The sequence below is a fragment of the Nesterenkonia suensis genome, assembly GCF_054782935.1.
The window spans coordinates 1-40,852 of the sequence record NZ_BAAGRN010000004.1 but is presented as its reverse complement, the minus strand read 5'-3'; the positions used below and the strand labels follow the sequence as shown (position 1 = coordinate 40,852).

Genomic DNA, 40,852 nt, shown 5'->3' with positions numbered 1-40,852 from the left:
TGCCCTCACACCCCACGGCCGTGCCGACCTCATCGCCACACACCAGGCCACCGCAGGCTCCCGTGCGGGTGTGACCGTCCTCTACGAGACCAGCCGACGACGACACTGAGCCGTACGTCTGCTGCCTGGGAGCGTCCTGGTCACCACTCGCGCCGGGTCACCTCCGCGCGATCACGTCGTACATGTGCCAATGCTTCGGGCCCCGACCACTGGGACCGTCGTACTCGCGCTCGTCGAGCTGCAGCACAGTGAGTCCGCTCAGCCATGCCTCCACCTCGTCAGGGGTATGGAACGTCATGCCCTCCACGGCGGTCTTGCCGGAGGCCCATGCGTCGCGGTCACCGAAAAGCTGCACGGCCAGGATCCCGCCCGGGTGCAGTGCGGCGAGGATGCGGTGCCACACGTCGACAAGACCATCCTCCCCCAGGAACGGCAGACTCAGGCAGGCCAGGACCAGGTCCACGCGCGGCAGATCGGCTGAGGACAGGTCGGCGCACACGGTGGTGAGGCCGCTGTCCAGCCCTGCACCCTCAGCACGGGCACGCACCGCGTCCACCGCGGCCTGCTCACGGTCGATCGCCGTCACCGTCAGGCCGGTCTGCAGCATGTGTAGGGTCTCGGTGCCGTCTCCGCAGCCGAGGTCCACTGAGTGGAGGACATCGCTGGAGCCGTGGGGCTCGGATGGCAGATGCTCGAGGGCGTCCAGAAGAAGAGGGCGACATGGTCGGCCCGAGGTGCGCCGATAGTACGCGGCCCAGTCGGCGTCGTCAGTGCTCGGGGAGGTGGCCATGAGAGTCACCGTAGCGCCCGATTGGAAATCACCCACCCCGGGAGTGATAATCTCTACCCAGGAGATCTTCGGATCCACGGATCCGCCTCCTGCGCGGATGTAGCTTAATGGTAAAGCTTCGGCTTCCCAAGCCGACGACGCGGGTTCGATTCCCGTCATCCGCTCCACTTCTCAGGGGTGATGCGCACAGCGCATCACCCCTGATCACGTTTCGGCCCCCCGGGCTCATTGCCACCGTCAACGCGCGCCAGTAGCGTGAACGGATGGACTCCTCAACGCTCGACGACGTCATCCAGCGGGCCGTCTGGCGTGGCCTGGCCCTGGACAAGGACTCTGTGGAGCTCATCGACGCCGGCCTCGACTTCCAGGTGGCCCTCGCCGATGACGCCGCGGGGGACCGGTGGGTGCTGCGCGTCCCACGGCGTCCCGATGTCGTCGCGCGGATGGAGGACGAGGCCCGCATCCTCGAGCTCGTCCGCCCCCACCTCAGCATCAGCGTGCCCGACTGGACCATCCGTTCCGAGGAGCTGCTCGCCTACCGGGCCCTGCCGGGCCACCCCGGGCTCACCCTGCGCGGGGGAGAGCCGCAATGGCATATGGACCCCGAATCCCACCAGTTCGCCTCCGCACTGGGCCGTCTGCTCGCCGAACTGCACAGCATCGACACCGATCGGGCGCGCCAGGCCGGCATCGAGGTCCGCACCCCGGAGCAGGCCCGTCAGCGCTGGCAGGAGGACATCGACGTCGTCGTCTCCGAGTTCTCGGTCGCGCCCGAGTTGCTCACGCGGTGGCGCGGCTGGCTCGACGCCGACGAGCTCTGGCCGGACCGCACCGTGATGACCCACGGTGAGCTCTACCCGGCCCACATCCTCCTCGGTGAGACCGGGGAGATCTCCGGCGTCATCGACTGGACCACCGCCCGCGTGGACGACCCCGGCCGGGACTTCTCCTACCAGTTCTCCATCGCCGGACAGGAGGCCTTCGAGGTCACCGTCGCCGCCTATGAGCAGGCCGGCGGCACCGTCTGGCCGAAGCTCGCCGCGCACTGCCATGAGCTGTGGGCAGCCTCCCCGGTGGCCTACGGCAAGTTTGCGCTCACCACCGGAGAGCCGCAGCACCGGATCGCCGCGGCCGCCCTGCTCAACCCCGACGCCACCGGCTGACCCCCTGTGACCACCCCGCGCGACGGGGACTAGAATGGAGACTGCATTCCGTGGGAGCCCGGGCCGGCCGGGCTGAGAGGGCAAGACCGCCGACCACTCGGACTCGATGCGGATCATGCCGCCGTGAGGAGGAGCACGTGGACGTCACTGTCGTGGGAGCCGGCGTCGTCGGACTGCTGTCCGCCTGGCAGCTCAGGATCCAGGGCCACGCCGTCACCCTGATCGCCCCGCAGATCGCCCAGGGTGCCAGCTACGCCGCCGCCGGCATGCTCGCCCCTATCAGCGAGATGCAGTACGGCCAGGATCGGCTCTACCCCCTCATGACCGCGGCCCGAGCCGAGTACCCGGCGTTCCTCGCCGGCCTGGCCGCCGCCGTCGACGCCCCCACCGGGTGGCGGGAGAACGGCACCATCCTGCTGGCCGCGGACCGGTCTGACCGCGACGCCGTCGCCGACCTCGTCGGCGTGCAGGTCGCCCACGGCATGGAGGTGGAGCCGCTGACCTCCAGCCAGCTGCGGCGCCGCGAGCCCGGGTTCGCCCCCGGGATCTCCAAAGGCTGGGACGTCCCCGGCGACCACCAGGTGGACCCCCGGCTCCTCGCCACCTGCGCGGTCCAGGCGCTGCAGACCACCTTGGATCCGAGTCGATTCCCCGACGCGGGTCCGCCTGCGGCCCTGCGGCAGGCCCGCGTCACCGCCGTGCACACGCACGACACCGGGGTCGGGGCGCGGCTGACCCTCGACGACGGCACAGGCCGCACCACCGTGTTCACCGACGAGAAGGTCCTCCTGGTGCCCGGGCTCGGCTACCCCGAGATCGCCGGGGCGCCCGAGCAGACCCCGCTGGACCTGCGGCCCGTCCACGGGGACGTGCTGCGCCTGCGGGTCCGTGACGCCCAGCTTCTTGCCGGCGAGCAGCACATCCTCGGTGCCACCGTCCGGGCGAAGGTCCGTGGTCGCAGTGTCTACCTGGTGCCGCGGGCCGACGGCGGGCTCGTCGTCGGCGCCTCCTCCCGGGAGGATGGCCTGCCCGGCACCCACGCGGGCTCCGTGCAGGAGCTGCTCGACGACGCCGTCACCGTGCTGCCCGCGATCAAGGAGATGGAGCTGGTGGAGATCACCACCCGGGCCCGACCGGGCACCCCGGATGACATCCCCTACCTGGGCCGCTGCGAGCAGGCGCCCGACGTCGTCATCTCCACCGGCTATTCTCGACACGGGATCCTGCTGGCCCCGCTGGCCGCGCGGCTCGCCGCAGCCCTGTTGACCGACGACGGCGAGGCCGCGCTGAGCGAGGCGGACCGACGGATGCTGGCCCACATGAGCCCCACGCGGTCCGTGACCGCACCAGACCTGACCCATACCGGATTGTGAGACCCATGCTCACCGTGACCATCAACGAGGAAGACGTGAAGTTCGACGACGGCGCCACCGTCGTCGACGCCGTCGCCCATACCACCGGGCGCGCGCTGAACCCCGACGGCACCCCCGCCGACGGCGGTCGCCTGGGAGTGGCGGTGGCGATCAATGCCGCCGTCGTCCCGCGCAGCGCCTGGGCCGACACCACGCTGAACCACGGCGAGGAGATCGAGATCGTCACCGCCGTGCAGGGCGGGTGACCGCATGACCGCACAGACTGCCCAGACCATCCCGTCCCTTCAGGTGGGCGACTACACCCTGGCCAACCGGCTCATCATGGGCACCGGCGGGATCACCGACCTGGACGCCCTGGAGCGGGCGCTCATCGCCTCCGGCACCACGCTGACCACGGTTGCGATGCGCCGGTACAGCCCCGAGACCAAGACCAGCGTGTTCTCCATGCTGGAGCGGCTCGGCATCGACGTGCTGCCCAACACCGCCGGCTGCTACACCGTCAAGGACGCGGTGCTCACCGCCGAGCTGGCCCGGGAGGCGCTGGAGACGAACCTCATCAAGATCGAGGTCATCGCCGATGAGTACACGCTGCTGCCGGATGTGATCGAGACGCTGGAGGCCACCGAGCAGCTCGCCGACCGGGGCTTCGTTCCCATGGTCTACACCACTGACGACCCGGCGGCTGCGGTGCGCCTGGAGCAGGCCGGGGCCGCCGCCGTCATGCCGCTGGGCGCACCCATCGGCACCGGCCTGGGGATCCTGAACCCGCACAACATCGAGCTCATCTCCTCCCGGGCGAACGTGCCGGTGGTGCTCGACGCCGGCGTCGGAGCGGCCTCCGAGGCGGCGCTGGCCATGGAGCTGGGCTGCGACGCGGTGCTGGTCGCCTCCGCGGTCACCCGCGCGCAGAAGCCCTCCGACATGGCCCACGCGATGCGGCTGGCCGTGGAGTCCGGGTGGCTCTCCGCCGGGGCGGGGCGGATCCCGCGCCGGCGGCACGCCCTGGCCTCCTCCGCGATGGGCGGAAGGATCGGCACCGTTGACTGAGCGTCGCGCCGAAGACACGCCACGCACCCAGGTGGACGATCTCTCCCGCACGCAGCTGGAACGCTTCCAGCGGCACCTCTCGCTGACCGGGTTCGGTCCGGAGGCGCAGCTGCGGCTGCTCGACTCCCGGGTGCTGGTGATCGGTGCCGGAGGCCTCGGAGCGCCGATCCTCACCTACCTGGCCGCAGCCGGGGTGGGGACCATCGACGTCGTCGATCATGACGTGGTCGACCGCTCCAACCTGCACCGGCAGGTCCTGCATTCGGAGGCCACCATCGGCCGGCCCAAGACGGAGTCCGCCGCGACGGCGATGCGCGGGCTGCACCCGGAGGTCACCGTCCACGAGCACCGCGAGCCCCTCGGGCCCGAGAACGCTCTGGCGCTGGTGGAGACCGCGGACATCGTGGTGGACGGATCCGACAACTTCGCCACCCGCTATGTGGTCTCCGATGCCTGCGAGATCGCCGGCAAGCCGCTGGTCTCCGGCTCCATCCTGCGCTTCGCCGGGCAGGTCAGCCTGTTCTGGTCCGCTCCGGATGAGGCGCACTGGCGGGCCGCATGGGACCAGGCCGGCCGCGGCCCCACCTACCGGGACCTCTACCCGGAGGCCCCCGACGCCGGAGAGGTCCCGACCTGCGCGGAGGCCGGGGTGCTGGGCGTGCTGCCCGGGGTCATCGGCACGCTGATGGCCACCGAGACCATCAAGTTCCTCGCCGGTGTGGGGGAGACCCTGCTCGGCCGGGTGCTGACCTATGACGCGCTGACCGCCTCCTTCCGTGAGGTGCGGCTGCTGCCGGACCCGGACCGGAAGCCGGTCACCAGCATCGGCGCCGACGTCGCCGGGCTGGGCGGCGGGCCGGGTGGCGCCCCGGGCGGCGCCGGGGGTGCCTGCGCGGTGGAGGAGGACCCGGCGCTGCACCCGGTGGAGGGGGAGACCGATCCCTACACCGGGCATCCGTTTGGCCCGGAGGACATCGGCATCCGCGAGCTGCAGGCCGCCGTCGAGGCCGGGCGGATCGCTGGCGTGGTGGACGTCCGCGAGTCGTGGGAGTACGCGGCCGGGCACGTCGAGGGTGCGGTCAACGTGCCGCTGGGCGAGCTGTGGCACGGCAGCGAGGTCCCCGGGCTCGACGAGGCCAGTGAGGACCGCCCCGTGGTGCTGTATTGCAAGATCGGCGTCCGCTCCCGGCAGGCGCTCGCGGTGCTGCGCCACCGGAATCCCGACGCCGGGCTGCGGAACCTGGTGGGCGGCTACGAGCAGGTCAAGGCTGTGACGGACGCTTCTGCGTGACCAACCTGGTGAGGTCTTTCGGTTCGCTCGTGCCGATGTTCGTGGCGGTGGCCGTACTGCTCGCCGTCGTGTTGACAGCGGTGTACCTCGTCGCTGGCCGCCGCCGCGGGTGGTCCTCCCGGTCCTTCCTGTGGTCCTGGGGCGTCAGCTCATGGGTTGCTGGTGTCGTCATCGTCACCGTGGTTCCCCATACGGTAGGACTTGCGCCGTCGAGGCATGTGGAGCTCGTCCCGTTCGCCTTTCTGGGGGAGATCGGAAGCAGCGTCGGAGCCTCAGTGCTGACCGAGGTCCTCGCGAATCTGGTGATGTTCATGATCGGTGGTGCCATCCTGGCGCTGTCCTCGATGACGACCTCCAGGATCGTTCTGGCGGCCACCCTGTTCGCGGTGTTCGTGGAGGTGATGCAGTTCGTCCTCGGCTTCGGCCGGGTGTCGAGCGTCGACGACGTGATCTGGGCCGCGGCAGGAGCCTGGATCGGGGCCTGGGTCGGCCAGTCTGTGGTCGGCCAGTCTGTCCGGCGACGCGCGGCGGCTCGTCACGGGAGGAGTGATGTCGTCGCTCCACGGAGCGGTGGCGCCCCTATGTGACGCCGCTGTGATCCGGTACAGTCAGTTCGAAGGGGGAACTGATGAGTGCTGATGCTGAGAACGTGATGCCGCGCCGCTTCGCCGCGATCGCCGCCGCCCTGGGGCTGACCGCCGTGTTCGGCGGGTCTGCCGCCGTCGTCTCCCAGCAGGAGGGCCCCGACGCCGTCACGGCCTCGCTGAGTCCGGAGAAGCAGGCGCTGCTGGACACCGACGACGACCTCTTCGTCACGGTGGACCTCGCTTCCAGCCAGATCACCGACGTCACCGTCCCCGAGGTTCCCGGTGTTCCCGGGGCGCTGAGCGCCCAGGAGCGGGAGCTGCTGAACTCGGGCACCCCCACCATCGTCACCATGGACGTGGACACCGGGGAGATCATCTCCGTCCGAGCGGCCTGAGGAGCGCCAGGCGCCCACCGCTCAGCGGTAGGCGCGCTCGTAGGGCGCCGGCTTGTACGGCATGTCCCAGCGCAGCGCCTCGCCCGCCCGGATGGGGAAGTCGGGGTCGCGCAGGGACTCGCGGCCCACCAGCACCACGTCGGACTGGCCCTGGGCCACGATCTGCTCGGCCTGGAAGGGGCCGTCGATCATCCCGACCGCGGCCACCGGAAGCCCGGTGGACTCCTTGATCGACGTCGCGAACGGCAGCTGGTAGCCCGGGACCACGGGGGTCTCGGCCGGCACGTTCCCGCCCGAGGGCACGGAGATCATGTTCACCCCGTGCTCGCCCCTCTCGGCGCGGACGGCGTCCACCACCTCCAGCAGCATCCGCGCCCGGTTCTCCGGGGAGCCGCCGTGCTCGGTTGGCACATTGCTCTCGGGGTGGTCGCCCCAGGCCCGCCAGGCGGAGGCCTGGCGGGCCGCATGGGCCAACTGGATGGCCGCAGCCGTGCCCTGTGAGTGGATCATCGTAGTCAGACGGCGAAGAGCCCTTTTCAGGTGCCCGGCCCGTTCATGGCCGCAGAGCAGTCGACGCGCCATGGGCACGCTGAGAGTCTCCGCAGGTATGGCCGGGGGGGCTCTCCTCCTGCACCACCCTGCACACTCCGGAGACCCCCGCATATCGCATGCCGACCAGCTCACGTCTGTCCAGCTGTGCCGTGCCCGGGAACTGCGCGACCTCACCGATCGTGGCTGTGGGCAGAGACGACGATCGCCTCGGCTAGGACTGCGATGTCACCCGCGCACGGCTGATCCGCTGCCGCAGTCCGCTGGCCCGCACCATCGGCTCCAGCTCACGCTCTGCTCCCTGCAGCGGCCACGAGGTCCAGGGCGTGGTCGCCTCCGAGAGTTCCGTCCAGATCACGCCTCGGTCATGATGCTTGCGCACCAGAGCGGTGAAGCGCTCACTGGCCTGCGCCTCCTCGGAACCGGCGGCGTGCGAGCCGGTGCGCCGCCGGGCCAGCCCCGCCAGGTCCCGCAGTTCGGCGGCCTCCGCCTCGCTCAGATGCGGGTGCTCCACCGGCCGCCGTCGGGCCGGTGCCGGGCGCTCATAGGCTGGGAACAGGGCCGCGACGTCGGCGTCGACCTCGCCCTCATGCCGGGCGGCGAACTGCCGCATCCGCTCGGCGCTGACCCCGCACGGCTCGGCCAGCTGGCGCATCGGCCACCCTGCGCCCTTCGCCGCGGCCGCCAGCTGCGCCAGGGACGCCGCCTGCCGCTTCTGTTCCGCGGACCTCACCGGCGCGTCCGCATAGGCGCGGTAGGCCTCCAGCAGGGCGTCCCGGGCGGCGTCGGGCAGGGTGTCCTCCATGCTCCGACCCTAACAGCGGCCCTCAGCGAGCCGAGGCCCGGCATCCAGGCTCCATCCACCGTTCTTTGCTAGCGTCATCCCCATGCGGATACCTCAGGAGCAGCCGTTCGTCCCGGTGATCACCGGCGGCGACGTGGGCACCTACTCCCTGGCGCGCGAGTTCCACGAGGCCTTCGGGGCGATCTCCGCGGTCGTGCCCACCTCCGTCAATCGCAATCTCAAGCACTCCCGCATCATGGAGACCTTCCCCGCCGGGCCGATGACCACCGCCGAGCCGGTCATCGCGAAGCTCAAGGAGGTCGCCGCCCTCCTCACCGACGACGGCGCTCACCGACGCCCGCTGCTGCTGCTGGCCAACTATGACCACCTCGTCCGCTTCGCCGTGGACCACCGCGACGAGCTGGAAAAGCTGGGCTACAGGATCCCCTACCCGTCGGCGCAGAAGCTGGACCAGGTGGCGCTGAAGGAGAACTTCTACGCCCTCTGCGAGGAACTCGGCGTCCCCTACCCGAAGACCGTCGGCTACGACTGCTCCGCCCACACCGAGCAGCGCGCCCAAGCCTTCGCCGCCGAGGAGCTGCCCGCCGCCGGGGTCTCCTACCCCCTGGTGCTCAAGGCCGGCGACGGCGGCGCCTGGGCCGACATCACCTTCACGGGTCGACGCAAAGTCCACTACATCGACGACGCCGAGGAGCTCACCAGCCTGCTGGGCCGAGCCTCCGACGCCGGCTACACCGGCACGCTGATCGCCCAGGAGCACATCCCCGGCACCGACTCCCAGCTGCGCCTGGCCACCTACTTCTGCGACCAGACCGGCCAGGTCCGGCTGACCGCCTATGGGGAGGTCATCGTCGAGGACCACGCCCCCGGGCTCGAGGGCAACTCCCCGGCAGTGCTGACCTCTCGGGACGAGGCTGTGGAGAAGCAGGGCGCCGCGCTGTTGCGCGCCGTCGGCTGGCGCGGCTTCGCCATGTTCGACATCAAAGTGGACCCACGCGACGGCGTCGCGAAGTTCTTCGAGCTCAACCCCCGGCTCGGCCGCAACCATCACTACCTCACCGCCTCCGGGATCAACCCCGCCCGGCTCTACGTCGAGGAGCACCTGCGCGGCGGACTCAGCGGCCCGGACCACCAGGTGGCCAAGCAGCCCGCGCTGCACACCACGCTGCCGCTGCCGCTGGTGAAGAGGCACGCCAGCGCCGAGCAGCGCCGACGCATCACCGCGCTCGCCGAGCAGGGCCGCATCATCAACCCGTTCTTCTACGACGCCGACGCTGACCTGCGGCGAATCCTCTACCACCGGGCCGTCCAGGCCAAGACGTTCCGCACCTACCGCCAGTACCCGCCGCCCGCCGGCGACCTCCGCAAGTCCGCGCAACTGCGGTAGTTTAGGGGGCATGAGTGCATACCTGGCGGTCATCGGCGAGTGCCTGGTGGATGTCGTCCATTCGGAGACCTCCGCCCCGAAAGCCCATGTCGGGGGAAGCCCCTTCAATGTGGCCGTCGGCCTGGCCAGGCTCGAGCACGACGTCGTCTTCGCCGGCCGGCACGGGGAGGACGACTACGGACGGATGATCGCCCGCAGCCTCCGCGCCCAGGGGATCACCTCCCTGCTGGAGCCGGATGCGAGCCCGACCTCCGTGGCGAAGGCGACTCTGGACCCGGCCGGTCAGGCCAGCTATGAGTTCGCCCTGGACTGGACCCTGCCCTCCGCCGGCGAGCTGGAACGCTCCTTCTGCACGCTGGTGCAGGACACCCGGCCCGAGGAGTCCCCGGCCCTGGATCTGCTCCACACCGGCTCCATCGGCGCCATGATGCAGCCGGGCGCGGAGACGGTGAAGGACATGCTGCACCGGGCGCGCGACGTCGCCACCATCAGTTACGACCCCAACTACCGTCCCTCCATCATCCCCAACCGCGAAGAGGCCCGAGACCAGGCCGAGCAGTTCATCTCCCTGGCCGACGTCGTGCAGGCCTCCACCGACGACATCGACCTCCTCTACCCGGAGCGCAGCCACGAGGACACCATGCGTGCCTGGCTGGAGCTGGGTCCGGGGGTCGTCATCATCACTCGGGGCGCCTCCGGAGCCATGGGCCTGGCCCGCTCCGGCTTCGTCGATCAGCCGGCGTTCTCCATCGAGGTCGCCGACACCGTCGGCGCTGGAGACTCCTTCATGGCCGCGACCCTGGCGACGCTGCGCGGGCTGGGACTCCTCGGGGCGGCCCGCCGCGACGCGCTGCACGACATCAGCCACGCCCAGCTGACCGACGTGCTCAGCACCGCCGCCCGGGCGGCGGCGATCACCTCCTCACGCTTCGGCGCCCAGCCGCCGACCGCCGCGGAGCTGGCCGCCGCGCTGGAAGAAGGGGCGGAGCCTGCGTAGCGCCCCGGTGACCACGCTGGAGCGGACCCGGCTGATCGCCAGCGACATCGACGGCACCATCCTCAGCTACGCCGCGGCGGAGACCGGGACCGTCACCGAGCGCACTGTGGCCGCCTTCCGCGCCGCCCGCGCCGCCGGTGTCGGGATCGTGCTGGTCACCGGCCGTCCGGTGCGCTGGCTGAAGCCGGTGGCCGACGCGCTGGGCGGCGTGGGCCCGGTCATCTGCTCCAACGGGGCCGTGGTCTACGACCTCGCCGAGGACCGGCTGCTGCGCGAGGACCCCATGGGTGAGGCCGCCGTCTTCGCTGTGAAGGATCGCATCCTGGACATCGACCCGCAGGCCAGCTTCGCCGCCGAGACCCTGCAGAACCTGCACGCCGAGCCGGCGTTCCTGGTGGACTCGCTGTTCTTCGAAGAGGACCGTCGGCGGGCGGCCGGGGTCACCGATGACATGCTCCGCCTCGGTCCCCTCGACGACACCCTCGGTCGCCACGACCCCGGTGCCCGCTCCCGTGTGGTGAAGCTGCTCGCCAAGACCGCCGCCATGGACGCCGACGCCTTTCTGGAACAGGTGAAGGCCAGGGTCGGTGAGCTGGTCACCGTGACCCACTCTGCGCCGGGGATCAGCCTGTTGGAGATCTCCGCCAAGGGGGTGGACAAGGCCGCCGCGCTGCGACGCTTCGCCGCCGGTCAGGGAATCACCCGGGAGCAGGTCATCGCCTTCGGAGACATGCCCAATGACATCGAGATGCTCCAGTGGGCCGGTACCTCCTGGGCCGTGAGCTCGGCCCACCCGATGGCCCGCTCGGCCGCGCAGCACCTCACCGCCGACTGCGACGCCGACGGCGTGGCTCAGGTGCTGGAGGACCTGCTCGACGGCGGGGACGGTGTCCGGTGCGGCCGCTGACGAACCGCTACCTGCTCAACACCCTGCCAGGACCCCTGGAGGGCCAGGTGCTCGCGTTCGCCCACCGGGGCGCGGACCCCTCGCGGGAGAACACGATGGGCGCCTTCCGCCACGCCGTCGAGCTCGGCTACCGGTACCTGGAGATCGACGTGCGCACCGCCGCCTGCGGCACGCTGGTGGTCTTTCATGACGAGGACCTCGACCGGGTCACCGACGGTGCCGGGAAGCTGCGGGAGCAGACCTGGGAGCAGCTCTCCGCCCTGCGCGTGGGCGACGCAGCCCGCACCGGAGCGGGCGACCCTGCCGACGACGAGGCCCGGCTGCTCCGCTTCGAGGACCTGCTCGCCACCTGGGACGACGTCCACCTCAACGTGGACCTCAAAGATTCCGCGGCGGTCGAGGAGTTCGTCCGCCTCGTCGACGAGCATCAGGCCCACGATCGGGTGCTGGTCACCAGCTTCCACGACGCCCGACGCCGCCGGGCCGTGCGCCGACTGACCCGCCGCGTCGCCACCTCGGCCGGACTGGGCGCCACCGCCGCCTTCGTGTTTCTCGGCCCGCTGGGCCTGACCCGGCCGCTCGTCAGCCGTGCCGTCGACGTCGACTGCCTCCAGGTCCCGGTGCGGCAGGGCCCGATCCGGGTCGTCACCGCGGGCTTCCTGCGGCGCTGTCACCGAGCCGGTCTGCAGGTCCACGTCTGGGTGGTGGACGACCCGGACGAGATGCACCGGCTCATCGACCTCGGCGTGGACGGGCTGATGACCGACGATGCCGAGGCGCTCGCCGCGGTCATGCGGGAACGCTCCGTGTGGCCCCAGCGATGACGAGGCCCCAGCGATGACACCCGCCCACGTCCGGCTCTGGCAGGCACTGGGCCGACGTCCATGGATCGCCGACGGCGCCCTCATCGCGCTGCCGCTGGCGCTGCTCGCCGTGCTGGCCTCGGTCGGGGCCGACGGACGCACGATGCTCGGCGGCCAGGCGCCCTGGCTGCTCGTGCTGAGCCTGGAGCTGCTGACCATCCTGCCGTTGGCGGCACGTCGCTCCCGCCCCGCCTGGGCGGCCGGGCTCGTCGCCCTCGGTGCGCTCGGACAGGTGCTCACGCTGACCGGGCCCGGGTTCAGCGCGCTCACCGTGCCGTGGGTGCTGTACTCGGTGGCGAAGTTCGGCACCCGGCGGGCCTCCCGGCTGTACCTGATCATTGCGCTGATCGGTGCGGTGCTGCTGGGCGGGCTGGTCCTCGTCCAGCAGATGATCATCCTCGGGGGCCCACCGATGGGGCTGGAGACCCTGATCCTGGTCCTGCTGCTCACCGGCTTCGCCGCGGCTGTGGTGATGGTCGCCTGGCTGTTGGGCGATCTGGGCGGGCGGCGTCGTCGAGAGATCGCCGCCATCACCGAACGCAACGAGCTGCTCGAGCGGGAGCGCGAGCATGAGACCCGGCTGGCCGCCGACGCGGAGCGGATGCGCATCGCGCGGGAGATGCACGACGTCATCAGCCATTCCATGTCGGTGATGATCGCCCAGGCCGACGGGGGCCGGTACGTCGTCGCTCAGGATCCGGAACGTGCCGGGCAGGCTTTCGAGACGATCGGAAGGACCGGGCGTCAGGCGCTCACCGAGATGCGGAGCATGCTGGGGGTGCTGCGCGAGGAGCGCGAGTCGCTGCTGGTTCAGCCCTCCCCGGGGCTGGCGGACCTGGGGCGGATGATCGCCGACGTCCGGGCCGCCGGTCTGGAGGTCGAGCTCGCCGACCGGCTGGCCGAGACCCTTCCCGGGGAGCCCACGCTCGCCGACGGGGCGGCGCTGGCAGTGCACCGGATCGTCCAGGAGGCGCTGACGAACACCCTGAAGCACGGCGGACCCGGCGCCACCGCCGAGGTCACGCTCTCCGCCGAGGACGGCTGGCTGGTGATCGAGGTGCGCGACACCGGCCGGGGAGCCCGGGCCGAGGGCGACGGGGCCGGCTCCGGGCTGCGGGGCATGGCCGAGCGGGCCCGGCTCCACGGCGGAGACGTCCAGACGCGCGCGCACGCCGGTGGCTTCGACGTCGTCGCCCGCATCCCGCTCACCACCGAGAAGGAGTCCTGATGTCCACCACCTCCACGTCGGTGCTGCTGGCCGACGACCAGGCCCTGCTGCGCGCCGGGTTCGCCATGGTCATCGACTCCCAGCCCGACATGCACGTGGTCGCCCAGGCCGGCGACGGCCAACAGGCCCTCGACGCCGTCGCCGCATATGCCCCCGACGTCGTGCTCATGGACATCCGCATGCCGGCGCTCGACGGGCTCGAGGCCACCCGCAGGATCACCGCCTCCGGGGGGCAGGCGCCGAAGATCATCGTGCTCACCACCTTCGACACTGACGAATACGCCGTCGAAGCGCTGCGCGCCGGGGCCTCCGGCTTCCTGCTCAAGGATGTCCAGCCGGAGATCCTGCTGGACTCGATCCGCACCGTGACCACTGGGGGAGCCGTCATCGCGCCCACCACCACCCGGCGGCTGCTGGAGACCACCCTGCTGGGCTCCCGACGGCGGCAGCCCACCGCCGCCCAGCAGGCCAAGCTGGAGACCCTCACCGCCCGGGAGGCCGAGATCCTCCAGGAGATGGCCACCGGCGACTCCAACACGGAGATCGCCCGCCGACTGTTCCTCTCCGAGGCGACGGTGAAGACCCACGTGGGGCATGTGCTCACCAAGCTGGAGGTCCGTGATCGGGTGCAGGCGGTGGTCTTCGCCTACGACTCCGGACTGGTGGACCACTGATCCCTCATCCTGCAGGATGAGGCCGAGACCATCCTCTGCTCCGATGTGGGCTGACCTGGGACGACCGTACCGTGGGTTCCATGACGCACACACCTGCCGTCGCCGTGAAGGCGACCGATCTGACCAAGACCTATGGTTCCGGCGACACCGCCGTGCGGCCGCTGAAGCGCCTCAGTCTGGAGATCCCGGCCGCCCGATTCACCGCCGTGATGGGCCCCTCCGGATCCGGCAAGTCCACCCTGATGCACGTGCTCGCCGGACTCGACGTCGCCGACGGCGGCAGCGTCGTCATCGGCGACGTGGAGCTCACCGGCCTGGAGGAGAAGCGGCTGACCCGCGTGCGCCGAGAGCGCCTCGGGTTCATCTTCCAGGCCTACAACCTGGTGCCGGCCATGACCGCCGAGGAGAACATCCTGCTGCCTTCCCGACTGGGGCGCACCAGCGTGGACCGGGCCTTCCTGGAGCTGGTGGCGGAGCGACTGGGGCTGACTGAGCGGCTCCACCACCGGCCCTTCGAGCTCTCCGGCGGCCAGCAGCAGAGGGTGGCCGTGGCCCGCGCCCTGGTCTCTCGCCCGGAGGTGATCTTCGCCGACGAGCCCACCGGCAACCTGGATCAGGCCGCCGGGGCGGAGGTGCTGGAGCTGCTGCGCGCCGCCGTCGACGAGTTCGGCCAGACCGTCATCATGGTCACCCACGACGCCGGCGCCGCGGCGCGTGCCGACCGGACCGTCCTGCTGGCCGACGGCCGGCTGGTGGACACCCTGGAAGCGCCCACCGCCGAACAGCTGGCCGCCGCGATGATCGAGGTGGGCCGATGAACCCCGTGCTGCGCGCGAACCTGCGCTCCGCCGGCACCCGGCTGTTCGCGGCGGGTGCCGCCATCGCCGTGGCGGTGGCCTTCGTGGTCACCTCCCTGCTGATGGTCGACGCTTTCGGCCGCACCATGGAGTCCCAGGCGGAGGCGGAGGCCGCCGGGGCGGACCTGATGGTGGAGGTCTCGGGCCTGGTGGACGACGCGGAGGCGTCCGCCACCCTGGCCGATGACATCCAGGACCTCGACGACGTCGGGGATGCCCAGCTGATCCGCAGCGCCTTCGCCCCGGCAGAGATCGGGGGCCGGGACGGCTTCCTGGGCGTCTCCGAGCTGCCCGCGCATCTCCCGGTGGAGTTCACCGAGGGCCGTGGGGCCGAGGAGGCCGACGAGATCACCGTCACGGAGCAGTTCGCCGACGCCTATGGCCTCACGACCGGCGATGCTGTGACACCTGAGGACCCTGTGACCGGTGCCGCCGGCGACCCCTACACTGTGGTGGGCCTGATCAGCGGCATCCAGCGCGCCGGATCCGCGTTCGTCTCGCCCGCCGGCATGGACGCCTTCCCGGAGGAGGCCTTCCCGGAGTCCATCCGCGTGGTGCTGGCTGACACGCTGCATGGCGATGCCGGAGCTCAGCGGATCGTGCAGGATCAGATCCATGACCTGCTCCAGGTGTCCGCCCCGGAGGCCTCGGTGCTCACGCATGAGGAGATCGTGGAGGCCTGGCTGGAGGATCTCTCCGGCACCAGCGACATCCTGGTGACCATCGGGCTGGGCTTCGGGGCGATCGCCGTCTTCGTGGCCGGTCTGGTCATCACCAACACCTTCGGGGTGCTGGTGGCCTCGAGGATGTCCACGCTGGCGCTGCTGCGCGCCGTGGGTGCCACCGCCCGACAGCTGAAGCAGGCGACGCTGGCCGAAGGGGCGATGCTCGGCGTCGTCGGCTCCGCCGTCGGCGTGCTGCTCGGCGGCGGGGCCGCCTATGGGCTCGGCACCGCCGCCCAGGCGTTGTGGCTGGAGGACTTCGCCCCCGTGCGGCTCACCGTCGTCGCCGTCGTGGTGGGCCTGGTGCTGGGCACTGTGGTGACCAGCGTCGCGAGCCTGGTCCCGGCGCTGCGTGCCGGCCGGACCTCACCGATGCAGGCGCTGCAGCCCGCCGACGTCGCCCCCGCCGAGGGTGGGGTGCCGCGAGTGCGGACGACGATCGGCGTGGTGCTGGGCGTGCTGGGACTGGGGGCCGTGGTGGCCGCCGCGCTGCTGCACAGCCCTCTGCTGGGTGTGTCCGGGGCGATGCTCGGATTCCTCGGGGTGCTGCTGGCCGCCCGGGCGATCGTGCCCGCCGTGGTGCGTGGCCTGGGGCTGCTGCTGGTCCGGATCACCGGCGGAGAAGTGCCCCGACTGGTGGCGCAGAACGCCCGGCAGACCCCGGGGCGGCTGACCACCACCACCTCGGCGCTGCTGATCGGCGTCACCCTGGTGGTCACCATGACCGTCGGAGCCGCCACCGCGCAGCGCTCCCTGGATGAGGACTTGGCCGACCGCTACCCGGTGGACGCCGCCGTGGCCTCCACCGAGGTCGAGGCGACCCTGTCCTCCGACGACGCCGTGACCCGGACCGTCACGATCCCCGGTGAGCAGGCGGAGATGAGCGGCGGCGACGGCGTGGACGTACCCGTGCAGGTGGTGGCCGCAGACCACGAGGACCTGACTGAGCTGACCCGCCGCGACGAGGTGCTGCCCGAGCCGGGCCAGGCGCTGCTCTCCGCCTCCTTCTACGAGGGTGAGCAGTCGGTGTCAGGCTGGGGCGAGACGGCGACGGTGACGCTGCGGGCCGACGGCGAGGAGCCGCTGCAGGTCCTAGGCGAGATGGCCGGCTGGCTGCCCCCCGGCACCGTGGTGATCTCCTCCGCGGCCGGCTGGGATCTGGCCGACTCGTCGGGACAGACTTGGCTGCGGTTCAGTGACGCGGCCTCCCCGGACGACGTGCTGCGGGTCAGCGGCACGCTCACCGATGTGGCCGGAGAGGAGACTTCGGCCACGGTGGAGGCGGCCCTCTCGCGAGCCTCGATCTCCGGGGTGATCGACACGGTGCTGCTGGTGGTGCTGGTGCTGCTGGCCGCCTCCGTGGTGGTCGCGGTGATCGGGGTATCCAACACGCTGGCGCTCTCGGTGTTCGAACGGCGCCGCGAGGCGGCTCTGCTGCGGGCGCTGGGCCTGAGTCGGGGAGGGGTGCGTCGTCTGGTGTCCACCGAGGCGGTGCTGATGGCTGTGGTGGCCCTGCTGATCGGCGGTGGGCTGGGCGTGTTCTTCGGCTGGGCTGGAGTGAGCTCCCTGGTGGCCGAGGACGTCATGGGTGTCGCGCTCGCGGTGCCCTGGGGTCGGCTGGGGCTGATCGCCGCAGCGGCGCTGACCGCCGCCGTCGTCGCCTCCGCGCTGCCGGCCCGCGCCCTGGGACGCACCGAGCCGGCGGCGGGCCTCTCCCAGGAGTGAAGCCCCGCCCACACGCCGGAGGCAACGCATCCAGGGGGCAGGTGATCGCGGTCATATATGCTCGAATGAGCATGCATCGGGAGGGGATATGACCACGGATGACCGGGGTGAGCGACACAGTCTCACGCTGATGGCCGAGCTGGCCTCGGAGTACTACCTGGAGGGTCGGTCCAAGGTGGACATCGCCCGGCGTCATGATCTCTCGCGCTTTCAGGTCGCGCGTCTGTTGGATCAGGCCCGGGATGAGGGCATCGTCCGCATCACCATCGTCAACCCGTCAGACGCCGGCGCTGAGCATGAGGGTCTGGCTGAGACCCTGGGCATCTCCTCGGTCACCGTGGTCGCTCAGCGCTCAGATGAGACCATGCGTTCAGCTCTCGCCCGGCAGGTCGGGCATCTGCTGCCGCGCAGACTGCACGACGGCGCACGCCTGGGGGTGGCGTGGTCGCGCACACTGATGCACCTGCCGGAGCACCTCGACGCCTTGCCGCGGGTGGACATCGTCCAGCTGGTGGGTCCGCTCTCCGCCCCGGGGTCCTCCACGGCGGCGTCCTCGGCGCTGATCCACACCTTGGGCGCCTCGGCCGGGGGAGAGGTCTGGCCGCTGCCCACGCCGCTGATCGTCGACTCTGCGGAGGTCGCGCGGGGGCTGCGTGCCACCGATGAGGTCCGCGCCGCTTTGGAGGCCGCCGATGAGCTCGACGTCGCGGTGGTCTCGTTGGGTGCGTGGCAGCCGGGCGGATCCACCCTGTGGAGCCGTTTCAGTGAGGAGGAGCGTCAGCGGGCCGTCGACGCCGACGTCGTCACCGAGTGTTCGGGCATCCTGGTGGACTCGGCCGGTCGTGTGGTGCGCTCAGTCCTGCAGGATCGCGTGGTCGGGGTGTATCCCCAGCAGCTGCGGCGGGCCCGGGTGATCGCTGTGGCACCGGCGGTGGGTCATCCGGAGGCCGTGATGGCGGCGGCCCGCGGCGGCTTCGTCGATGATCTGATCATCTCCGCGGAGCTGGCGGATCAGCTGCTGGATGTGCTGGCCGCCGAGCAGCTCGAGGCCCTGGGCTGAACGGCGGAGTCACCGAGGTCATACTTCTACAACTTGTAGAAAACTCTTCTACGCGCTGTAGAATTCACAGGGAGGCGACGCCGCGTGGACGGCCGCCTCCACGCCACGATCCTCGTGACGCGGCCCTGCGACGACACAGGTGAACCCGTGGAAGAACTCTTCGACCCGCTGTCCCTGGCGCGCTGGCAGTTCGGACTGACCACGCTCTACCACTTCCTGTTCGTCCCGCTGACCATCGGGATGGCGCTGATGGCCGCCATCATGCAGACGGCCTGGCACTGCACCGACGACGTCAAGTACCTGAAGCTGACCAAGCTGTTCGGCAAGATCTTCCTGATCAACTTCGCCATGGGCGTGGTCACCGGCATCGTCCAGGAGTTCCAGTTCGGCATGAACTGGTCCGAGTACTCCCGGTTCGTCGGAGACGTCTTCGGCGCTCCGCTGGCCATCGAGGGTCTGGCCGCCTTCTTCTTCGAGGCGACCTTCATCGGCCTGTGGATCTTCGGCTGGGGCCGCATCCCCCGGCTGGCGCATCTGGCCTGCATCTGGACGGTGTTCGTCGCCAGCACGCTCTCGGCCTACTTCATCCTCGCCGCCAACGCCTTCATGCAGAACCCGGTCGGCTACACCTTCAACCACGAGCGTGGACGCGCCGAGCTCACCAGCCTGTGGGAGGTGCTGACAAACCCGGTGGTGCTGGCGGCCTTCCCGCACACCATCTTCGCGGCCATCATGTTCGCCGCCACGGTGATGATCGCCGTCGCCGCCTGGCACCTGCGTCGCGGTCAGCATGCCGAGACGATGCGCCCGGCGCTGAAGACCGGGCTCTGGGCCAATGTGCTCGCCTTCCTGGGCGTCGGGGTCTCCGGGGATCAGCTCTCCCTGGCGATGGTGGACGCCCAGCCCATGAAGATGGCCGCCGCCGAGGGGCTCTACGAGACCACGAACGCGGCGAGCTTCTCGATCTTCACCCTCGGCACTCCCGACGGCGCCTCCGAGCTGTTCTCCATCCGTATCCCGTACCTGCTCTCCCTGCTGTCCACCCACACGCTCGACGGCGAGGTCGAAGGCATCAACGACCTGCAGGCCCAGTACGTCACCCAGTTCGGCCCCGGTGACTACACCCCGCTGATCTGGGTCACCTACTGGTCCTTCCGGTGGATGATCGGCCTCGGGGCGGTCTCCGCCCTGATCTCCCTGGTGGGACTGTGGCTGACCCGGAAGAACGCGCGGCAGCTGCCGGCCCGCCAGGAGCAGCTGATGTGGCGGATCTTCATCTGGGCCGCTCCGTTGCCGCTGCTCGCCTCCCTGGTGGGCTGGATCTTCACCGAGATGGGCCGCCAGCCGTGGATCGTCTTCGGACTGATGAAGACTGAGGCCGCGGTGTCCCCGAACGTCTCCGGCCTGGACGTGGCGATCTCCCTGGCCGCCTTCACGCTCATCTACGGGATCCTCGCCGTCGTCGAGTTCAAGCTGATCCTCAAGGCCGCCCAGGAGGGTCCGCCGGAGCTGGACGACGACGTCGACGCCGATTCCGACGACCTCGCCGTCGTGTACTGATCAGGAGCCCGCCATGGACCTCGCCCTGCTGAACCCCGCGCAGTTCGACCTCCCCACGATCTGGTTCGTGCTGGTCGCGTTCTTCTTCGTCGGCTACTTCGTGCTCGACGGCTTCGACTTCGGCGTGGGCATGTCCCTGCCGCTGCTGGGACGCGACGACACTGACCGCCGGGTCATGATCAACACCATCGGGCCGGTCTGGGACCTCAACGAGACCTGGGTGATCGTGGCCGGGGCGGTGCTCTTCGCCGCCTTCCCCGAGTGGTACGCCTCCCTGTTCTCCGGGTTCTACCTGCCGTTGCTGCTGATCCTGCTGGCGCTGATTGCCCGCGGGGTGAGCTTCGAGTACCGGCACCAGCGCAAGCACCCGCAGTGGACGCGGACCTTCGACAGGATGATCATCATCGGCTCGGTGCTGCCTGCCTTCCTGTGGGGCCTGATCTTCGCCAACGTGGTCCGCGGGCTGCCCCTGGACGCCGGCCACAACGTCACCGCGTCCCTGCTGGACCTGGTCACCCCGTACGCCGTGCTGGGCGGGATCACCCTGACCCTGCTGTGCCTGGTCCACGGAGCGGTGTTCATCGCGCTGAAGACCGACGGCGAGATCCGCGGCCGAGCCCGGCGGCTGGCAGGGTTCGCCGGGGTCCCCGCGGCGGTGGCCGCCGTCGCATTCCTGGCGTGGACCCTGACCCTGGAGACCTTCTCGGGGCAGCCGCTGCCGGCCCTGATAGCCGCCGTCGGGGCGGCCCTGGCGATGGTGGTCGCCCTGGTGGCCAACGCCGTCGGCCGGGAGGGTCTGGCCTTCGGCGCGATGGCGGCCACGGTCGGGCTGGCCGTGGTGACCCTGTTCCTGTCCCTGTTCCCGCATGTGCTGCCGTCCACCTCCGGGGAAGGTGGGCTGACCATCGTCAACGCCAGCTCCACCGACTACACGCTCACCGTGATGTTTTGGGTCGCCCTGGTGGTCACCCCGCTGGTGATCGGCTACCAGATCTGGACCTACTGGGTGTTCCGCCGCCGCCTGACGCGCGACCACATCCCCGCCGAGGCGCACTGAGGTCCGGGAGACGAGCGCCATGAAGCCCCTGGACCCCCGCCTGCTCCGTCACGCCCGTGCCGCCCGCGGGTTCCTGGTGCTGGCCGTGATGCTGGGGCTTGTCCAGGTGCTGCTGGTGCTGGCCTTCGCCGGACTGCTGGCGGGGGTGCTGACCACGGTGATCGCCGCCGTCGGGGTGCTGTCCGGGGACTGGGTGCCGGAGCAGCTGGTGGTGGCCGAGCCTCCCTCCGGGACGGCGCTGCTGGGGCCGGTGGCCCCGCTGCTGGGTGGCCTGGCGGTGGTGACGCTCGCCCGTGCGGGGGTCTCCTGGGCCATGGAGGCCGTGGCGGCCCGGGCGGCGGCACGGGTGAAGTCCCAGCTGCGCCGTCAGGCCGCGGAGGCGCTGGTGCACGGACAGCACGACGACGGCGACTCTGCTGGTGGCGGCTCTGCTGGTGGCGGCACTGCTGGCCCGGCTCAGGCGGTCAGCGTGCTGGGCTCCGGCCTGGACGCCCTGGACGCCTACTTCTCCCGGTACCTTCCGCAGCTGGTGCTCACCGTCCTGGCGGTGCCGATCCTGCTGGGTGTGCTGGCCACCCAGGATCTGACCACGGCGGTGATCGTGGCGCTGACCATGCCGCTGGTGCCGGTGTTCATGGTGCTGGTGGGCTGGTCCACCCAGTCCGCGCAGCAGCAGCAGCGCCGCCGGCTGGACCGGCTGGGCACCGCCTACCTGGACCTGGTGGAGGGGCTCTCCACGCTGAAGATCTTCAACCGGCAGCACCGGCAGCGGCAGAACCTGCGTCGGCTCACCGAGCAGCATCGCGGCGCCACCATGCGGGTGCTGCGGATCAGCTTCCTCTCCGGGTTCGTCCTGGAGCTGGCCGCCAGCCTCTCGGTGGCCCTGGTGGCGGTCTCGGTGGGTGTGCGGCTGATCGACGGCGAGCTGGGGCTCTTCGTGGGTCTGTTCGTGCTGCTCATCGTCCCGGAGGCCTACGCGCCGCTGCGGCAGGTCGGCGCCCAGTATCACGCGGCCGCCGACGGCATCGCCGCCGCCGAGGAGGTCTTCTCGCTGCTGGAGGCCGAGAGGCGGGCTGAGCCGGTGGCCGGTGCAGAACCAGTCTCGGGCGAAGGGCTGTCGCCGGCTGCGGCGCTGCATCTGCAGGAGGTGACGGTTCGCCGAGGTGGGGACGTCGTCGTCGACCGCGTGAGCCTCACCGCCGAACCGGGCCGGATCACCGCGCTCGCCGGACCGTCGGGGGCGGGGAAGTCCACGCTGGCCGCCGCCGTCGTCGGGCTGGTGGACCACAGCGGGAAGATCACCCTGCGCACGGCCGACGGCGCCGCGCGGCGGCCCACCCGCGATGACGTCGCCTGGACCGGTCAGCGTCACGGCCTGCGGGCGGGCACGGTGGGGGAGAACATCGCCCTCGGCGAGCCGCGTCTCGAGGCCGACCAGGCCCGGGGGATCCTCGACGCGCTCGGGCTTCCGGAGCTGCGCCTGGACCATCGCCTCGGGGTCCACGGCAGGGGGCTCTCGGGCGGGCAGGCGCACCGGGTGGCCGTGGCCCGGGCGGTCCACCGGGCTCGGGCCCGCCGCTGCCCGGTGCTGCTGTTGGACGAGCCCACTGCGGCCCTGGACGAGGACGCCGAACGCCGGCTGATCGCGCTGCTGCGGGCCGAGGCCGATGCCGGACGCATCATGCTGGTGATCAGCCACCGCCCCACCGTTCTGGCGGCGGCCGACACGGTGCACCGGCTCACCTGGGCGCGGCAGGAGGCGCTGCGATGAGCATTCTCACCCTGGCCCGCCCCGACCGGCGCAGCCTGGCGCCCGGAGCCGCACTGGGGGCGCTGTCCGGACTCAGCGCGGTGCTGCTGCTGGGGCTCTCGGCGTACCTGATCACCCGGGCCGCCGAGCAGCCGCCCATCCTCTACCTGGGCCTGCTGGTGGTGGGCGTGCGGGCCTTCGCCCTGTCCCGGGCATTCTTCCGCTACCTGGAGCGGCTGAGCTCCCACGACGCCGCCTTCCGCACGTTGAGCACGCTGCGGGTCGGCCTGGTGGAGCGGCTGATGCCGCTGGCCCCGGCCGGCCTGGCCGACCGCGGACGCGGGGACCTGCTCTCCCGGCTGGTCCGCGATGTGGACCAGCTGCTCGACCTGCCCACCCGTGTCATCCAGCCGTTGGCCTCCTCCGCCGTGGTGGTCCTGGCGACCCTGGCCGGGCTGGCGTGGTTCTCCCCGTCGGCCGCGGCGGCGCTGGCGGTGCTGCTGGCGCTCGCCCTGGTGGCCGGGACCTGGCTCAATGCCCGGATCAGCGGTTCCGCGGAGCGACGCACCGCCGCGCTGCGGGGACAGCTGGCCGATGAGGTCGCGGATCTGGCCTCCGATGTGGAGGTGCTGCTGGCCTACGGTGCCGCCGACGAGCAGATCCGGCGGGTGGAGCGGGCCGACGCGCGGCTGCGGGCCGCCGAGCTGCGGGCCTCCGCCGGTGCCGGCGTCGTCTCCGCGGTGCTGACGGGGCTGACCGGCGCCGCCGTGCTGGCGATGCTGCTGCTGGCCGTCCCGGGGCTGCAGCCCAGCGCTCCCTTGGGACCGGAGTTCGCGCTCAGTCCCGGATCGGTGGACGGTCCGGTGCTGGCGGTGCTGGCCCTGGTGCCGCTGGCTGTCTTCGAGGTCGCGGCCGCGGTGCCGGCCGCATGGTCCGCCCGACGGCGGGTGCTCGCGTCGGCGGCGCGCATCGCGGAGCTCACCGAGCGGCCCCGGCCGGCGGAGATCCCGGCAGACGACGGCGATGACCACGGCGATGAGGCCAGTGCTCCGGAGGCCGGTTCACAGGCGGGGGCTCTGCTCGAGCTGGAGGGGGTCACCGTCCGGTGGCCGGGGCAGCAGGCGGCGACGGCGGCGCCGGTGGATCTGAAGCTGGCACCGGGAGAGCGGGCGCTGGTCACCGGCGCCAGCGGGTCGGGGAAGACGGCGCTCGCGCAGACCCTGGTGCGGCTGCTGGAGCATGAGGGCTCCTGCCGGCTCGACGGCGTCGAAGTCCGCGAGATGTCCGCGGCTGCGGTGCGGCGGCGCGTGTGCCTGATCGAGCAGCGGGCGCACCTGTTCGACACCACCCTGCGCGCGAATCTGAGCTTCGCCCATCCGGAGGGGCCTGAGAGGTGTGCTGAGGAGGAGCTCTGGGAGGTGCTGGGGGCTGTCGGGCTGCGGGAGTGGGCTCGTTCCCGGGACGGTCTGGACACCAGGGTGGGCCGCGAGGGCGCGCTGGTCTCGGGAGGTCAGGCGCAGCGCATCGCCGTGGCCCGGGGGCTGCTGTCTCGGGCGGAGGTGCTGGTGCTGGATGAGCCCACCGCGCATGTGGACCCCGAGCTGGGGGACCAGCTCATCCGGGACCTGCTCGGCGCGGCGGCAGAAGCGGGGGCGGGTGTGGCGGCGGGTGCGGCCGGACTGGATGCCAGCCGGGGACGCAGCGTGATCCTGATGTCCCACCTGCCGGTGCCCTACGAGCTGGTGGACCATCATGTGCGGCTGACCGGTGGATCAGCTCTTCGACTTCACCGCCTGGACCAGCCAGATGACGGCCGCGGCGATCAGGGCGATGAAGATCAGGTTACCGATGAGGTTCAGCGTCGCCCCGATGATCCAGAGGACCACTCGGATGGCCACGATGGCGAGGATGATGGTCAGGATGACTGACAGCAGCTGTTTCATGGCCTCAGCCTAGGGGATCGCGGCAACAGGCCGTGAGCTGCGCTGAGGGCGGGCCCCGGATGATCTCCGGGACCCGCCCTCAGCAGTCGGCCAGCTCAGCAGGGCGCGGCGCTCACTCCTCCTCGTCCTGCAGGGCCTCGACGTCGGCCAGCTGGGCGTGCGGGGTGTGACCCGGGATATCGCCGTTGAGGCGCAGCCCGGTCTCCGCGTCGAAGAGATGGATGTGGTCCATCTGCGGGGCCACCTTGACGCGGTCGCCCTTCAGCGGGGGACGGCGGCCGTCCACACGGACCACCAGCGGCTGGAAGGACTCGAGACCCTCCGGCGAGCCGAAGATGTGAGCGTCGGCGCCGAGCTCCTCGGTGAGGTCCACGACCATCTCGATGCCGTGCTCGTCGTCGATGTGGATGTCCTCGGGGCGCACGCCCAGAGTCACCTTGTTGCTGCTGGCCTTCTTCAGCGAGCCGTCCGGGATCACGTAGCGCTCACCGCCGAGGAGGAGGGCCTCGCCGTCGTGGTCCACCTGGAAGAGGTTCATGGCCGGAGAGCCGATGAACCCGGCCACGAAGACGTTGGCCGGAGTGTCGTAGAGGTTGCGCGGGGAGTCGACCTGCTGCAGCACGCCGTCCTTGAGCACGCAGACCCGGTCACCCATAGTCATGGCTTCGACCTGGTCGTGGGTGACGTAGACGGTGGTGACGGCGAGCTTGCGGGTCAGCGCCGCGATCTGGGTGCGGGTCTGGACACGCAGCTTGGCATCCAGGTTGGACAGCGGCTCGTCCATCAGGAAGACCTTCGGCGAGCGGACGATCGCACGGCCCATGGCCACGCGCTGACGCTGACCACCGGAGAGGGCCTTCGGCTTGCGGTCCAGGTAGGGCTCGAGGTCCAGCAGCTTGGCGGCATCGCGGACGCGCTGAGCGCGTTCATCCTTGGAGACGCCGGCGATCTTCAGGGCGAAGCCCATGTTCTCTGCGACCGACATGTGCGGGTACAGCGCGTAGTTCTGGAAGACCATCGCGATGTCCCGGTCCTTGGGGGAGACGTGGGAGACGTCCTCACCGCCGATGAGGATGCGCCCTTCGTTGACCTCTTCGAGGCCGGCGAGCATGCGCAGGGCGGTCGACTTGCCGCAGCCGGAGGGGCCGACGAGGACGAGGAACTCGCCATCTTCGATGTTCAGCTGGAGCTGATTGATGGCGGGGCGAGCACCGGGAGTGTAGATCCGGCTCGCGGAGTCATAGGTCACAGAGGCCATGGTGATATTTCCCTTTCACGGGCAGGTACGTGCCCGACGATCCGTTGTGAAATGGGAGCTTGTGCGGAGGGTGCCCCACTGCCGAGGCTGCTCTCCGGATGCGCTCAGTTGTCAGCCGTGCTGCGTGAGATGCAACACAACCATGTGAATCACACCATAGTTCCGAAGGGTTGTCCACTGCGAGATGTGGCGTGGGACACGCTCATCTGAGCAGATCCAGGATCTCACGGTGGGTCACATATGACGACGGCGCCCGCCCCGGGGACAGGGGCGGGCGCCGTCGTGATGCTCAGACGTGCGTCAGGCAGAGGCTCAGTCCTCGATGATCAGCGGGTACACGCCGTTCTCGTCGTGGACCTCCTTGCCGGTCACCGGTGGGTTGAACACGCAGATCATGCGCAGCTCCTCCTCGACCTCCACGCGGTGCTTCTCGTGGCCGTCGAGCAGGTACAGGAAGCCGTCGGTGATCTCATGCTTCTCGCCGGTCTCCAGGTTGGTCAGCGTGCCCTTGCCCCCGACGCAGTAGACGGCCTCGATGTGGTTGGCGTACCAGAACTCGCTGGTGGTGCCGGCGAAGATGGTGGTCTCGTGGAAGGAGAAGCCGACCTTCTCCTTGCCCAGGACCATCCGGCGCGAACGCCAGTTGCCGTGGCGGATGTCGCGCTCGGTGTCGTTGAGGTCGTCGATGTGCAGCGTGTACATGCAGGTCTCCTGTCTGCTGAGAAGGGTCGGTGGACGTGGGTGCTGGCCCGGAGCGGAGTCTAGCGTGACGGGTCAGCGCCCCTCGGGAGGCTGAGCTCAGTGCGGCGGACGCACCCGGGAGGGCTCACCCATCTGGCCGGTGGCGGCCAGCACGGCGTCCTCGATGATCTTCAGGCCCTTCTGCAGGTCCTCGGAGGCGATGGTCAGCGGCGGCATGATCTTGACGACCTCGTCCTCGGGCCCTGAGGTCTCCACCAGCAGGTTCCGCTTATAGGACTCGGCGGCCACCTTGCCGGCGGTGTCCGGGTCCGGGAAGCAGATCCCGGAGAGGAAGCCGCGGCCACGCAGGGTCGCGCCCTTCACGTGCCCGGCGATCTGCTCGAGACCGTCGCGCAGCTCCTCGATCTTGCCGGCCAGCTCCTTCTCGAAGGAGTCGTCGGCCCAGAAGAGCTCCAGCGCGCGGGCCGCCGTCACGAAGGCGAGGTTGTTGCCGCGGAAGGTGCCGTTGTGCTCGCCGCCCTCCCAGACGTCCAGCTCGGGGCGGAACAGGGTCAGCGCCATCGGCATGCCGTAGCCGGAGATCGACTTGGACACGCAGACGATGTCCGGGCGGATGCCGGCCTTCTCGAAGGAGAAGAAGGTGCCGGTGCGGCCGCAGCCGGCCTGCACGTCGTCGATGATCAGCAGGATGCTGTGGCGGCGCAGCAGGTCCGCGAGGCCCTTGAGCCACTCCATGCGGGCGGCGTTGAGGCCGCCCTCGCCCTGGACGGTCTCCACGATGACCGCGGCGGGCTTGTCCACACCCGAGCCGGAGTCCTCGAGGACCTTCTCCAGCCAGATGAAGTCGGGGATGTCGCCGTCGAAGTAGTCGTCGTAGGGGATCTTCGAGGAGTTGGTCAGCGGGATGCCCGCACCGCGGCGCTTCATCGAGTTGCCGGTGACCGAGAGCGAGCCCAGCGTCATGCCGTGGAACGCATTGGTGAAGGACAGGATGTGCTGGCGGCCGGTGACCTTGCGGGCCAGCTTCAGCGCGGCCTCCACCGTGTTGGTGCCTGTGGGGCCGGGGAACATGACCTTGTAGTCCAGGTTCCGCGGCTCGAGGATGATCCGCTCGAAGGTCTCCAGGAAGCGGCGCTTCGCCGGGGTCTTCATGTCCAGGGAGTGGGTGACGCCGTCGTTGGCGACATAGTCCACCACCAGGTCGCGCAACTCCGGGTGGTTGTGTCCGTAGTTCAGCGCGCCGGCGCCGGAGAAGAAGTCCAGGTAGCGCGAGCCGTCCTCGGTGAACTGGTACGCGCCGGAGGCCTTCTCGAAGACGGCGGGCCAGTTGTTGCAGTAGCTGCGGACCTGGGATTCACGGATTTCGAAGATGTCGGTGGCCATGTGGCTGGTCTCCTCGGTGGTGCGGCGGACTCTCCGCCGCTGGGGTTCAGATGGAAGTCGGGGTGCAGGTCCTCAGGCCTGCGAGGCCTTCAGCGGGGCGACCGTGTAGAGGTCCTCCGCCGCGTGGCTCTCGCCGGTCTCTGAGGATGCCGGGAACAGGTCCTCGGTGAAGAGGTCGGAGCGGGTGATCTCGGCGCCGTGGTCACGAGCCAGGCCGGTGAACAGCGCGATCGAGGCCGCATTGTCCGCGGTGATCGTGGTCTCCAGGCGCGAAGCCGCGGAGCGGGCGACGACGTCGGCGAGCATGCGGGAGGCCAGGCGGCGTCCGCGGAAGGCGGAGTCCACCGCGACCTGCCAGATGAACAGGGTCTGGGGGTCCGCCGGTCGGCGGTAGCCGGAGATGAATCCTGCGGGCTGGCCGTCGACGAGCGCGATCACGGAGGTGTCGGCGAAGTCGCGGGCCCACAGCAGGTAGGCGTACGGGGTGTTGACATCCAGCACTCCGGTTCCGGCGGCCAGCCGCCAGAGGGCGGCGCCGTCGGAAACCTCGAGAGTGCGGATCTCGACGTGTTCCCCGTTCTGGGCAGGGGTGTCTGCGGAGTTCGGCATCAGTCCCACAGTACTGAGACACACAGTGGGATCAAGCTTCCCCCGGGTGAAATTGGGGTGAAAACCGCCCCTCCTGACCTTTCCCGCAGCCATTCCCTGGGGTCCCGCATCCTTGTGATGAGTGGGATCCGCGGAGGCTCTCCAAGAATCGCAGATGACATCAAATACTGTGATCGTGCTGTGATCCGCATTCCAGGAAAGCGTGTCAAGAGGGTGTGAGGAGGAGCACGTGCGGATCGTCCTGCGGAGATCAGTCGAGGGCGTCGACGGCGGCCCGTGCTGCGCGGACCAGCGTAGCGTCGGTGGTGGTATACGTTCCTTCCCCGCCGCCCGGGCCCGGTGACCCGTGGGTGACGGCCGCACCGGCCGAGAGATGGACGACGTCGGCCCCGGCCGCAGCCAGATCCGCCACGTGCTCAGCCCGTACGCCGCCGCCGGCGATGATCTCCACCCGACCAGCCGAAGCCTGGACCAGCTGACCGATGACGCTGGCCCCTTGGGGTGCTGTCGTCGCGCCGCCCGAGGTGAGCACTCCGCTGATGCCGAGGTCCACGAGCTCTTCGATCAGATCCTGGGGTGTGGTGAGCCCGGCCGCCAGCAGGACGTCCACGCACCGGTGGATCACCACGGGCAGGCCGTCGGCGTCCTCGATCAGCCGACGCAGGGTGGGGTGGTCCAGGCCGTCGTCGTCGAGTGCTCCGACGATCACCCCGTCCGCGCCGGCCTCCCGCAGGAGGTGCACGTCATGGCGCATCGCGGCGACCTCTGCGGCCGGGTACTGGTACCCGCCGGCACGCGGGCGGATCAGCGGCCGGGCGGGAAGGTCCAGTTCGACGGCGCGGCGGATCATTCCCGGAGTCGGGGTGAGCCCTCCGGTGACCAGGGCCTGGCAGAGTTCGGCCCGGTCGGCCCCGTGGTCGCGGGCGACCTGAATCCCGTCGACGTCCTGGACGGCGATCTCCAGCCTCATGTGCGTCATCCTTCCGTCATGCCGGTGACTTTCCGTCCCGGTACAGTTCATGCCTGTGACCAAGACTCTCATCCCCGGACTCGGCTGGACTCTGCACGGGGACGGACGCAGCATCCGCCCCGGCGACGTCGTCGCCCCTGACGAGCGGCTCAGCTGGGGCCGCACCACCGGCATCGGCATGCAGCACGTGGTGGCCATGTTCGGCGCCACCTTCCTGGTGCCGCTGATCACCGGCTTCCCGCCCGCCACCACGCTGCTGTTCTCCGGGATCGGGACCATCCTGTTCCTCATCATCACCGCCGGGCGGGTGCCCTCCTACCTGGGCTCCTCCTTCGCGTTCCTGGCCCCCGTCGGAGCCTCCATGGGCCAGTACGGGATGTCCGGGGCGCTCGGCGGCATCGTGATGGCCGGGGCCGGACTGTTCCTGGTGGGACTGATCGTCCATGTGGCCGGCACCCGGTGGATCCAGCTGCTCATGCCTCCGGTGGTCACCGGCTCCATCGTGGCGCTCATCGGCCTGAACCTCGCCCCCGCGGCGTGGAGCAACGTGGACGCGGCCCCGGTCACCGCCACGGTCACCATCGTGGCGATGCTCCTGGCGGGCGTGCTCTTCCGCGGCCTGCTGGGCCGGCTCTCCATCCTGGTCGGCGTCGTCATCGGCTACCTGGTGGCCGTGATGCGCGGCGAGGTCGACTTCTCCGGCATCGGCGAGGCCAGCTGGTTCGGGCTGCCCGAGTTTACCGCCCCCAGCTTCCACGTGGGCACCATCGGCCTGTTCCTGCCCGTGATCCTGGTGCTCGTGGCCGAGAACGTCGGACACGTGAAGTCCGTGGCGCTGATGACCCGCCGCGACCTGGACCCGGTCACTGGCCGCGCCCTGATGGCCGACGGCGTCGCCACCATGTTCGCCGGCTCCGGCGGCGGCTCCGGCACCACCACCTACGCGGAGAACATCGGCGTGATGGCCTCCTCCAGGGTGTACTCCACCGCCGCCTACTGGGTGGCCGGGATCTTCGCCATCGGCCTGGGCCTCCTGCCCAAGGTCGGTGCACTGATCGCCACCGTGCCCGCCGGAGTGCTCGGCGGCGCCGGCACCGTCCTCTACGGCATGATCGGCATCCTCGGGGTGCGCATCTGGGTGCAGAACCGGGTCGACTTCGCCGACCCCATCAACCTGGCCGTCGCGGGGGTTCCGCTGATCATCGCCATCGCCAACTTCACCATGGAGTTCGGTCAGATCGTGTTCGAAGGCATCGCGCTCGGCAGCTTCGCGGCCCTGGCCATCCACCACGGGATGGGCGCCGTCGCCCGGATGCGCGGCACCGCACTCCCGCCCGAGGCGCGGGACGAGCCCGTTCCCGACGAGGCCGTTCCCGACGAGGCCGTTCCCGACGAGGCCGAGCCGCGGCCCGGCGCCTGATCCGTCTCGCGTGATCTCCGGGGCGGGCCGCCAGGGCTGAGTCAGCGTCCGGACCTCAGTCCAGCGTCAGCCGGGTCGCGGCTCGCTCCACGACGTCGCCGCGCAGCTCCGTCATCGAGGCGATCTGTGCGTTCGCCAGCTCGTCATCGGCGTCCGGACGGGACGGCGCCCCGGCGTCGAAGGGTGGTTCGGGGTCGTACTCGAGCTGCAGCTGCAGGCGCTTGGCCGCGTCGTCGCCGTGGATCTCCGCGGTGAGCCGCAGTGCGAAGTCGATGCCGGCGGAGACCCCGGCAGCGGTGATCACGTGGTCGTCGCGCACCACGCGTTCGGCGACCGGCGTCGCCCCGAGGCGTTCCAGCAGATGCAGGGAGCCCCAGTGGCTGGTGGCCCGCCGTCCGCGCAGCAGCCCGGCGGCGCCCAGCAGGAACGAGCCGGTGCATACGCTGGTGATCCACTGGGCCCCCGCCGCCTGGCGACGCAGGAAGTCCAGCACGACCTCGTCCTCCAGCAGCTCGAAGGCGCCGCGACCCCCGGGCACGAACAGCACATCGGCCTGCGGGGCGGCCTCCAGCGTTGTGGTGGGCAGGATGCTGAATCCCGCATCCGTGGGCACCGGCTCCTCACGGTGCCAGGCCACGTGCAGCTCGGCTGAAGGCATCTTGGAGAACACCTGGGCCGGGCCGGTGAAGTCCAGCTGGGTCACATGGGGGAACAGCAGTGCGACGATACGGAAGGGGTCGCTCATGATCTCACCTCGACGAAGTGTTCGACACGGGGAACGGGTCATGGAAGTCGTGCAGCAGGGCCTGCCGACGGGCACGCACCGGCACCGCCGGAAGGATCGCCTGCCCTGTGATCATGAAGTGAGCATGACATACGGCGCGGCTCCTCGGAAGAGCCGCTGAGGAGGAACGATGGATGAGGGCATCCGGCTGGCGACCCTGATGGACCACGTCGCCGTCGTGCACGTGGAGCAGCAGGCCGGACAGCTGTTCCTGGGCACCCCGATGGAGGAGATCGCCGCTGATGAGGCGGTCTCCGTCGACCAGTTCCGCACCCACGTCGACGGCGAGACGGCATGGGTCCATCAGCGGGGCGGGGTGGTCGTCGGGTACCTGCTGGCCGATCGGCTCGACGACGCCGGGCACATCGAGCAGGTCTCCGTGGACCCGGCCTGCGCCGGGCGACGCATCGGAGCCGGTCTCCTCGACGCCGCCACGAGATGGGCGGCAGGGCAGGGGCTGGCGATGCTGACGCTCACCACCTTCTCCGAGGTGCCGTGGAACGCGCCCTACTACCGAAGGTTGGGCTTCCGGGAGCTGGGCCCAGAGTGCTGGGGCGAGCAGCTGGCCGCCCGGGTGCGGGCAGAGGCCGATCAGGGGCTCGCCTGCTGGCCCCGCATCGTCATGGGCCGACCCGCCTCGGTTCCGCCTCGGTGACGGGGCCGGGCGTCTTCAGAGGCTCGGCTGAGTCCTCGTCCAGGGCAGGGCTCCTGCCTCGTGTCACGGCGCCGGGCTTCCGGAGAGGTTTCTGGTGTTTTCCTGTGAATCTGTCGATCTCTGGTGACGGTGATGCTTCCGGTGGGTAGCGTGGCAGGTGTCCACAGTCATCGACGGAGAGGAGTCAGCATGGGACTCGGAGACAAGTTCGACGCCGCGAAGGACCAGGTGTCCGGGCAGGCCAAGGAGGCCGCCGGCAAGGCGTCCGATGACAAGCGCACGGAGGCTGAGGGCAAGGCCCAGGACCTCCAGGGCAAAGTCAAGGAGACCGTCGAGAACGTCAAGGACACCGCGGCTGACGCCAAGGATGCCGCCAAGGGCTTCACGGACAACTTCAAGAAATGAGACCTGCCGCTGGGGAGTGACCCCTGACGGCTCGTCTGGCGCCGGGAACGTGTTGCGTTCCCGGCGCCTTCGTGTCTGAGAGGAATTCTCCGCATGGCGTGGAGAAAAAAATCTCCACGAGGTGTTCACAGTCCTGAGGACCTCTGTTATTGTTGACCACGAAATTATTGTGCCTCGGGATTCCGTGAAAGGAGGGGTCGATCATGATGACAACCGCACTGACTATGGGTCAGACCGGCCACACCGGCACTGCTGTGCGCGGTCTCGGCTCCGGCGCGATCATGGCGCACCTCCGCGGGATCCACGACGGCGGCGCCCCCCGTGGGCGCGCCGCGCGATTCACTCGCGACGGCTGAGCCGACGCTCCTCAGGCCGCTACGGGCGGCCCCTCGGCAGATGACGCTTCGGCGTCCCCGAGGTGGCTGACCTGACGGCACGACCGAGCCGGCCCCACGGAACCGCGGCCTCGCGGACCGTTCTTCTCTGATTCCCTGACGCTGTGAGCTCTGCTCAGAGCATCGGTCACGACGTGATGAATTCTCCACGTCTGGTCTGGAACAGATCTCTTATCGCCTGTCCTTTCTGGGATCAACCATGCCCAGATTCTTTTCTGGAGTTTCATCATCGTGTCTGTTGTCAACAGCAGTTCTTTCAGCCAATCCCTCCTGCGGCGGGCCGCTCTCACCCTCGGGGGTGCACTGGTGGCCTGGGCGCAGCGGGCCGAACGTGAGCAGGCGCCGTCGGTGTCTCGGCCCAGCCCCCAGGAGCTCCACCGCCGCCGGATGCGACGTCAGCAGGCGGAGCGTCGTCGGGAGGAGGTGCTCCTGCAGGTGCTGACCGGCCCTCGCCAGCACTGACCCTCGCCAGCACTGACCCTCCGGAGCCGGTCGGGTCAGCGCTGCAGCATCGTCGCCGCCAGGGCGAGCAGCTGCTCCTCGGCGTGACGGCGGCCGATGATCTGCACCGACCAGCTCAGGCCGTCCGGATCGGTGAGTACCGGGACGTTGATCGCCGGAAGGCCCATCACGTTCACCACCGACGAGTACGGGGTGAACCGGCACTGCTGCACATAGTCCTCGGCAGGCTCCTGGGCTGCGAACCAGCCGACCTCCGGCGGTCGGAAGGCCAGCATCGGGGTGACCAGCACATCCCAGGGGCCGAGGAGGCTCTCGGCGGCATCGGCGAACCCCTGCAGAGCGCGCCGCGCTTCCTCGGCCTCCTCCGCCGGCCGGGATGCGGAGAGCTCCACGAAGTATCGGGTCAGCGGGGCCAGCCGAGTGAGCTGCTCCTGGCTGAAGCCGATCTGTCCCAGCCGGGAGGTCCACAGCGCCTGGAAGTGCCGGTGGTAGTCCCTGGGCCAGAACCGCTCAGCCCCGGCAGCCCCGGCAGAACCGCCTGCTCGGCTGGACTCTGCGACCCCCTGCACCCGATGGCCGAGCTCGCCCAGCCGGTCGATGCCGTGCTCCAGGGCCTGGACAGCCTCCTCCTCCAGGACGACGTCCAGGTCCGGACTGAACGGGGACTCGGTGGTCACCCCCACCCGCAGCGGCGCGAGCCCGCCTGCCAGCGCCTCACGGACCGCACGCATCGCCGGACCCTCGGACAGCACGAGACGAGCCTGACCAGCGCGCCGACGAGCCCGGCGACCGGTGGGCCGCTCTGGGGGACGAAAACGATGCCCGGCCATCACGTCGAAGAGCAGCGCCGTATCTTCGGCGGTCTCGGCGATCGGGCCGGAGACCGCCAGGTCGCTCACCTGCGTCGACTGGACGTCATCGGGAAGCCGCCCCCGCCCAGGCTTCAGCCCCACCAGGCCGCAGGCCGCCGCCGGAATGCGCACCGATCCGCCGCCGTCGTTGCCTGGAGCCAGCGGCAGCATTCCAGCCGCCACCGCCGCCGCGCCGCCGCCGGTGGACCCTCCGGAGGTGCGACGCCGATCCAGCGGGTTCCGTGACGGCGACCCCAGGGCGTTCTCCGAATAACAGGGGAGCCCGAACTCCGGGACCTGCGTCTTGCCCACGCTCACCGCCCCGGCGAAGTGCACCCGCCGGGCCAGCGGATCGTCATGAGCAGGCACCCGGGCGGGCAGCGCCGCCGTGCCCAAGGTGGTCGGCATCCCCGCGACGTCGACGAGATCCTTGAACGCCGTGGGGAGCCCGAGCAACGGGTGATGGGCGGAGAGCTCGCTCAGCCGAGCGGCGCCTCCGGGGCCGGAGCCCACCACCAGGCTGCGGACCGTGTCGATCTCCGCAGCGCGGGACAATGCGGCATCAGAGTCTACGTGCAGGAACGCGCCCAATGCGGTGTCCGCGGCCGCGGCGGTCAGCGCAGTGGTCGCCAGCTCCACCGCCGAGACGTCACCGGCGAGGAAGGCCGCCCGCCAGTGGGCAGCCGTCGCAGCCCGGAAGTCCGTCATCGAGGTGTCGGTGGTGTGGACCTGATCAGGGGCGGGAGGCTCAGCGCGGTGGCTCATGACGCCACCCTATGCACTGCCGGGCGATGCTGGCACCAGTCGCTGTTCGGCTGACCTTCTGTGTCTCCGGCGGGGCTGGCGCCTTCCGGCGGGGCCGGCGTCTTCGGGCGGGGCCGGCGTCTTCGGGCGGGGCCGGCCGCCCGGGGACGTCTCGGATGGTGGGCCGGCGGCGTCGTCGCCCCCCGCCGGTGACCTCGAGCCGGTAGTCTCAGCCGAAGCAGCCCCGCTGCGCCCTCAGACCCCGTCGCCGATACCCAGGAGGTCGTGATGTCGGACTTCGAAACCGTGCGTGCCGCCGACGTGCCCGCCGAAGCCCGCCTGTTGGACGTCCGTGAGAGCTACGAGTTCGCCGCCGGCCACGCCCCCGGGGCGCTGCACATCCCGGTGGACGAGATCCCTGCACGCTTCGAGGCTGAGCTCGACCCGGACGAGGACTATCACGTGGTCTGCCGGACCGGTGGCCGATCGGTGCAGATTACCCAGTGGCTCACCGCCCAGGGATACTCGGCGATCTTCGTCGCCGACGGGCTGGACGGCTGGATCGAGGCCGGCCGCCCGCTGGAGGCCGACGGCGGAGAGGAACCCCGAGTCCTGTGAGTCAGCCGAGTCCTGTGAGTCAGCCGAGTTCTGGGAACCAATCACCCGCCGCCCCGGCCTTCAGCCGCTACGCCTACCTGGGACCGTCGGGCACCTTCACCGAGGCCGCCCTGCTGCAGATCCCCGGTGCCGAGGCCGCGGAGAAGGTGCCGGCCACCTCGGTGCTCTCCGCCCTGACCATGGTGGAGGAGGGCACTGTCGACGCCGCCATGGTGCCCATCGAGAACTCGGTGGAGGGCGGGGTGACCGCCACCCTCGACGCCGTCTCGGTGGCCCACCACCTGCATATCGTCGCCGAAGCGCTGGTGCCCATCACCTTCGTGGTGGCCTCCCGTGAGCCCACCACGCTGAGCCGGATCCGCTCGATCACCACGCACACCCACGCCTGGGCCCAGGTGCGCCGCTGGGCCGAGGTCACCGTGCCGCACGCCGAGTTCATCCCGGCCTCCTCCACTGCGGCCGGCGCCCAGGCGCTGCTGAAGGACGAGCCCGCCGCCGATGCCGCGATCTGCGCACCCCTGGTCGCCGAGCAGCTGGGGCTGCACGTGATCGCCCACGGGGTCGAGGACGTCAGCGGCGCGGTGACCCGATTCGTGCTGGTCTCCCGGCCGGGTCCCAGCCCGGAGGCCACCGGTGCGGACAAGACCACCATCATGATCCCGCTGCCAGAGGACCGTGCCGGCGCGCTGATGGAGCTGCTGGAGCACTTCTCCACCCGGGGGGTGAACCTGTGCCGCATCGAATCCCGGCCCACCGGAGACGGACTGGGTCAGTACTTCTTCTCCATCGACCTGGAGGGCCACATCGAGGAGGCCCGCGTGGCCGATGCGCTCGCCGGAGTGCACCGGATCTCTCCGCAGATCCGATTCCTGGGGTCCTACCCGCGGGCGGATCGGCGGCCTCAGGAGGTCACCCAGGACGTCAGCGACGCCGCCTTCTCCGCGGCACGCACCTGGATCGAGTCCCTGCGCCGCCACTGAGCCGGGCTCTCGTCGGGCGCGGTCCAGGGCTCAGCGGGTCGCCCCGACCCACGGAGCGCCGGTGACGCCGTTGACGATCAGCGAGGCGGGCCGTACGCGGGCCTCCACCGCGACCACCTCACCGACGGCGTCGCCGTCGATCTGGAAGGGCAGCGGCTCGGCCATGGTCAGCGTGCTCACCCGGGCCTGCCGCACGGACATCACCGGGATGTCCGCCGAGAATCGGGTGACCGTCTTGGCGACGATCTTCGCCCAGTCCAGCGCATGACGGGGAGTGAACAGCACGACGTCGAGCCGACTGTCGTCGAACCGCGCCGAGGGCACCAGCACCATGCCCGCCTGCAGCATCCCGCAGTTGGCCAGCAGCACAGAGCGCACCCGGTGGGTCTCCGGGTCGGCGTCGTCGACGGCGACGGTGATGCTGCGCCGCCGCCCCACCAGGTGCCGCATGCCGGCCTCCCCGTAGGCCAGCCAGCCGGCGTGCTGCTTGAGCGTGTCCCGGGTGTCACCCATGACTTCGGCGTCCAGCCCGCCGCCGGCGATGACCAGGGAGTTCTCCTTGTCGGTGGACCCGTCAGCACGGTGCAGCGCCAGATCCACAGTGTCCACCCGGTGGGACAGCCCGTGCAGGGCCTCGTCCACGCAGGCCGACAGATCCTGGTACGGCAGGCCGATGTTGCGGGCGAAGAGATTCCCGGTGCCCATCGGGATGATGCCCAGAGAGACGTCGGTGCCGGTCAGTCTGGCGGCCACGGCGCGGACCGTGCCGTCACCCCCGGCGGCGATGACGACGTCGGCGCCCTGGTCCAGTGCGTCGGCGGCCATCTGATGCCCGGGATCGTCGGCAGTGGTGGCCAGCAGGATCGGGGACGGCATCCCGGATCGGGAGCAGGCGGAGTGCACCAGACGGACGACTTCCTCGGCCTCGGCCTTGGTCGGATTCACCACCAAGGCGACCTGCCGTTGGGCGCGGTTCGTCGCGCCATGGCCGGCGTCCTGCTGGGCCAGGTCGCGGAGTCTGCCGATCTCACCGATCTCCTTCTGGAGTCGGCGGGTGATGATCAGCGTGCGGACGATGACCACCAAGGCGATGACATGCACCACGGCGGAGGCGATCAGCAGGGAATACAGCAGATCAGGGCTCACTCGCACAGTCTACCGAGCGCGACCCGATAGGCTGGTGTCCGTGATCGACATCAAGGACCTCATCGAGAACCCCGACGCCTACAGGGCCAGCCAGCGTGCGCGGCAGGCCGACGAGTCGGTGGTGGACCAGCTGATCTCCGCCCAGCAGGCCCGGAACGAGGCGATCGCCCGGTTCGAGTCCCTCCGCGCCGAGCAGAAGGCCTTCGGGAAGAAGGTCGCCCAGGCCCAGGGCGAGCAGAAGCAGCAGCTGCTGGCCGAGGTGAAGGACCTCGCCGCCCGGGTGAAGACCGCCGAGGCCGCCAGTGCCGAGGCCGAAGAGCAGCTGCGTACGCTGCACCGCCGGGTGCCGAACCTGATCCACGCGGGGGTCCCCGCCGGAGGCGAGGACGACTTCGTCGTGCTGCGCGAAGAGGGCGCACCCCGGGACTTCGCCGACGAGGGCTTCGAGCCCAAGGACCACCTGGAGCTGGCCGAAGGCCTCGACGCCGTCGACATGGAGCGCGGAGCGAAGGTCTCCGGCGCCCGCTTCTACTTCCTCAAGGGATTCGGCGCCCGGCTGGAACTGGCCCTGATGCAGATGGGTCTGGACAAGGCACTCGGGGAGGGCTTCACCCCGATGATCACCCCCACGCTGGTGCGCCCCGAGACCATGCAGGGCACCGGTTTCGACGTGGAGCACGACGAGGAGATCTACCGACTCGAACGGGACGACCTCTACCTGGTGGGCACCTCGGAGGTGTCCATCGCCGGCTACCACGCCGACGAGATCATGGACCTCAGCGCCGGGCCGGTCCGCTACGCCGGATGGTCCTCCTGCTATCGGCGTGAGGCGGGATCCCACGGCAAGGACACCCGCGGGATCCTTCGCGTGCACCAGTTCAACAAGCTGGAGATGTTCATCTACTGCGCCCAGGAGGACTCCGCGGCGGAGCACCAGCGCCTGCTCGGCTGGGAGGAGGAGATGCTCTCCGCCCTCGAGCTGCCCTACCGGGTGGTCGACATCGCCGCCGGAGACCTGGGCCTCTCCGCAGCCCGGAAGTTCGACTGCGAGGCATGGGTCCCCACCCAGGGCACCTACCGTGAGCTGACCTCCACCTCAGACTGCACCACCTATCAGGCCCGCCGCCTCGACATCCGAGAGCGCACCGTGAAGGAGGACGGCTCCAAGGGGCCGACCCGGCCGGTGGCCACGCTCAACGGCACTCTGGCCACCACCCGCTGGCTGGTGGCCATCCTGGAGAACCACCAGCAGGCCGACGGCTCCGTGCGGGTGCCCGAGGCGCTGCGCCCGTACCTGGGCGGCCTGGAGGTGCTCGAACCGGTCCGCTGACCGGCCCGAGCACCATCTCGTCAGGGCTCCGCCCCTGAGGGGACGACTACTGGCGGATCCAGGCCGTGGCGGCGCCGGGCAGCCGGCCGTCGTCGAGTTCGGTGCTGGCCAGCAGCACCTCACCGGCGGGCAGCGCCACGGGCGCGTCACCGAAAGTGGAGACGCTCACCCAACCATGGGGGCGACGAAACGCGAGGACATCGTCGCGGCCGGTCTCGAGCCACTCCAGCGACTCGTCGGTCTGCAGCTCGCGGCGCAGCCGCAGCGCGGCCCGATACAGCTCCAATGTGGAGCCCGGACGCCCGTCCTGGGCCTCGACCGCGCAGTCTGCGAACCAGTCCGGCTGCGGCAGGTGGGCCCCGTCCTCACCGAAGCCGAAGGAGGACCCGGTGCGGGTCCACGGCAGCGGGACGCGGCAGCCGTCCCGGCCGACCTCGGCCCCCTGGCTGCGGAAGAACGTCGGGTCCTGCCGCGTGTCGTCGGGGATGTCGCCGACCTCCTGCAGGCCCAGCTCCTCACCCTGGTAGAGGTATGAGGACCCGGGCAGGGCCAGCATGAGCAGCGTCGCTGCCCGAGCGCGGCGCAGGCCGAGGTCGACGTCGACGTCCTCCTGCCGGCCTCCGGCGAGCAGCCAGGCGTTGCCCGGCTTGCCGTTGCGCCCGTCCTCGGAGTCGCCAGCGCCTGCGGAGAGGCCGAAGCGGGTGGGGTGACGGACCACGTCGTGGTTGGAGAACACCCAGGTGGAGGACGCCCCGGTGGTCTCCGCCTCGGCGAGGTTCTTCGTGATGATCCGCCGGAACTCGCCGGCGTCGAACTCCGCCATGAGCAGGTCGAAGTTGAACGCCTGGCCCAGACCCTCCGGGCTGGCATAGCGGGCACGACGCTCGGGGTGGACCCAGGCCTCGGCGACGGCGGTGCGCGGCGGGTCGTACTCATCGAAGAGCTGGCGCCAGGCGGCGTAGATCTCGTGGACCTCGTCGCGGTCCCAGTACGGGTGCGAGCCGTCGACGAAGCCGTCGGCGCCGGTGTTGAACGGACCCAGCTCAGCCTGCGTCGGCAGAGTCTCCGGCAGATCCTTGGCCAGCGCGTGGGCGACGTCGACGCGGAAGCCGTCCACGCCGCGGTCGGACCAGAATCGCAGGGTGGTCAGGAAGTCCTCGCGCACCTCGGGGTTGTCCCAGTTGAAGTCGGGCTGTTCCGGGGCGAAGAGGTGCAGGTACCACTGGCCGGGGGTGCCGTCAGGCTCGGTGATCCGCTCCCAGGCCTGGCCGCCGAAGACGGACTCCCAGTCCGAGGGCGGCAGCTCGCCGTGCTCGCCGCGTCCGTCGCGGAAGATGTAGCGTTCCCGCTCCGGGGAGCCGGGTCCGGCGGCCAGCGCCTGGCGGAACCATGCGTGGCGGTCCGAGGAGT

At 70.4% G+C, this 40,852-nt stretch carries 40 protein-coding genes, 1 tRNA gene and 1 riboswitch; of the genes, 29 read left to right on the top strand and 12 right to left on the bottom strand.

What is annotated here, in order from left to right:
- Nucleotides 1–157: 157 nt before the first annotated feature.
- The gene (locus tag ACYVKI_RS06500) at nt 158–790 is read right to left on the bottom strand and encodes a class I SAM-dependent methyltransferase (protein ID WP_460689534.1); all 633 of its coding nucleotides are present in this window, start codon (nt 788–790) and stop codon (nt 158–160) included.
- Between the two features lie 93 nt (nt 791–883).
- On the opposite strand from ACYVKI_RS06500, the gene ACYVKI_RS06495 reads away from it, so the two are divergent.
- From ACYVKI_RS06495 to ACYVKI_RS06460, 8 genes are all read left to right on the top strand, one after another.
- Nucleotides 884–957: transfer RNA gene (locus ACYVKI_RS06495), tRNA-Gly, on the top strand.
- Between the two features lie 96 nt (nt 958–1,053).
- Nucleotides 1,054–1,953: a macrolide 2'-phosphotransferase gene (locus ACYVKI_RS06490; RefSeq protein WP_460689533.1), complete on the top strand. Its 900-nt coding sequence runs from the start codon at nt 1,054–1,056 to the stop codon at nt 1,951–1,953.
- A 40-nt stretch (nt 1,954–1,993) separates the two neighbouring features.
- Nucleotides 1,994–2,100: riboswitch (TPP riboswitch) on the top strand.
- Nucleotides 2,091–3,326, top strand: coding sequence for a glycine oxidase ThiO (thiO, locus tag ACYVKI_RS06485; RefSeq protein ID WP_460689532.1), 1,236 nt, complete (start codon nt 2,091–2,093; stop codon nt 3,324–3,326). (Overlaps the previous riboswitch by 10 nt.)
- A 5-nt stretch (nt 3,327–3,331) precedes the next feature.
- Nucleotides 3,332–3,571 carry a sulfur carrier protein ThiS gene (gene thiS, locus ACYVKI_RS06480; RefSeq protein WP_460689531.1) on the top strand — a complete coding sequence of 80 codons (240 nt, stop codon included), beginning with the start codon at nt 3,332–3,334 and terminating at the stop codon, nt 3,569–3,571.
- A 4-nt stretch (nt 3,572–3,575) separates the two neighbouring features.
- A complete protein-coding gene (locus ACYVKI_RS06475; RefSeq protein WP_460689530.1) occupies nt 3,576–4,373 on the top strand; it encodes a thiazole synthase in 798 nt (265 codons plus the stop codon).
- On the top strand, nt 4,366–5,664 hold the full coding sequence (moeB, locus tag ACYVKI_RS06470) for a molybdopterin-synthase adenylyltransferase MoeB (RefSeq protein WP_460689529.1): 1,299 nt from the start codon (nt 4,366–4,368) through the stop codon (nt 5,662–5,664). The genes ACYVKI_RS06475 and moeB overlap by 8 nt, the downstream gene beginning before the upstream one ends.
- Nucleotides 5,661–6,251 carry a VanZ family protein gene (locus tag ACYVKI_RS06465; RefSeq protein ID WP_460689528.1) on the top strand — a complete coding sequence of 197 codons (591 nt, stop codon included), beginning with the start codon at nt 5,661–5,663 and terminating at the stop codon, nt 6,249–6,251. Before moeB ends, ACYVKI_RS06465 begins: the two co-directional genes overlap by 4 nt.
- A gap of 41 nt (nt 6,252–6,292) precedes the next feature.
- Complete coding sequence (locus ACYVKI_RS06460) at nt 6,293–6,646, top strand: hypothetical protein (protein WP_460689527.1); 354 nt, start codon at nt 6,293–6,295, stop codon at nt 6,644–6,646.
- Nucleotides 6,647–6,667: 21 nt separating this feature from the next.
- On the opposite strand, the gene ACYVKI_RS06455 is transcribed toward ACYVKI_RS06460, so the two are convergent.
- Together ACYVKI_RS06455 and ACYVKI_RS06450 are read right to left on the bottom strand one after the other, a co-directional pair.
- The gene (locus ACYVKI_RS06455) at nt 6,668–7,156 is read right to left on the bottom strand and encodes an oxidoreductase (RefSeq protein ID WP_460689526.1); all 489 of its coding nucleotides are present in this window, start codon (nt 7,154–7,156) and stop codon (nt 6,668–6,670) included.
- 253 nt (nt 7,157–7,409) lie between these two features.
- Nucleotides 7,410–8,000 carry a hypothetical protein gene (locus tag ACYVKI_RS06450; RefSeq protein ID WP_460689525.1) on the bottom strand — a complete coding sequence of 197 codons (591 nt, stop codon included), beginning with the start codon at nt 7,998–8,000 and terminating at the stop codon, nt 7,410–7,412.
- 82 nt (nt 8,001–8,082) lie between these two features.
- Between ACYVKI_RS06450 and ACYVKI_RS06445 the strand changes: the two genes are divergently transcribed.
- The 13 genes from ACYVKI_RS06445 (at nt 8,083) to cydC (ending at nt 24,715) form a co-directional block, all read left to right on the top strand.
- The gene (locus ACYVKI_RS06445) at nt 8,083–9,387 is read left to right on the top strand and encodes a carboxylate--amine ligase (RefSeq protein WP_460689524.1); all 1,305 of its coding nucleotides are present in this window, start codon (nt 8,083–8,085) and stop codon (nt 9,385–9,387) included.
- A 10-nt stretch (nt 9,388–9,397) separates the two neighbouring features.
- On the top strand, nt 9,398–10,384 hold the full coding sequence (locus ACYVKI_RS06440; RefSeq protein WP_460689523.1) for a carbohydrate kinase family protein: 987 nt from the start codon (nt 9,398–9,400) through the stop codon (nt 10,382–10,384).
- A gap of 7 nt (nt 10,385–10,391) precedes the next feature.
- Nucleotides 10,392–11,291: an HAD family hydrolase gene (locus tag ACYVKI_RS06435; RefSeq protein ID WP_460689522.1), complete on the top strand. Its 900-nt coding sequence runs from the start codon at nt 10,392–10,394 to the stop codon at nt 11,289–11,291.
- Nucleotides 11,279–12,115 carry a glycerophosphodiester phosphodiesterase gene (locus ACYVKI_RS06430; protein ID WP_460689521.1) on the top strand — a complete coding sequence of 279 codons (837 nt, stop codon included), beginning with the start codon at nt 11,279–11,281 and terminating at the stop codon, nt 12,113–12,115. The genes ACYVKI_RS06435 and ACYVKI_RS06430 overlap by 13 nt, the downstream gene beginning before the upstream one ends.
- Nucleotides 12,116–12,128: 13 nt before the next feature.
- On the top strand, nt 12,129–13,382 hold the full coding sequence (locus ACYVKI_RS06425) for a sensor histidine kinase (RefSeq protein ID WP_460689520.1): 1,254 nt from the start codon (nt 12,129–12,131) through the stop codon (nt 13,380–13,382).
- Nucleotides 13,382–14,056, top strand: a complete 675-nt coding sequence (locus ACYVKI_RS06420; protein WP_460689519.1) for a response regulator — start codon at nt 13,382–13,384, stop codon at nt 14,054–14,056. The genes ACYVKI_RS06425 and ACYVKI_RS06420 overlap by 1 nt, the downstream gene beginning before the upstream one ends.
- An 80-nt stretch (nt 14,057–14,136) precedes the next feature.
- Nucleotides 14,137–14,874 carry an ABC transporter ATP-binding protein gene (locus ACYVKI_RS06415; protein WP_460689518.1) on the top strand — a complete coding sequence of 246 codons (738 nt, stop codon included), beginning with the start codon at nt 14,137–14,139 and terminating at the stop codon, nt 14,872–14,874.
- Nucleotides 14,871–17,360, top strand: a complete 2,490-nt coding sequence (locus tag ACYVKI_RS06410; protein ID WP_460689517.1) for an FtsX-like permease family protein — start codon at nt 14,871–14,873, stop codon at nt 17,358–17,360. Before ACYVKI_RS06415 ends, ACYVKI_RS06410 begins: the two co-directional genes overlap by 4 nt.
- A gap of 88 nt (nt 17,361–17,448) precedes the next feature.
- Nucleotides 17,449–18,420 (top strand): sugar-binding transcriptional regulator, encoded by a 972-nt coding sequence (locus tag ACYVKI_RS06405; RefSeq protein WP_460689516.1) that lies wholly within the window; start codon nt 17,449–17,451, stop codon nt 18,418–18,420.
- A gap of 147 nt (nt 18,421–18,567) precedes the next feature.
- Entirely contained in the window at nt 18,568–19,980 is a 1,413-nt protein-coding gene (locus tag ACYVKI_RS06400) for a cytochrome ubiquinol oxidase subunit I (RefSeq protein ID WP_460689515.1), read from the top strand.
- 13 nt (nt 19,981–19,993) lie between these two features.
- Nucleotides 19,994–21,037 (top strand): cytochrome d ubiquinol oxidase subunit II, encoded by a 1,044-nt coding sequence (gene cydB / locus ACYVKI_RS06395; protein ID WP_460689514.1) that lies wholly within the window; start codon nt 19,994–19,996, stop codon nt 21,035–21,037.
- 19 nt (nt 21,038–21,056) lie between these two features.
- Complete coding sequence (gene cydD / locus ACYVKI_RS06390; protein WP_460689513.1) at nt 21,057–22,808, top strand: thiol reductant ABC exporter subunit CydD; 1,752 nt, start codon at nt 21,057–21,059, stop codon at nt 22,806–22,808.
- Nucleotides 22,805–24,715: a thiol reductant ABC exporter subunit CydC gene (gene cydC / locus ACYVKI_RS06385; RefSeq protein WP_460689512.1), complete on the top strand. Its 1,911-nt coding sequence runs from the start codon at nt 22,805–22,807 to the stop codon at nt 24,713–24,715. Before cydD ends, cydC begins: the two co-directional genes overlap by 4 nt.
- Before the next feature lie 127 nt (nt 24,716–24,842).
- On the opposite strand, the gene ACYVKI_RS06380 is transcribed toward cydC, so the two are convergent.
- The 5 genes from ACYVKI_RS06380 to ACYVKI_RS06360 form a co-directional block, all read right to left on the bottom strand.
- The gene (locus tag ACYVKI_RS06380) at nt 24,843–25,988 is read right to left on the bottom strand and encodes an ABC transporter ATP-binding protein (RefSeq protein ID WP_460689511.1); all 1,146 of its coding nucleotides are present in this window, start codon (nt 25,986–25,988) and stop codon (nt 24,843–24,845) included.
- A gap of 312 nt (nt 25,989–26,300) precedes the next feature.
- Nucleotides 26,301–26,690: an ectoine synthase gene (locus ACYVKI_RS06375; protein WP_460689510.1), complete on the bottom strand. Its 390-nt coding sequence runs from the start codon at nt 26,688–26,690 to the stop codon at nt 26,301–26,303.
- A 96-nt stretch (nt 26,691–26,786) separates the two neighbouring features.
- A complete protein-coding gene (gene ectB, locus ACYVKI_RS06370; protein ID WP_460689509.1) occupies nt 26,787–28,073 on the bottom strand; it encodes a diaminobutyrate--2-oxoglutarate transaminase in 1,287 nt (428 codons plus the stop codon).
- Nucleotides 28,074–28,145: 72 nt separating this feature from the next.
- Complete coding sequence (ectA, locus tag ACYVKI_RS06365; RefSeq protein ID WP_460689508.1) at nt 28,146–28,682, bottom strand: diaminobutyrate acetyltransferase; 537 nt, start codon at nt 28,680–28,682, stop codon at nt 28,146–28,148.
- A 250-nt stretch (nt 28,683–28,932) separates the two neighbouring features.
- Nucleotides 28,933–29,652, bottom strand: coding sequence for a copper homeostasis protein CutC (locus ACYVKI_RS06360; RefSeq protein WP_460689507.1), 720 nt, complete (start codon nt 29,650–29,652; stop codon nt 28,933–28,935).
- Nucleotides 29,653–29,701: 49 nt separating this feature from the next.
- On the opposite strand from ACYVKI_RS06360, the gene ACYVKI_RS06355 reads away from it, so the two are divergent.
- Nucleotides 29,702–31,072 carry a uracil-xanthine permease family protein gene (locus ACYVKI_RS06355; RefSeq protein WP_460689506.1) on the top strand — a complete coding sequence of 457 codons (1,371 nt, stop codon included), beginning with the start codon at nt 29,702–29,704 and terminating at the stop codon, nt 31,070–31,072.
- A 55-nt stretch (nt 31,073–31,127) separates the two neighbouring features.
- On the opposite strand, the gene ACYVKI_RS06350 is transcribed toward ACYVKI_RS06355, so the two are convergent.
- The gene (locus ACYVKI_RS06350; protein WP_460689505.1) at nt 31,128–31,817 is read right to left on the bottom strand and encodes a DJ-1/PfpI family protein; all 690 of its coding nucleotides are present in this window, start codon (nt 31,815–31,817) and stop codon (nt 31,128–31,130) included.
- A 169-nt stretch (nt 31,818–31,986) separates the two neighbouring features.
- On the opposite strand from ACYVKI_RS06350, the gene ACYVKI_RS06345 reads away from it, so the two are divergent.
- From ACYVKI_RS06345 to ACYVKI_RS06330, 4 genes are all read left to right on the top strand, one after another.
- On the top strand, nt 31,987–32,511 hold the full coding sequence (locus ACYVKI_RS06345) for a GNAT family N-acetyltransferase (RefSeq protein ID WP_460689504.1): 525 nt from the start codon (nt 31,987–31,989) through the stop codon (nt 32,509–32,511).
- A gap of 189 nt (nt 32,512–32,700) precedes the next feature.
- Complete coding sequence (locus tag ACYVKI_RS06340; protein WP_460689503.1) at nt 32,701–32,916, top strand: CsbD family protein; 216 nt, start codon at nt 32,701–32,703, stop codon at nt 32,914–32,916.
- 203 nt (nt 32,917–33,119) lie between these two features.
- The gene (locus ACYVKI_RS06335) at nt 33,120–33,272 is read left to right on the top strand and encodes a hypothetical protein (RefSeq protein ID WP_460689502.1); all 153 of its coding nucleotides are present in this window, start codon (nt 33,120–33,122) and stop codon (nt 33,270–33,272) included.
- 345 nt (nt 33,273–33,617) lie between these two features.
- A complete protein-coding gene (locus ACYVKI_RS06330) occupies nt 33,618–33,773 on the top strand; it encodes a hypothetical protein (RefSeq protein WP_460689501.1) in 156 nt (51 codons plus the stop codon).
- Nucleotides 33,774–33,808: 35 nt separating this feature from the next.
- On the opposite strand, the gene ACYVKI_RS06325 is transcribed toward ACYVKI_RS06330, so the two are convergent.
- Complete coding sequence (locus tag ACYVKI_RS06325) at nt 33,809–35,389, bottom strand: amidase (protein ID WP_460689500.1); 1,581 nt, start codon at nt 35,387–35,389, stop codon at nt 33,809–33,811.
- 267 nt (nt 35,390–35,656) lie between these two features.
- Between ACYVKI_RS06325 and ACYVKI_RS06320 the strand changes: the two genes are divergently transcribed.
- A complete protein-coding gene (locus ACYVKI_RS06320; protein ID WP_460689499.1) occupies nt 35,657–35,986 on the top strand; it encodes a rhodanese-like domain-containing protein in 330 nt (109 codons plus the stop codon).
- 14 nt (nt 35,987–36,000) lie between these two features.
- Nucleotides 36,001–36,966, top strand: a complete 966-nt coding sequence (pheA, locus tag ACYVKI_RS06315) for a prephenate dehydratase (protein WP_460689498.1) — start codon at nt 36,001–36,003, stop codon at nt 36,964–36,966.
- Nucleotides 36,967–36,996: 30 nt separating this feature from the next.
- Here the strand turns inward: pheA and ACYVKI_RS06310 are convergent, their stop codons facing one another.
- Nucleotides 36,997–38,112 (bottom strand): diacylglycerol/lipid kinase family protein, encoded by a 1,116-nt coding sequence (locus tag ACYVKI_RS06310; protein WP_460689497.1) that lies wholly within the window; start codon nt 38,110–38,112, stop codon nt 36,997–36,999.
- Nucleotides 38,113–38,152: 40 nt separating this feature from the next.
- Here ACYVKI_RS06310 and serS point away from each other — a divergent pair, with 40 nt between their 5' ends.
- Nucleotides 38,153–39,442: a serine--tRNA ligase gene (serS, locus tag ACYVKI_RS06305; protein WP_460689496.1), complete on the top strand. Its 1,290-nt coding sequence runs from the start codon at nt 38,153–38,155 to the stop codon at nt 39,440–39,442.
- 46 nt (nt 39,443–39,488) lie between these two features.
- On the opposite strand, the gene ACYVKI_RS06300 is transcribed toward serS, so the two are convergent.
- The coding region (locus ACYVKI_RS06300) for an alpha-amylase family glycosyl hydrolase (RefSeq protein WP_460689495.1) at nt 39,489–40,852 on the bottom strand (1,364 nt) is incomplete at its 5' end.

What these genes read in the sequence shown, in the direction of transcription:
- ectB (WP_460689509.1), bottom strand. Translation starts at nt 28,073, where the DNA reads ATGGCCACCGACATCTTCGAAATCCGTGAATCCCAGGTCCGCAGCTAC.
- ACYVKI_RS06490 (WP_460689533.1), top strand. Translation starts at nt 1,054, where the DNA reads ATGGACTCCTCAACGCTCGACGACGTCATCCAGCGGGCCGTCTGGCGT.
- ACYVKI_RS06410 (WP_460689517.1), top strand. Translation starts at nt 14,871, where the DNA reads ATGAACCCCGTGCTGCGCGCGAACCTGCGCTCCGCCGGCACCCGGCTG.
- ACYVKI_RS06380 (WP_460689511.1), bottom strand. Translation starts at nt 25,988, where the DNA reads ATGGCCTCTGTGACCTATGACTCCGCGAGCCGGATCTACACTCCCGGT.
- ACYVKI_RS06455 (WP_460689526.1), bottom strand. Translation starts at nt 7,156, where the DNA reads ATGATCCACTCACAGGGCACGGCTGCGGCCATCCAGTTGGCCCATGCG.
- ACYVKI_RS06345 (WP_460689504.1), top strand. Translation starts at nt 31,987, where the DNA reads ATGGATGAGGGCATCCGGCTGGCGACCCTGATGGACCACGTCGCCGTC.
- ACYVKI_RS06355 (WP_460689506.1), top strand. Translation starts at nt 29,702, where the DNA reads ATGCCTGTGACCAAGACTCTCATCCCCGGACTCGGCTGGACTCTGCAC.
- ACYVKI_RS06475 (WP_460689530.1), top strand. Translation starts at nt 3,576, where the DNA reads ATGACCGCACAGACTGCCCAGACCATCCCGTCCCTTCAGGTGGGCGAC.
- cydC (WP_460689512.1), top strand. Translation starts at nt 22,805, where the DNA reads ATGAGCATTCTCACCCTGGCCCGCCCCGACCGGCGCAGCCTGGCGCCC.
- ACYVKI_RS06425 (WP_460689520.1), top strand. Translation starts at nt 12,129, where the DNA reads ATGACACCCGCCCACGTCCGGCTCTGGCAGGCACTGGGCCGACGTCCA.
- ACYVKI_RS06375 (WP_460689510.1), bottom strand. Translation starts at nt 26,690, where the DNA reads ATGTACACGCTGCACATCGACGACCTCAACGACACCGAGCGCGACATC.
- ACYVKI_RS06320 (WP_460689499.1), top strand. Translation starts at nt 35,657, where the DNA reads ATGTCGGACTTCGAAACCGTGCGTGCCGCCGACGTGCCCGCCGAAGCC.
- ACYVKI_RS06405 (WP_460689516.1), top strand. Translation starts at nt 17,449, where the DNA reads ATGACCACGGATGACCGGGGTGAGCGACACAGTCTCACGCTGATGGCC.
- ACYVKI_RS06335 (WP_460689502.1), top strand. Translation starts at nt 33,120, where the DNA reads ATGATGACAACCGCACTGACTATGGGTCAGACCGGCCACACCGGCACT.
- cydD (WP_460689513.1), top strand. Translation starts at nt 21,057, where the DNA reads ATGAAGCCCCTGGACCCCCGCCTGCTCCGTCACGCCCGTGCCGCCCGC.
- ACYVKI_RS06460 (WP_460689527.1), top strand. Translation starts at nt 6,293, where the DNA reads ATGAGTGCTGATGCTGAGAACGTGATGCCGCGCCGCTTCGCCGCGATC.
- ACYVKI_RS06445 (WP_460689524.1), top strand. Translation starts at nt 8,083, where the DNA reads ATGCGGATACCTCAGGAGCAGCCGTTCGTCCCGGTGATCACCGGCGGC.
- ACYVKI_RS06340 (WP_460689503.1), top strand. Translation starts at nt 32,701, where the DNA reads ATGGGACTCGGAGACAAGTTCGACGCCGCGAAGGACCAGGTGTCCGGG.
- ACYVKI_RS06450 (WP_460689525.1), bottom strand. Translation starts at nt 8,000, where the DNA reads ATGGAGGACACCCTGCCCGACGCCGCCCGGGACGCCCTGCTGGAGGCC.
- ACYVKI_RS06360 (WP_460689507.1), bottom strand. Translation starts at nt 29,652, where the DNA reads ATGAGGCTGGAGATCGCCGTCCAGGACGTCGACGGGATTCAGGTCGCC.
- ACYVKI_RS06325 (WP_460689500.1), bottom strand. Translation starts at nt 35,389, where the DNA reads ATGAGCCACCGCGCTGAGCCTCCCGCCCCTGATCAGGTCCACACCACC.
- ACYVKI_RS06350 (WP_460689505.1), bottom strand. Translation starts at nt 31,817, where the DNA reads ATGAGCGACCCCTTCCGTATCGTCGCACTGCTGTTCCCCCATGTGACC.
- ACYVKI_RS06500 (WP_460689534.1), bottom strand. Translation starts at nt 790, where the DNA reads ATGGCCACCTCCCCGAGCACTGACGACGCCGACTGGGCCGCGTACTAT.
- ACYVKI_RS06420 (WP_460689519.1), top strand. Translation starts at nt 13,382, where the DNA reads ATGTCCACCACCTCCACGTCGGTGCTGCTGGCCGACGACCAGGCCCTG.
- ACYVKI_RS06440 (WP_460689523.1), top strand. Translation starts at nt 9,398, where the DNA reads ATGAGTGCATACCTGGCGGTCATCGGCGAGTGCCTGGTGGATGTCGTC.
- cydB (WP_460689514.1), top strand. Translation starts at nt 19,994, where the DNA reads ATGGACCTCGCCCTGCTGAACCCCGCGCAGTTCGACCTCCCCACGATC.
- thiS (WP_460689531.1), top strand. Translation starts at nt 3,332, where the DNA reads ATGCTCACCGTGACCATCAACGAGGAAGACGTGAAGTTCGACGACGGC.
- ACYVKI_RS06415 (WP_460689518.1), top strand. Translation starts at nt 14,137, where the DNA reads ATGACGCACACACCTGCCGTCGCCGTGAAGGCGACCGATCTGACCAAG.
- ectA (WP_460689508.1), bottom strand. Translation starts at nt 28,682, where the DNA reads ATGCCGAACTCCGCAGACACCCCTGCCCAGAACGGGGAACACGTCGAG.